General features: G+C 72.3%; 49 protein-coding genes (1 of these 49 running past the window's edge). 25 read left to right on the forward strand and 24 right to left on the reverse strand.

The features are described from left to right. The coding region (locus A6A29_RS47145; protein WP_241838723.1) for an MFS transporter at positions 1-1221 on the forward strand (1221 nt) is incomplete at its 5' end. Between the two features lie 51 nt (positions 1222-1272). On the opposite strand, the gene A6A29_RS30050 is transcribed toward A6A29_RS47145, so the two are convergent. After that, on the reverse strand, positions 1273-1770 hold the full coding sequence (locus A6A29_RS30050) for a GNAT family N-acetyltransferase (protein WP_073724828.1): 498 nt from the start codon (positions 1768-1770) through the stop codon (positions 1273-1275). A gap of 484 nt (positions 1771-2254) precedes the next feature. On the opposite strand from A6A29_RS30050, the gene A6A29_RS30060 reads away from it, so the two are divergent. Continuing rightward, positions 2255-4429: a bifunctional glycosyltransferase 87/phosphatase PAP2 family protein gene (locus A6A29_RS30060; protein WP_079183088.1), complete on the forward strand. Its 2175-nt coding sequence runs from the start codon at positions 2255-2257 to the stop codon at positions 4427-4429. A 247-nt stretch (positions 4430-4676) separates the two neighbouring features. Here A6A29_RS30060 and A6A29_RS30065 read toward each other — a convergent pair whose 3' ends face one another. Both A6A29_RS30065 and A6A29_RS30070 read right to left on the reverse strand, forming a co-directional pair. Beyond that, entirely contained in the window at positions 4677-5648 is a 972-nt protein-coding gene (locus A6A29_RS30065) for an AEC family transporter (protein WP_241838724.1), read from the reverse strand. 203 nt (positions 5649-5851) lie between these two features. Further along, a complete protein-coding gene (locus A6A29_RS30070) occupies positions 5852-7105 on the reverse strand; it encodes a cytochrome P450 (protein ID WP_073724836.1) in 1254 nt (417 codons plus the stop codon). A gap of 383 nt (positions 7106-7488) precedes the next feature. On the opposite strand from A6A29_RS30070, the gene A6A29_RS30075 reads away from it, so the two are divergent. Further along, positions 7489-8667, forward strand: a complete 1179-nt coding sequence (locus A6A29_RS30075; RefSeq protein WP_073724838.1) for a steroid 3-ketoacyl-CoA thiolase — start codon at positions 7489-7491, stop codon at positions 8665-8667. Between the two features lie 203 nt (positions 8668-8870). Here the strand turns inward: A6A29_RS30075 and A6A29_RS30080 are convergent, their stop codons facing one another. The 7 genes from A6A29_RS30080 to A6A29_RS30110 all read right to left on the reverse strand — a co-directional run bounded on the left by A6A29_RS30080 (position 8871) and on the right by A6A29_RS30110 (position 16937). Beyond that, on the reverse strand, positions 8871-9311 hold the full coding sequence (locus A6A29_RS30080; RefSeq protein ID WP_073724840.1) for a transglycosylase SLT domain-containing protein: 441 nt from the start codon (positions 9309-9311) through the stop codon (positions 8871-8873). Between the two features lie 332 nt (positions 9312-9643). After that, the gene (locus A6A29_RS30085; RefSeq protein WP_079183089.1) at positions 9644-10558 is read right to left on the reverse strand and encodes an ECF transporter S component; all 915 of its coding nucleotides are present in this window, start codon (positions 10556-10558) and stop codon (positions 9644-9646) included. Between the two features lie 25 nt (positions 10559-10583). Next, positions 10584-12428: an ABC transporter ATP-binding protein gene (locus A6A29_RS30090; protein ID WP_073724842.1), complete on the reverse strand. Its 1845-nt coding sequence runs from the start codon at positions 12426-12428 to the stop codon at positions 10584-10586. Beyond that, positions 12425-13570, reverse strand: a complete 1146-nt coding sequence (locus A6A29_RS30095) for an energy-coupling factor transporter transmembrane component T (RefSeq protein WP_073724844.1) — start codon at positions 13568-13570, stop codon at positions 12425-12427. Before A6A29_RS30095 ends, A6A29_RS30090 begins: the two co-directional genes overlap by 4 nt. Then, positions 13567-14220, reverse strand: coding sequence for an SCO2322 family protein (locus A6A29_RS30100; RefSeq protein ID WP_073725455.1), 654 nt, complete (start codon positions 14218-14220; stop codon positions 13567-13569). Before A6A29_RS30100 ends, A6A29_RS30095 begins: the two co-directional genes overlap by 4 nt. A gap of 146 nt (positions 14221-14366) precedes the next feature. After that, the gene (locus A6A29_RS30105) at positions 14367-15623 is read right to left on the reverse strand and encodes a prenyltransferase/squalene oxidase repeat-containing protein (RefSeq protein ID WP_073724846.1); all 1257 of its coding nucleotides are present in this window, start codon (positions 15621-15623) and stop codon (positions 14367-14369) included. 276 nt (positions 15624-15899) lie between these two features. Continuing rightward, on the reverse strand, positions 15900-16937 hold the full coding sequence (locus A6A29_RS30110) for an MBL fold metallo-hydrolase (RefSeq protein ID WP_073724848.1): 1038 nt from the start codon (positions 16935-16937) through the stop codon (positions 15900-15902). A 213-nt stretch (positions 16938-17150) separates the two neighbouring features. On the opposite strand from A6A29_RS30110, the gene A6A29_RS30115 reads away from it, so the two are divergent. The 5 genes from A6A29_RS30115 to A6A29_RS30135 all read left to right on the forward strand — a co-directional run bounded on the left by A6A29_RS30115 (position 17151) and on the right by A6A29_RS30135 (position 22693). After that, positions 17151-18611, forward strand: a complete 1461-nt coding sequence (locus tag A6A29_RS30115) for an aldehyde dehydrogenase (protein ID WP_073724850.1) — start codon at positions 17151-17153, stop codon at positions 18609-18611. Beyond that, positions 18611-18844, forward strand: a complete 234-nt coding sequence (locus tag A6A29_RS30120) for a ferredoxin (protein ID WP_073724853.1) — start codon at positions 18611-18613, stop codon at positions 18842-18844. The genes A6A29_RS30115 and A6A29_RS30120 overlap by 1 nt, the downstream gene beginning before the upstream one ends. A gap of 214 nt (positions 18845-19058) precedes the next feature. Next, positions 19059-19538, forward strand: a complete 480-nt coding sequence (locus A6A29_RS30125; protein ID WP_073724855.1) for a hypothetical protein — start codon at positions 19059-19061, stop codon at positions 19536-19538. Positions 19539-19773: 235 nt separating this feature from the next. Beyond that, positions 19774-20571 carry a 3-hydroxybutyrate dehydrogenase gene (locus A6A29_RS30130; protein WP_073724857.1) on the forward strand — a complete coding sequence of 266 codons (798 nt, stop codon included), beginning with the start codon at positions 19774-19776 and terminating at the stop codon, positions 20569-20571. Between the two features lie 148 nt (positions 20572-20719). Beyond that, positions 20720-22693 (forward strand): helix-turn-helix domain-containing protein, encoded by a 1974-nt coding sequence (locus A6A29_RS30135; protein ID WP_073724859.1) that lies wholly within the window; start codon positions 20720-20722, stop codon positions 22691-22693. 71 nt (positions 22694-22764) lie between these two features. Here the strand turns inward: A6A29_RS30135 and A6A29_RS30140 are convergent, their stop codons facing one another. Then, positions 22765-23376 carry a TetR family transcriptional regulator gene (locus tag A6A29_RS30140; RefSeq protein WP_073724861.1) on the reverse strand — a complete coding sequence of 204 codons (612 nt, stop codon included), beginning with the start codon at positions 23374-23376 and terminating at the stop codon, positions 22765-22767. A gap of 229 nt (positions 23377-23605) precedes the next feature. On the opposite strand from A6A29_RS30140, the gene A6A29_RS30145 reads away from it, so the two are divergent. The 3 genes from A6A29_RS30145 (at position 23606) to A6A29_RS30155 (ending at position 26815) form a co-directional block, all read left to right on the forward strand. Next, positions 23606-24919, forward strand: coding sequence for a glycosyltransferase family 4 protein (locus A6A29_RS30145; RefSeq protein ID WP_073724863.1), 1314 nt, complete (start codon positions 23606-23608; stop codon positions 24917-24919). 85 nt (positions 24920-25004) lie between these two features. After that, positions 25005-25745: a class I SAM-dependent methyltransferase gene (locus tag A6A29_RS30150; protein ID WP_073724865.1), complete on the forward strand. Its 741-nt coding sequence runs from the start codon at positions 25005-25007 to the stop codon at positions 25743-25745. Then, a complete protein-coding gene (locus A6A29_RS30155) occupies positions 25742-26815 on the forward strand; it encodes a prenyltransferase (protein ID WP_073724867.1) in 1074 nt (357 codons plus the stop codon). The genes A6A29_RS30150 and A6A29_RS30155 overlap by 4 nt, the downstream gene beginning before the upstream one ends. Positions 26816-26828: 13 nt before the next feature. Here the strand turns inward: A6A29_RS30155 and A6A29_RS30160 are convergent, their stop codons facing one another. Continuing rightward, positions 26829-27122, reverse strand: coding sequence for a hypothetical protein (locus A6A29_RS30160; RefSeq protein ID WP_073724869.1), 294 nt, complete (start codon positions 27120-27122; stop codon positions 26829-26831). 140 nt (positions 27123-27262) lie between these two features. Here A6A29_RS30160 and A6A29_RS30165 point away from each other — a divergent pair, with 140 nt between their 5' ends. Both A6A29_RS30165 and A6A29_RS30170 read left to right on the forward strand, forming a co-directional pair. Continuing rightward, positions 27263-27817, forward strand: a complete 555-nt coding sequence (locus tag A6A29_RS30165) for a hypothetical protein (protein ID WP_073724871.1) — start codon at positions 27263-27265, stop codon at positions 27815-27817. 40 nt (positions 27818-27857) lie between these two features. Next, entirely contained in the window at positions 27858-28640 is a 783-nt protein-coding gene (locus A6A29_RS30170) for a maleylpyruvate isomerase family mycothiol-dependent enzyme (RefSeq protein ID WP_073724873.1), read from the forward strand. 15 nt (positions 28641-28655) lie between these two features. Here A6A29_RS30170 and A6A29_RS30175 read toward each other — a convergent pair whose 3' ends face one another. The 7 genes from A6A29_RS30175 to A6A29_RS30205 form a co-directional block, all read right to left on the reverse strand. Then, complete coding sequence (locus A6A29_RS30175; protein WP_073724875.1) at positions 28656-29666, reverse strand: LLM class F420-dependent oxidoreductase; 1011 nt, start codon at positions 29664-29666, stop codon at positions 28656-28658. Positions 29667-29779: 113 nt separating this feature from the next. Further along, on the reverse strand, positions 29780-30616 hold the full coding sequence (locus A6A29_RS30180) for a DUF5336 domain-containing protein (protein WP_073724877.1): 837 nt from the start codon (positions 30614-30616) through the stop codon (positions 29780-29782). 176 nt (positions 30617-30792) lie between these two features. Next, on the reverse strand, positions 30793-31731 hold the full coding sequence (locus A6A29_RS30185) for an N-acetylmuramoyl-L-alanine amidase (RefSeq protein ID WP_073724879.1): 939 nt from the start codon (positions 31729-31731) through the stop codon (positions 30793-30795). A gap of 23 nt (positions 31732-31754) precedes the next feature. Continuing rightward, a complete protein-coding gene (locus tag A6A29_RS30190) occupies positions 31755-32411 on the reverse strand; it encodes a class I SAM-dependent methyltransferase (protein ID WP_073724881.1) in 657 nt (218 codons plus the stop codon). A 137-nt stretch (positions 32412-32548) separates the two neighbouring features. After that, positions 32549-33856: a M20/M25/M40 family metallo-hydrolase gene (locus A6A29_RS30195; protein ID WP_073724883.1), complete on the reverse strand. Its 1308-nt coding sequence runs from the start codon at positions 33854-33856 to the stop codon at positions 32549-32551. Further along, a complete protein-coding gene (locus tag A6A29_RS30200; RefSeq protein ID WP_073724885.1) occupies positions 33853-35247 on the reverse strand; it encodes a cytosine permease in 1395 nt (464 codons plus the stop codon). The genes A6A29_RS30195 and A6A29_RS30200 overlap by 4 nt, the downstream gene beginning before the upstream one ends. Continuing rightward, positions 35247-36200 carry a DUF1177 domain-containing protein gene (locus A6A29_RS30205; protein ID WP_073724887.1) on the reverse strand — a complete coding sequence of 318 codons (954 nt, stop codon included), beginning with the start codon at positions 36198-36200 and terminating at the stop codon, positions 35247-35249. The genes A6A29_RS30200 and A6A29_RS30205 overlap by 1 nt, the downstream gene beginning before the upstream one ends. 148 nt (positions 36201-36348) lie before the next feature. On the opposite strand from A6A29_RS30205, the gene A6A29_RS30210 reads away from it, so the two are divergent. After that, positions 36349-37176: an IclR family transcriptional regulator gene (locus A6A29_RS30210; RefSeq protein WP_073724889.1), complete on the forward strand. Its 828-nt coding sequence runs from the start codon at positions 36349-36351 to the stop codon at positions 37174-37176. Positions 37177-37210: 34 nt separating this feature from the next. Further along, positions 37211-37939 (forward strand): dipeptidase PepE, encoded by a 729-nt coding sequence (pepE, locus tag A6A29_RS30215; RefSeq protein WP_073724892.1) that lies wholly within the window; start codon positions 37211-37213, stop codon positions 37937-37939. Here pepE and A6A29_RS30220 read toward each other — a convergent pair. After that, a complete protein-coding gene (locus A6A29_RS30220) occupies positions 37902-39752 on the reverse strand; it encodes an MFS transporter (protein ID WP_073724894.1) in 1851 nt (616 codons plus the stop codon). The two genes, pepE and A6A29_RS30220, sit on opposite strands and share 38 nt — an antisense overlap. A gap of 203 nt (positions 39753-39955) precedes the next feature. Here A6A29_RS30220 and A6A29_RS30225 point away from each other — a divergent pair, with 203 nt between their 5' ends. The 3 genes from A6A29_RS30225 to A6A29_RS30235 all read left to right on the forward strand — a co-directional run bounded on the left by A6A29_RS30225 (position 39956) and on the right by A6A29_RS30235 (position 45085). Then, positions 39956-42271 (forward strand): acyl-CoA dehydrogenase, encoded by a 2316-nt coding sequence (locus A6A29_RS30225; RefSeq protein WP_073724896.1) that lies wholly within the window; start codon positions 39956-39958, stop codon positions 42269-42271. Between the two features lie 12 nt (positions 42272-42283). Beyond that, positions 42284-43480, forward strand: a complete 1197-nt coding sequence (locus A6A29_RS30230) for a lipid-transfer protein (protein WP_073725457.1) — start codon at positions 42284-42286, stop codon at positions 43478-43480. Between the two features lie 156 nt (positions 43481-43636). Then, positions 43637-45085, forward strand: a complete 1449-nt coding sequence (locus tag A6A29_RS30235) for an MFS transporter (protein ID WP_107468362.1) — start codon at positions 43637-43639, stop codon at positions 45083-45085. Between the two features lie 82 nt (positions 45086-45167). Here A6A29_RS30235 and A6A29_RS30240 read toward each other — a convergent pair whose 3' ends face one another. From A6A29_RS30240 to A6A29_RS30250, 3 genes are read right to left on the reverse strand one after another with little or no spacing between them, the layout of a single operon-like run. After that, a complete protein-coding gene (locus A6A29_RS30240; RefSeq protein WP_079183090.1) occupies positions 45168-46466 on the reverse strand; it encodes a sensor histidine kinase in 1299 nt (432 codons plus the stop codon). Positions 46467-46477: 11 nt separating this feature from the next. Beyond that, positions 46478-47200, reverse strand: coding sequence for an ABC transporter permease (locus tag A6A29_RS30245; protein WP_073724900.1), 723 nt, complete (start codon positions 47198-47200; stop codon positions 46478-46480). Continuing rightward, a complete protein-coding gene (locus A6A29_RS30250; protein ID WP_241838725.1) occupies positions 47200-48297 on the reverse strand; it encodes an ABC transporter ATP-binding protein in 1098 nt (365 codons plus the stop codon). Before A6A29_RS30250 ends, A6A29_RS30245 begins: the two co-directional genes overlap by 1 nt. A 284-nt stretch (positions 48298-48581) precedes the next feature. Here A6A29_RS30250 and A6A29_RS30255 point away from each other — a divergent pair, with 284 nt between their 5' ends. From A6A29_RS30255 to A6A29_RS30265, 3 genes are all read left to right on the forward strand, one after another. After that, the gene (locus tag A6A29_RS30255) at positions 48582-49436 is read left to right on the forward strand and encodes a MaoC/PaaZ C-terminal domain-containing protein (RefSeq protein ID WP_073724902.1); all 855 of its coding nucleotides are present in this window, start codon (positions 48582-48584) and stop codon (positions 49434-49436) included. Between the two features lie 29 nt (positions 49437-49465). Further along, the gene (locus A6A29_RS30260) at positions 49466-50542 is read left to right on the forward strand and encodes a Zn-dependent alcohol dehydrogenase (RefSeq protein WP_073724904.1); all 1077 of its coding nucleotides are present in this window, start codon (positions 49466-49468) and stop codon (positions 50540-50542) included. Positions 50543-50632: 90 nt separating this feature from the next. Further along, positions 50633-51574, forward strand: coding sequence for a 3-oxoacyl-ACP reductase (locus tag A6A29_RS30265; protein WP_073724906.1), 942 nt, complete (start codon positions 50633-50635; stop codon positions 51572-51574). A 445-nt stretch (positions 51575-52019) separates the two neighbouring features. On the opposite strand, the gene A6A29_RS30270 is transcribed toward A6A29_RS30265, so the two are convergent. Next, complete coding sequence (locus A6A29_RS30270) at positions 52020-53531, reverse strand: hypothetical protein (RefSeq protein WP_241838726.1); 1512 nt, start codon at positions 53529-53531, stop codon at positions 52020-52022. 197 nt (positions 53532-53728) lie between these two features. On the opposite strand from A6A29_RS30270, the gene A6A29_RS30275 reads away from it, so the two are divergent. The 4 genes from A6A29_RS30275 to A6A29_RS30290 all read left to right on the forward strand — a co-directional run. Next, complete coding sequence (locus tag A6A29_RS30275; protein WP_073724908.1) at positions 53729-54772, forward strand: ABC transporter substrate-binding protein; 1044 nt, start codon at positions 53729-53731, stop codon at positions 54770-54772. Between the two features lie 109 nt (positions 54773-54881). After that, on the forward strand, positions 54882-55718 hold the full coding sequence (locus A6A29_RS30280; protein ID WP_073724910.1) for a Nif3-like dinuclear metal center hexameric protein: 837 nt from the start codon (positions 54882-54884) through the stop codon (positions 55716-55718). Next, positions 55715-56458 carry a zinc ribbon domain-containing protein gene (locus A6A29_RS30285; RefSeq protein ID WP_198953414.1) on the forward strand — a complete coding sequence of 248 codons (744 nt, stop codon included), beginning with the start codon at positions 55715-55717 and terminating at the stop codon, positions 56456-56458. Before A6A29_RS30280 ends, A6A29_RS30285 begins: the two co-directional genes overlap by 4 nt. Next, positions 56458-57274: the 5' portion of a bifunctional RNase H/acid phosphatase gene (locus A6A29_RS30290; RefSeq protein ID WP_073724914.1), read on the forward strand. Its footprint extends 590 nt past the window's final position; 817 of the gene's 1407 nt are visible here — the first part of the coding sequence; it begins with the start codon at positions 56458-56460; its stop codon lies off the right edge, out of view. The genes A6A29_RS30285 and A6A29_RS30290 overlap by 1 nt, the downstream gene beginning before the upstream one ends.

Consider the following 57274-nt stretch of genomic DNA (forward strand, 5'->3'; position numbering starts at 1 on the left):
AGGACCTTCAGCCTCGTCGCCGTCATCAGCTTCGTCGTCGGCTTCGCGATGTTCGGCGCGATGACCTATCTGCCGACGTTCCTCCAAGTGGTGCACGGCATTACGCCGACCATGTCGGGTGTGCACATGCTGCCCATGGTGTTCGGCCTGCTGATCACCTCGACCGGCTCCGGCCAGCTCGTCAGCCACACCGGCCGCTGGAAGATCTTCCCCGTCGCCGGCACCGCCCTCACCGCGGCCGGTCTGCTGCTGCTCCACCGCCTCGACGCGTCCAGCTCCACCTTGGAGATGAGCGTCTACTTCTTCGTCTTCGGCGCCGGGCTCGGCCTGGTGATGCAGGTCCTCGTGCTGGTAGTCCAGAACGCCGTGACCTACGAGGACCTGGGCGTCGCCACCTCGGGCGCGACCTTCTTCCGCTCCATCGGCGCCTCGTTCGGCGTGGCCATCTTCGGCGCCATCTTCACCAGCCGGCTCGGCGGCAACCTGGCCGACGCCCTCCAGGGCCGTTCGCTGCCGTCAGGGGTCAGCGCGGACCGGCTGGCCGCCGACCCGCGGGCCATCGGCCGGCTTCCCGCCGATCTGCGCCCCGCGATCCTCAACGCGTACTCAAGTTCGATCACGGATGTCTTCCTGTACGCGGCCCCCGTCGTCCTGGTCGCCTTCGCCTTCACCTGGTTCCTCAAGGAGGACAAGCTGCGGGGCTCGGTGACCGCCCCCGACACGACCCAGACCCTGGCGTCGAACCCGGTGGAGCGTTCCTCGTACGACGAATGCGCCCGCGCCCTGTCGGTGCTCGCCACCCGCGAGGGGCGCCGCGAGATCTACGTGAAGATCACCGAGAGGGCGGGCTACGACCTGTTGCCCGCGGCCAGCTGGCTGCTGCTCCGGATCAAGCGGCACGGCACCGTCGAACCCGCCCGGCTCGCCGACGTCGCCCCCGTACCCCTCAGGGTGATCAGCGAGGCGGCACGCCAGGTGGAGGAGCGCGGTCTGGCCCGGCGCGAGGGGGTGCAGATGGTCCTCACCGACGAGGGGGCGGAGGCCGTGGTCCGGCTCGGCCAGGCCCGCGAGGACTCGCTCGCCGAACTGCTGGGCGACTGGTGGGGACCGGAGCGGCCCACCGATCTGGTCAGGCTGGTCACCGAGCTGACCGCCGAGGTGAGCGGATCGAGCAAGGAACGGCCGCACATGCCGGAACCACGCCGCGACCACGCGGCCTGACGGACGGGCGGGCCCGTCCCGTGAACCCTGTCCTGTGAACCCCGTCCCGCGTCACAGCTCCTTGGCGAACCAGTGCTCCGCGTACTGGTTGCGGTGGTGGAACGCCGGAACCTCCCGATAGCCGTGCTTCGTGTACAGACCGCGCGCCTCGACCAGATCGTTGCGGGTGTCGAGCCGGAGCTGCCGCAGCCCGAACGCGCGAGCCGCGCTCTCGATCGCCGCCAGCAGCTGCCCGCCGCCCCCGGTGCCCCGGAACTCGGGGCGTACGAACACCCGGGTCAGCTCCCCCGTCCCCGTCCCCGTCCCCGCGTCCGGTTCCGTCACCACGAGTCCGGCGCAGCTCGCGGGTCTGCCCTCGTAGCGGCCGACGACGAACTGCCCGGTCGGCGGTACGAGCAGGTCGACGCCGTCGTCGGTGAGCCCCTCGTCGATCTCCTCGGCGGTGGCGGGCCGCTGCCAGTAGCGGCTGGCCACCTCGTCGTAATAGTCCCGGCGCAGCACGGCCGCGTCGGGGGAGTCGAAGTGTTCAGGGGTCACGATCCACGTCATGTGGCTCATTCTGACAAGCGCATGATCGGATGACGACGAGATTTCGTCCTGCGGGAGCCGGGAGCCGGGAGCCGGGAGCCGGGAGCCCGGAGCCCGGAGCCCGGAGCCCGGAGCCCGGAGCCCGGGGGCTGGGGGCCGCTCGGGGTCCCTCGCCTCACCCTGCGTACGACTGTTCAGGTCACCGAACAGCTCCTCGCGCTCGGCGTGCGCCGGGCGGGGGTTCCGCTGCTCACCACCCGGCAGGGGGGCACACCGGTCCATGAGGACCAACCCCGGAACCTCAAGCGATCCGGACGTCGGCCTGCCACCCGCCCGCCCCGCTCCCGCCCGTCCCACGCCTGCCCGTTCCGCGTGGATCATGACGTTCGAGCATTCTTTCGGACAAAAGTGCGGTGACAGTCAGGCGAAGAGGGGGTTGATTGTGTCTACCTCATAGGGCAATGCGAGGCTTCATCCGCACGTCCCCGAGTCGAAGGGGCAGTGCATGGAACGGCGGGAGGGTCGGCGCAGCGTGGCGAATGCGGATCACAGTGTGCGCGGTAACGCGGCCACGGACGCGGAGACGAGGACCGGGATGACCCGGATCGTGCTCTGGCTGGTCGTGGCTGTGCTGGCGGTACGGCAGATGACGGTGGTGCTCCGGCAACCACCGGGCGAACGACTCACCGACCTGGAGACATGGATCGGTGAGAACGGAGTCCTGCATGTGCCGGGGTCCCTGTACGACTCCGACCGGTTCACCGGGACGCCCTTCGCCGGGCTGGTTCTGAAACCGCTCAGCGCCTCGGCCGAACAGGCACTGGGGGTCGCGTGGACGTTCGGTTCCCTGCTGCTCGTCGCCGCCCTCGGCATCGTCGCGGCCCGCGCCCTGCCCGCACCCGTCAGCCGCCGTACGACGCTCCTCGCCGCTCCCGTGGCGATCAGTCTGCTCATGCTGTCGCTGCCCGTCCGCAACGCGCTGTATCTCGGCCAGACCAGCATCCTGCCCGTCCTGCTCGTCCTGCTCGGCTGCTTCGTGGCCCGGGGCGAACGGGCGTCCGGCATCCTGATCGGCATCGCGGCCGCCCTCCAGCCGACCGTCCTGCTGTTCGCGGCCCTGCTCTGGCTGACCGGCCGGCGCCGGGCGGCCGCGACGAGCGGGGCGACCTTCGCCGTCGGCACCGCCGTGGCCTGGGCCGCCATGCCGCACGACTCCTGGACCTACTGGGTGCACCATGTCGCGGGCGCCGGGCTCGGTGAACGGCCGGACAGCCTCGCCAACCAGTCGCTGCACGGTGCACTGCTCCGGCTCGGCCTGGAGGGCCCGGTGGAGATCGTCCTCTTCCTCGCCCTGGCAGCCGCGGTCGTCCTTCTCGGACTGCGGCGTGCGGTGCGCTACGCGCAGGACGGCCAACTGCTCCTCGCCGTCGCCGTGACGGGCTGTGTCGTCGTCGCCGTCTCGCCGACCGCGTGGCAGCACCAGTTGCTGTGGGTGCTCCTCGCGGTGGTCGGCCGGGTCGGAAAGCGGGCCGCCGACCGGCTGGTCTGGCCGGCCGTCGTGGTGCTGGTGATCACGCTGCCCGGAAAGATGCTGCTGCCGAACATCGGGGCCCTGCTCCCCGTACGCGACAACGTCCTGCTTCTCGCGGCGCTCGGGGCGGCCTGCGCGGCGCCGTTCCTGTCGCGCACCTCGATGTACTGGCAGCAGCCGATCCCCACCGTGTACGCGAAGCCCGTCGCGTCACGCTGGAGACGCGTGCCGCTCCTGCCGTTCTGGCGCCGGGTGTTCAGCCGCCCGAACCTGCTGCTGGAACTCCTGCTCATCCGGGTCGTCTACTCCGCGTACGCGCAGGTCAGGCTGGCGGCGACCGCGGGCCGGGCCACCGCCGAGGAGCACGGCCGCCAGATCCACTCCATCGAACAGTGGCTCCACATCGACATCGAGCACTGGGCCAACCACGCGGTCGTGAAGATCAACTGGCTGCGTGAGTTCTTCGACTACTACTACTCCACGTTCCACTTCATCGTGCCGCTGACCATCCTGGGCGTGCTGTACGCGCGCCGCCCCGCCGACTACCGCTGGGCCCGCAGCTCCATCGGGTTCGCCACGCTCCTCGCGCTCGTCGGCTTCTGGCTCTACCCGCTGGCCCCGCCGCGCCTGATGCCGGGGCTCGGCTTCATCGACACGGTCCACGGGGTGCAGGACTTCGCGAAGCCGGACTACGGGACGCTGACGACGCTGACCAACCAGTACGCGGCGATGCCGTCGCTGCACTTCGGCTGGTCGCTGTGGTGCGGCGTGGTGATCGTCGTGCTGGCGCCGAAGATGTGGATGAAGGCGCTGGGCCTGCTGCATCCGCTCTTCACGGTCTCCGCCATCGTGGCGACCGGCAACCACTGGGTGCTGGACGCGGTCGGCGGTGCGCTGGTCGTGTCGATGGGCTTCGGGCTGACGTATCTGCTGTCGGGGCGCAGGGCGCTGCAACTCGTGACGGCAGGGAACGCGAATCCGCATGGGGAGGCCGGTGCGGGCAAGGAAGACGCGGAAGCCGATACGGGCGGCGCGCAAGCCGCGGAAGCCGATGCGGGCGCGCAAGCCGCGGCGGACAGCGGGACGGAGGGCGCCGAGAAGGGCGCCGACGCAAGGACGGTCGGTGAAATGGCGGGCGGCAAGCAGTAGCCCGTCGGCCGGGACCGTAGCTCTGCCTCGGCCGGGACGGTAGCCCCGCCCCGGCCGAGGCAGTAGCCCCGTCGGCCGACGGGGGCGGCAGGCAAGGGCCCCCGGCCGCCACGCACCGCTTGACCTTCGTATCACCGCAGGCCGAAGGGGTGCCGGGACGCGTTTCACCGCCCCGGCACCCCTTCGGCGTGGATCGCCGCGTCCCGCCGGCATCCGCCGGAACCAGACCCTCCGCCACTCGAACGGCTCACCCCCGTGAAGGTCCGAGGGCCCATGTCGCGAAGGACAGTGTGGCCATCGACACCACCGTGGAGGCCACCACGGCGTTACGGGCGAGCGTGGTGTCCAGGCCGTACTGACGGGCGTAGATGAAGGCGTTCTGGGCGGTCGGCAGCGCGGAGCAGAGGACCACGGCGAGGAGTTGGTGCTCCGGCAGGTCCAGCAGCAGCGGTCCGCCCACGGCGAAGGCGATCAGCGGTTGCAGCAGGGTCTTGAGCGCGACCACCGTCGCGACCTCCGACCGGCTCCCCGGCACCCCCGCCCCCTCCTCGGCCGCCTCCGTGTCCGGGCGGCCGTGCAGCGACAGCCCGAGGGTGATCAACGCGGTGGGTACGGCGGCGGCGCCGAGCAGGTCGAGCGAGTGGGCCACGGCGAGGGGCGGGCGCACCCCGGTGGCCGAGACGAGCAGGCCGAGCAGCGAGGCCATGATGATCGGGTTGCGCACCGGCATGGTCAGCATGCGGCGGAACCCGGCCTTCCAGTGCGTGTTCGACCGGTCCGTGCCGCGGTCCAGGAGCGTGAGGATCACCGGGGAGACGAGCAGCACCTGGAACAGGATGATCTGCGCGACGAACGACGCGTCGCCCAGCACCTGGACCGCCACCGGGATGCCGAGGTTGGCGGAGTTCACATAGCCGGACGCCATGCCGCTGATCGCCCCTTCCGCGGTCCCGCGTCCGAAGAAGCGCCGGGCCACGACGAAGCCGACTGCGGAGACGAGGGCCGTGCCCGCGGCGAAGGCGAGCACCGACGGGTTCACGAACGAGCCGAGGCGGGCGCGGGAGACCATCATGAACAGGGCGGCGGGCATGGCCACATGGAAGACGAACCGCCCGAGCACGGCCTCCGCCGCCGGCCCGAGCAGCCCGCCGCGCGCGACGGCGTAACCGATCGCGGTGAGCGTCCAGATGGGGGCGAAGCCGGAGAGCAGGTCATGCATGGACCTCATGATCCCCGCAGCTCCGACGCCTCCCGCAGCGGGCCCCGGAGGCCCCGCGACGCCCGTGCGGATGAGCCATCGCCGGACGTCGCAAGTGGTCAGCGGTTAGCCGTCAGCGGTCAGCGGTCAGCGGTCAGCCGTCAGCCGTCAGCCGTCAGCCGCTGGACGGTGGTTGGTGGTCGGGCGACGGCGGTCGGCCGCCGTCAGCCGGTGGCCGACGTGCCGACCTGTAGCTGCTTGATGCCGTTGAGCCAGGCGGAGCGAAGCCGCCGCGGATCCTCCAGCAGCCGCAGATCGGGCAGTACGTCAGCGATGGCGTTGAAGATCAGGTTGATCTCCATGACGGCCAGGGACTTGCCGAGGCAGAAGTGCGGTCCGCCGCCGCCGAAGCCGAGGTGCGGGTTGGGGTCGCGGGAGATGTCGAAGGTCTCCGGGGCGTCGAACACCTCCGGGTCGTTGTTGGCGGAGGAGTAGAACAGCCCGACCCGGTCCCCCTTCTTGATCCGCTGACCGCCCAACTCCAGGTCCTGGGTGGCGGTCCGCTGGAAGGAGACCACGGGCGTGGCCCAGCGGACGATCTCCTCGGCCGTCGTCTCCGGGCGCTCGCGCTTGTAGAGCTCCCACTGGTCGGGGTGGGTCAGGAACGCGTGCATGCCGTGGCTGATGGCGTTACGGGTGGTCTCGTTGCCGGCCACCGCCAGCAGGATCACGAAGAAACCGAACTCGTCGGAGGAGAGGTTGCCCGTACCCTCCGCCGCCACCAGCTGGGAGACGATGTCCTTGGCCGGACATTCCTTGCGGGCGGCCGCCAGATTCATCGCGTACGAGACGATCTCCATGGCCGCCTCCGTGCCGACCTCTTCGGTGATCGCATACTCCGGATCGTCGTACGCCGCCATCTTGTTGGACCAGTCGAAGATCTTGGACCGGTCCTCCTGGGGTACGCCGATGAGTTCGGCGATGGCCTGGAGCGGGAGTTCCACGGCGATGTTGGTGACGAAGTCGAAGGAGCCCTCGTCGTCCGCGGCGGCGAGGGCCGTCTCGACGATGGAGCGGGCCCGGCTGCGCAGGGCCTTTTCCAGCGACCGGATGGCGCGGGGAGTGAAGCCGCGCTGAACGATCTGGCGGACCCGGGTGTGTTCCGGCGGGTCCATGTTCAGCATGATCAGCTTCTGGACCTCGATCTGGTCACGGCTGATCGTCTCGTTGAAGCGGATGACCGCGGTGTTGGTGCTGGAGGAGAAGAGCTCCGGGTGGGTGGAGACGTACTTGACGTCCTCGTGGCGGGTGACGGCCCAGTAGCCCTCGTCGTCGAAGCCGGAGATCCCGGCGGGCTGGGTGCACCACCAGACGGGCGAGGTCTGCCGCATCAGGGCGAACTCCGGGTGGGGAACCCGGGCTTGGAGCAGGTCGGGATCGGTGAAGTCGAAACCATCGGGCAGATGGGGGCAGCGCATGGGCACCTCTCCACTCCAGGTCTGGCGGCGAACTCTCTGACGGCCACTCCCTGACGGTCCATCAGATGTTGCCCGAAAGGTAGTAACGAGTTCCACAAGTGGCAAGAGGCGTGGCTGGATCGGTTGCCCGCCACGGCTCCACCGGACCCCGTTGCCCGTCACGGCCCCACCGGACCCGACGCCCGGTCGTCAAGGGTCCATCGGGGGCTCGTGCGGCGCGCGGGACCCGTGCGCGGTGCGTGCGAGGTACGCGAAAGGTGCGTGCACGCCCCTTGCGTACCGGGGGTAAGCCTCATGAGACTGCTTGCAGAACTAGAACGCGTACTAGTTCCTTCCGTGGGTGCCGGGACGCCCCAGCGGAAGTGCGAGGAGAGGACGAGCTCATGGCCGCGGAACCCGTCATCGTCGAAGCCGTTCGCACCCCCATCGGCAAGCGCCAGGGTGCGCTCGCCAATCTGCACCCCGCCTACCTGCTGGGCGAGACCTACAGAGAACTTCTCGGCCGCACCGGAATCCAGGCCGACTGCGTCGAACAGATCGTCGGCGGCACGGTCACCCATGCCGGTGAGCAGTCCATGAACCCGGCCCGCAACGCCTGGCTGGCCGTGGGGCTGCCGTACGAGACCGCCGCCACCACCGTGGACTGCCAGTGCGGTTCCTCGCAACAGGCTTCCCACATGGTCGCCAACATGATCGCGGCCGGGGTCATCGACGTCGGCATCAGCTGCGGCGTGGAGGCGATGTCACGCGTACCGCTGGGCAGCGGCTCCAAGCACGGTCCGGGAAAGCCCTGGCCGGACGAGTGGAACATCGATCTGCCCAACCAGTTCGAGGCCGCCGAGCGCATCGCCCGCAGGCGCGGCCTGACCCGGGAGGACGTCGACGCGCTCGGCCTGCTCTCGCAGGAACGGGCGGCAGCCGCCTGGGCCGAGGAGCGCTTCAAACGTGAGACGTACGCCGTCCAGGTGCCGACCACCGAGGAGGAGCAGGCGGCCGGGCAGGGCATGTGGCGGCTCGTCGACCGCGACGAAGGGCTGCGGGACACCACGTTGGAGGGGCTCGGCGGTCTCAAGCCGGTCATGCCCACCGCCGTCCACACCGCGGGCAACTCCTCGCAGATCTCGGACGGCGCCTGCGCCATCATGTGGGCGTCCAAGCGGATGGCGCGGGCTCTCAAGCTCAAGCCGCGGGCCCGAATCGTCGCGCAGGCCCTGGTCGGTTCCGACCCGCACTTCCACCTCGACGGGCCCATCGACGCGACCCGCGCGGTGCTCGGCAAGGCGGGCATGTCGCTCAAGGACATCGACATCGTCGAGATCAACGAGGCTTTCGCCTCGGTGGTGCTGAGCTGGGCACGGGAATTCGACGGGGACCTCGACGGGCTGGCGAAGGTCAACGTCAATGGGGGAGCGATCGCCCTCGGCCACCCGGTCGGCGCCACCGGGGCCCGGCTGATCACCACGGCCCTGCATGAACTGGAGCGCCGGGACAAGGAGTTCGCCCTCATCACGATGTGCGCGGGCGGGGCGCTGGCGACCGGCACGATCATCCAGAGGCTGTAGGCGCGCAGCCCGCGGCGCTGCTCGTGACGCGGGTCCGAGGGAACGCCGAAGCCCCCGGCCGGACACACATCCGGTCGGGGGCTTCGTACGTCGCACGGCTTCGTACGGTCACGCAGCTTCGTGCGTCACACGGCTTCGTGCGTCACACGGCTTCGTACGTCATGCGGTGGTGCGGTGGCGCAGTGGTGCGTGCGGTCGGTGGCTCAGTACCAGCCGTTGGACTGCCAGAAGTCCCAGGCGCCGCACGGGCTGCCGTAACGGTCCTCCATGTAGTCCACGCCCCACTTGATCTGGGTCTTGGGGTTGGTCTGCCAGTCGGCTCCGGCCGAGGCCATCTTGGAGCCGGGGAGGGCCTGGACCAGGCCGTAGGCGCCGGAGGAGGCGTTGGAGGCATTCACGTCCCAGCCGCTCTCGTGCTCCACGATCTTGTGGAAGCACTGGTACTGGGAGCTGTCGTCGATCATCTTCTTCGCCGTGGCCTGTGCGCCCGCGGCGGACGTCGGCGCGGCGGCCGGGGCGGCGGCCATCGCCGGGGTGACGCCCAGGGCCAGACCGGAGGCGCCGAGCAGCACGGCGGCGCCGGTGACGACACCCCTGCGGCGGGCGGTGCGGGGCTGGGCGAGGATGCGACGGGCGAACGACACGGGAGACAGACCTAACGTCGGGGACGGGGGAGTCGCGGCCGGTCGGGACCGTACGGCGATCGATGACCGCAGTCCGGTGACCGGCGCTCCGCACCCGTGGAACTCGGTCCGTCTGTGCGGACCCTGTGGTGCTCGGCGACGTGATCCATGGTTAGCGGCGGCGTCCGGCCGCCGCAACGACCCCCGGTACGACCTCGCCTCGCACTCAGGGACCAAGGTCCCTCAGGGGAGCAAGCGCATCGGGCCAGGTCGATCCGGGTTCGGCGGGGTGAAGGGTGCGGTGGTGGACCTACTGCCCCCGGTAGTGGAGGACCAAGGTCCTGTGGGGTCCTTCACCCCTTCGGAACCTCGAATGTGACCTGGGCCTCGAAGGCGGCGCGGCGGGTGGCCCGGCGCAGGGCCCTCAGCAGGGTGGGTCCGACCGTGAGTGTCAGGGCCACCGTGAGCACGGCCCGGCCCAGGTCCCAGCCGAGCGAGGTCGCCGTGCAGTACGCCAGGAAGCGGGCCAGGTTCTCGGACAGCGGGTCGCCCGCCACGAACGAGATGCCCGAGCCGAGCCCCGTCACCAGCGTCCAGCCGTACAGGTTCATCACCGTGCCGTACGCGAACGCCGCCGCACAGCCGTAGGCCGCCAGCATCAGCAGCTCCGCCCGGCCGCGCAGCCGGTCCGGGCCGGGCAGCAGCCCCGCGCCCATCGTGAACCAGCCCATCGACAGCATCTGGAACGGCATCCACGGGCCCACCCCGCCCGTGAGCAGCGCGGACGCGAACATGGTCACCGCGCCGAGCACGAAGCCGAAGCCCGGCCCCAGCACCCGGCCGCTCAGCACCATCAGGAAGAACATCGGTTCCAGGCCCGCCGTCCCCGCCCCCAGCGGGCGCAGCGCGGCACCGACCGCCGCCAGCACCCCCAGCATCGCGACCGCCTTCGCGTCCAGGCCGGAGTCGGCGATCATCGCCACGACCACCCCGACGAGCAGCGGCAGCAGCGCCCCGAAGAGCCACGGCGCGTCCTGCGCGTGCGCGAGACCGAACTCCTCGGCGGCGAGCAGCGGCCAGCCGAAGGCGCCCACGCCGATCGCGCTGACCAGGACGAGCGCGGCGATCGCCCGGGGCCCGAGCCGCACCGGCCGCGCCCGTCGGCCGGTCGGCGCGTCCGGGCCTGTCGCCCCGGTCCCGTGCGGCGGCCCCGTCCCGTCCGTCACGCGGGCCCCGTCCGTACCGGATCGGTCCGTCGTGCCCGTCATGCGGTGCCCCCCAGAGCGGTGCTCGTCATGCGGTGCCCTCCAGAGCCGTACGTACCTGCGTCACGGTCAGCCACTCCTGCGGGGCCAGCACCTTCGCGGTCTGCGGGGCGAACGCGGGCGAGGAGACCACCACCTGCCCGGTCGGGCCGTCCGCGACGACCTCCCCGTCGGCGAGGATCACCACCCGGTGGGCCACCTCGGCCGCGAGCTCCACGTCGTGCGTCGCCAGGACGATGGCGTGCCCGTCTTCGGCCAGCCCGCGGAGCACGCCCACCAGCCGGGCCTTGGCCGCGTAGTCGAGGCCGCGGGTCGGCTCGTCCAGGAGCAGGAGCGGGGGACGCGCGGTGAGGACGACGGCCAGGGCCAGCGCGAGCCGCTGGCCCTCGGAGAGGTCGCGGGGGTGGATGTCGTCCGGTACGCCGGGCAGCAGCTCCGAGACCAGGGCCCGGCAGCTGCCCGCCCCGGCGCCCGCGTCGGAGTCGGCGGCGGCGCACTCGGCGGCCACCGTGTCCGCGTACAGCAGGTCGCGCGGTTCCTGCGGGACCAGCCCGACCCGGCGCACCATCTCGCGCGGATGCGTACGGGCTGGGGCCAGACCGCCGACGAGGACGGTGCCCGAGGTGGGCTCGATCATGCCGACGAGGGCGGCGAGCAGCGTGGACTTGCCCGCGCCGTTGCGGCCCATCAGCGCCACCGTTTCGCCGGGGGCGAGGGTGAGCGACACCCGGCGCAGGGCCTCGACCCTGCCCCGCCGGACCCCGAGGCCGTCGACCCGGGTGACGGGGTCGGCGACGGCGTCCCGCGCGGGGGCGGCGCTCCCGCGCCCCAGCAGCCGGGCGAGCGGCCCGCGGCGCACCGCACCGGGGGCCGGTACCGGGGCGACACCCACCGGAGCACCCACCGGACCGCCCACCGGACCGCCCACCGGACCGCCCACGGGAGCACCCGTCGGACCGCCTGCCGCGGCACCCGCCGGCCCGTCCCCCGTGGCCGCCGTGCCCACCTGGCCGGCCCCCGTACCCGCCGATCCGGCCGGCATGGTGGGGGGACGGACCGACGCCAGCCGGTCCCGGAGTCCCGATGCCCGGCGCCGGGCATCGCGCACCGACAGCGGCAGCGGGTCCCAGCCCGCGAGCAGCCCCAGCTCCGCCACCGGCGGACGTACGGGCGACACCGCCATGATGTCCGCGGGCGCGCCCATCACCGGCGCTGCGCCGGGGGACGGCAGCAGGACGACCTGGTCCGCGTACTGGACCACGCGCTCCAGCCGGTGCTCGGCCATCAGGACCGTCGTGCCCAGGTCGTGCACCAGCCGCTGGAGCACGGCCAGGACCTCCTCGGCCGCCGCCGGGTCCAGCGCGGACGTCGGCTCGTCCAGCACCAGCACCTCGGGGTGCGGTGTGAGCACCGAACCGATCGCGACCCGTTGCTGCTGGCCGCCCGACAGTGTGGCGATCGGCCGGTCGCGCAGCTCGGCCAGGCCCAGCAGATCCAGCGTCTCCTCGACCCGGCGGCGCATCACCTCGGGGGCCAGGCCCAGCGACTCCATGCCGTACGCCAGCTCGTCCTCGACGGTGTCGGTGACGAAATGGGCCAGTGGGTCCTGGCCCACCGTGCCGACCAGATCGGCCAGTTCACGGGGCTTGTGGGTACGGGTGTCCCGGCCGCCGACCGTGACCCGGCCGGTCAGCACCCCGCCGGTGAAGTGCGGAACGAGACCGGACACGGCTCCGAGCAGCGTCGACTTGCCGACCCCGGACGGGCCGACGAGCAGCACCAACTCGCCCTCGGGCACGGTGAGATCGACCCCCGACAAGGTGGGCGAGCCCGTCCCCTCGTACCGTACGGAAACCTGCTCGAACCTGATCACGCCTGCTCCTTGGGGCCGTTGGGGGACGGCGGTACCGGCGCGACCAGCGCGGGCAGCAGCCCGATCAGCGTCGCGGCCGCGGGCCACAGCGGCAGCACCGGGGCGACGAGAGGGACGACGCCGGGGCGCAGCGCCTCCGCGTCGACGCCGCCCGCCCAGATCATCGCGGCCGCGACCACCACACCCGAGCCCGCCACCAGCCAGGCCCGCGCCCCCCACCGGTCCGGGCGGTAGCGGGTCCGTACCGAACGGCGCCCGCCGAGCCGCAGCCCGGCCATCGCCGCGACCAGCCCGGCGAGCAGCAACGGCAGCCCGTACACCGCCCCCTGCGAGGCCAGCAGCCCGTACGTGCCCGCGCACACCCCGAGCAGACCGCCCAGGGTGAGGACATTCGTGGTGTGCCGGACGGCGGGCGGAACCCGGGCGCTGCGCCCGTAGCCGCGCGCGTCCATCGACGCCGCCACCGCGACCGAACGCTCCAGCGCGCCCTCCAGCACCGGCAGGCCGATCTGCGCGACGGCCCCGATGCCCCCGGCGGGCCGGCCCCGCAGCCGCCGTGCGGTGCGCAGCCGCACCACGTCGGCCACCATGTGGGGCGCGAACGTCATCGCGACGACGACGGCGACCCCCACCTCGTACAGCGCGCCCGGCAGCGACTTCAGCAGCCGGGCCGGGTTGGCCAGTGAGTTCGCCGCACCGACACAGATCAGCAGGGTCGCCAGCTTGGCCCCGTCGTACAGCGCGAAGAGCAGCTGCTCGGCGGTGACCCGGCCACCGATCCTGACCCCCTGCGCCCAGTCGGGCAGGGGCACTTCGGGCAGGGTGAACACGGTGTGCGTCCCCGGGATCGGCGAACCGAGGAACATCGAGAACAGCAGCCGCACCCCGACGACGAAGAGCCCGAGCTTGAGGAACGCGCCGTACGAACGGGCCCACGGCGCGTCCGTACGGCGCGCCGCCACCACATAGCCCGCGACGCCGACCAGCAGCCCGAGCAGCAGCGGGTTGGTGGTCCGCGAAGCCGCCGTGGCCAGCCCCAGGGCCCACAGCCACCACGCCCCGGCGGGCAGCGCGTTGCCGCGGTCGGCCTCGGGCGCCCGCAGCGAACGGTGGAGCCGGGCCGTGCCGGTGGAGCGGGTCATCGGCGGCGGCGGGCCTGGAGGACGGCGGCGATCCCGAGCAGCAGCACGGCGCCGACACCGACCAGCACACCGGCCGACGGCAGGCTGCCGCCGCTCCCGTCATCGTTCCCCTGGGCGGCGGCGGACGCCGAGTCCGGGGTCGTGTCCCCGGGCGCGGCCGACTTCCTGCCACCGTCACCGTCGCTGTCACCGTCGCCGGAGACCTGGTCCCCGCAGCCCGATGCCGGATAGCCGGAGATCGCGCAGAGCAGCGCGTCACCGCTGTACCGCAGTGGCTTCGCCACCGAGGCGAGCGCCTCCGCGGTGCTCGCGTCCGGTCCGACCCGCGCACACGCGGTACGCGGCGCGGGCGGCGTCTCCCCGTCCGGGGCGTCCGCCGCCGTACCGGAGTCGATGACCAGCGCGACCCGCTTGGTGCCGTCCTCGGCCGGGGTACCCGCACAGATCGCCCCGAAGTCGGGGGCCCGGCGCGGCTGGGCCGCGTCCTGGGAGTCCTGGCTCACGGAGAACCGGAAACCCTGCACCGTGCCGTCGTCCGGGCGGACCAGGGACGGCCCCTGGGTGGCGTACTCCCAGGTCTTCCCGTTGCCCTCCCAGAACGACCAGTAGCGGTATCCGGCCGCGTGCGCCGTTCCGGCGCCCAGCAGCATCGACACGGCTGCGGCGACGGCGAGCAGCAGAGCGGCGGTCAGCGCGCCGGTGCGCGTGACAGACCGCGCGCCGATGTGCGCGACGGCCGGTGGGGTGGCCGGTGGGGTGGCCGGTGTCCGGTGCGGTGATCCGCCCCGCGCGCGCCTCACAGCCGCGGGTTCTTCCCACGCCGGCTGATCAGGAAACCGATGCCGACGCCGACGACGAGGCCGATGCCGACCAGCCACCAGACGCCGAGCGCGCCGTCGTCGCTGCTGGTGTCGCCCTTCGGCCGCTGGGCGCTCGCGGTCGGCGAGGGGACGGCGGTGGCGGCGGGAGCCGGGCCGGTCGCGTTGAGCTGCTTGACGAGGTCGACCCCGCCGAAGTCACGGGCGTCCGTGCCGGTCGCGTGCGCGGCGAGGACCAGCTGGGCGGTCGCGGCGGGTCCGCCCTGCCGCGCCCAGCCCTTCGCGTTCTTCTCCAGCCACTGGACCGAGGCGGCCGCCTTGTCCTTGTGACCGGAGGCGGCCAGGGCGACGACCGCGTCCGCGGTGTTGCCGAAGTCGGGCTGCGGCGTGGTGTCGTCGGCGCCCGGCATCGGCGGCAGGTTCAGGTGGGGCGAGGCGCCGAGGGCGCCCGCGAGGTAGTGGGCCCCGTTCTGCGCGGTCTGCTCCGGGGTGAGGCCGGTGCCCTTCGTGCAGACGGGGCCCTTCACCGCGTTGGAGTTCCCGACGGCGAGGCCCTTGCCCATCGAACCGAGCACTCCGGCGGCCGTGGCGTCCGCGTTGGCGGTGAGCTTGCCGCCCTTGCCGGGCTGGTAGGCGAACGCGCCGCCGTCCTTGCCGCCGCACGGGAGGGCGAAGCTCTGGAGCGCGGCGTAGGGGGTGCGGCCGCCGTCGGTGGTGACGTCGCCCAGCAGGAGGCCCGCCCTGGCGAGGGCGCCGATCACGACGGCGGTGGAGTTGGCGTCGCTCGGGCTGCCCGCGTTGTAGCCCCACCCGCCGTCCTCGTTCTGGACTGACTTCAGCCAGCTGACGCCGTTGTCGACGGCCTCGCGGTGCACGGCGAGCTCGACGAGCGCCTGGACGGCGGCGGCGGTGGCGTTGGTGTCCATGACGGTCGACGCGTCGCACGGCTTGCCGGCGTCCCGGTACGCGGGGAAGGCGCCGCTGTCGCACTGCTGGCCCACCAGCCACTGCACCGACTGCGTGGCCGGCGTGACGTACTCGACCTTCTGCGCGAGGAAGGCCAGCGACTGCCGCCAGACCCCGTCGTACGTCGGGTCCCCGGTGCCGTACAGGCCCGGCGGGAGGTCGGCCTTCGCGGACGGCGGAGGGCTCGGTGCGGCGACCGCGGCGGGAGCGGCGGCGGCCAGGAGTACGGCGGTGGTCACGAGCGCGCTGACGCTGCGTCGTACGGTCATGGCTGGCTGGGCCTCTCCTGCGAGGGCCGGGCACGGGCACACCGAGGCACCGGGCTCCGGCCCCGTATACCTCGACGGTGCCGGCCACCGGGGTCCCGGTGGCACGAGCCGGTCACGCGCCGGCAGGGTGGTCCGGCTCACCACCGGTGCGGCGGTTCACGGTTGCGCGGTCAGCGCCGGATTCGCACCGGCTTCCCCCTGTACGGGCATGATGACGACCTGCTCACTCTACCGGGGCGCGCGGGACCTCCCCCGCGGCCGGGCCGGAGGGCTCGGTCACACCGCGACGTACGTCACCGGGTCGCCGCCCACCACCGCCTCCGCGCGCCCCAGCTTCACCAGGCGCCGCAGATGGGACTCGGCCTCGGAGACGGCGATGGACCGCGAGGTGTGCGGGATCTGCGCCCAGGGCCGGTTCCACTCCATCCGCTCGGCCAGCTGCCACGGGGTGAGCGGCACGGCGAGCAGCGCCAGCAGTCCGGTCAGCCGGTCCTCGTGGTGCTCCAGCAGCTCCCGTACGCGCCCGGCGGCGTCCGTGAACGCGTACTGGTGCGCGGGCAGCACCTCGGCGACCCCGAGCCGGCCGATCCGTTCCAGCGAGTCGAGGTAGTCGCCGAGCGGGTCGGTGACCGTGGTGTCGTCCGGGTCCTCGTACAGCCCGATGTGCGGGCTGATCCCGGGCAGCAGATGATCACCGGAGAACAGCCGCCCCCGGCCGGGCAGCCCCGCCGGGTGGTCCTCCTCCAGATGCAGGCAGACATGGCCGGGGGTGTGCCCCGGGGTCCAGATCGCCCGCACCCGGCGCCCCGCGAGGTCCAGCAGCTCACCCGGCACGATCTCCCGGTCCGGCAGCGCGGCACCCAGGCCGGGCAGTGTGCGCATCCGCCCCCTGTCGCGGGCGGCGCGCAGCGGGGCGAGGTGCTCCTCGGGGGCGCCGACCGCGGCGAGCTTCTCCGTGAGGTACGCCAGCCAGGCGGCGGGCTCCGTCGCGCGGGTGCGGCGGACGATCTCGGTGTCCGCCGCGTGCATCGCGATCCAGGCCCCGGACGCCTCGCGGACCTGGCCGGACAGCCCGTGGTGGTCCGGGTGGTGGTGGGTGATGACGACGCCGTGGAGGTCCGCGACGGCGACACCGAGCGCGGTGAGCCCCCCGACGAGGGTGTCCCAGGCCTCCGGGTCGTCCCAGCCGGTGTCGACCAGGACCGGGCCCCGGCCGGTGTCGACGAGGTGGACGAGGGTGTGGCCGAGGGGATTGTCCGGGATCGGGACCTTGATGCTGTGGACGCCTCCGCCGTGGTCGGTCACCTGCGTCATGGGCTCCGCCTCTCTGTCCCCGGCGTCCGTCCGGACGTCCGGGATGTCTCCGGACGACCGGGTGATCCCCCGGTGTGCGCCGGACTCACTGTAACGAGAACTTGTTGCAGCCGTGGACTCCTGGAACGGTAACTGGTATCAGTTCTGACACCTAGTCAGATGCGCTGGTCGGATGCGCAGTCAGGTACGTGCCGGTCGCGGGAGGCAGTAGCCATGACGGAGTTCGTGGAACACGGAAAACTGTTCATCGGCGGGGAGTTGACCGATCCGCTCGGCAGCGACGTCATCGAGGTGATCTCGCCGCACACGGAACAGGTCATCGGCCGCGTCCCGCACGCGTGCGAGGCCGATGTGGACCGCGCCGTCGCCGCCGCCCGCCGGGCCTTCGACGAGGGGCCCTGGCCGCGGATGACCGTCGACGAGCGGATCGAGGTGATCACGCGGATCAAGGACGCCTTCGCCGTACGCTACGAGGAGTTCGCCCGCGTCATCAGCTCGCAGAACGGCACCCCCTACAGCTCCAGCGTCATGGTGCAGGCGCTTGCCGCGATGATGGTCTGGGATTCGGCGCTCACGGTCGCCCGCTCCTTCCCGTACGAGGAACGGCGCGACGGGGCCCTCGGCCCGCTGCTCGTGCGCCGCGAACCCGTCGGGGTGGTCGCGGCCGTCGTGCCGTGGAACGTCCCCCAGTTCACCGCCGCCGCCAAACTCGCGCCCGCCCTGCTCGCGGGCTGCTCCGCCGTGCTCAAGGTCTCGCCCGAAACACCGCTGGACGCCTACATCCTGGCCGAGATCGCCGCCGGGGCGGGGCTGCCGGAGGGCGTCCTGTCGATCCTGCCCGCCGACCGTGAGGTCAGCGAGTACCTGGTCGGGCACCCGGGCGTCGACAAGGTCTCCTTCACCGGCTCGGTCGCCGCCGGACGCCGGGTCATGGAGGTCGCCTCCCGCAACCTGACCCGCGTCACCCTGGAACTGGGCGGCAAGTCCGCCGCCGTGATCCTCCCGGACGCGGATCTGGACGCCGCCGTCGCGGGCATCGTCCCCTTCGCCTGGATGATCAACGGCCAGGCGTGCGTGGCCCAGACCCGTATCCTCGCCCCGCGCTCCCGCTACGAGGAGATCGCCGAGGCGTTCGCGGCGGCGGCCGGAGCGCTCAAGGTCGGCGATCCGCTCGACCCGGCGACCGAACTCGGCCCGCTGGTCGCGCAACGCCAGCAGCGGCGCTCCCTCGACTACATCCGCATCGGCCAGGAGGAGGGCGCCAAGATCCTGACCGGCGGCAGCCGCCCGGCCGACCAGGAACGCGGCTGGTACGTCGAACCGACCCTGTTCGGCGATGTCGACAACTCCATGCGCATCGCCCGCGAGGAGATCTTCGGCCCGGTCATCTGCCTGCTCCCGTACGGGGACGAGGAGGAGGCGGTACGGATCGCCGACGACTCCGAGTACGGGCTGAGCGGCAGCGTATGGACCGCCGACACCGAGCGCGGCATCGACATCGCCCGCCGGATCAGGACGGGCACGTACAGCGTGAACACCTTCAGCCTCGACATGCTCGGCCCGTTCGGCGGCTACAAGAACTCCGGTCTGGGGCGGGAGTTCGGGCCCGAGGGGTACGGCGAGTACTTCGAGCACAAGATGATCCACCTGCCGGCCGGATACCAGGGGGCGTGATGGGAGACCGCTGGCACGTGGAGGTCGACCGGAGCGTCTGCATCGGCTCCGGCATGTGCGTCAACCACGCCCCGGACGGCTTCCGGCTGGACTCCGCCCGGCAGTCCCACCCCGCCGACGCGTCGAGCGACGCCAACGAGAAGGTCCTGGCGGCGGCGGAGGGCTGTCCCGTCGAGGCCATCACGCTGACGCTGCTCGGCTCGGGCGAGGTGGTGTTCCCGCCGGAGGACTGAGGGCTGTCCCGCCATCCCCGGCGGGCGCTACGGGGCAGCCCCTCGCCGTGCCCGCGCGGCGGGGCCGGTAAAGGTACGGGCGGTAAGGGCTTCCCGCCAGGTCAGGCCGCGTGCGAAACTCCGGAAAAGATCGCACGGGCGCCCGCCCGGGAGCGAACGACCGGGCGGGGAAGCACCTGTGGGTAGGACAAGAGCGGCGGCACCGGCTGCCGTGATGAGCGCGATACTGATCGGCGCCGCGGGCTGCGGCCTCGGGGACCAGGACGCCCGGAGCGCGCCGAAGCCGCCGCCGTCGCCCACCGCGCCGTTCACCAAGGACGCGGTGGCCAACGAGGTCGGCGCCGCGGCGGACGCCTCGGGGCTGCCGCCCGGCGACGACTCCACGGCCGGAATGCCCGAGGGGGACTGGCGGACGTGCGTGGCGCCGTGGATGGCCGACGCCCCGGCGGCGGATGCGGCCGACGGCTTCGCCGCGACGGTCAAGGCCCTGCGGAAGCAGGGCTGGAAGCTCACCACGAGCCACGCCGAGCAGGACGTCACCTTCCGCACCCTCACCAAGCGGGGGTGGAAGGTGTACGCGCGGCACTACGCGATGGACGGCTTCGGCACCGAACAGCCCGTCTCCCTCACCGCGGTGAAGAACGGCTGCGAGCTGCCCGAGGAGATCAAGGGCGACTTCCAGGACACCCTCTGACGCGCTCGGACTGCCCTGGTGTACCGACCCGTGCGGTACGTCGGAGAGACGGCGCTCAGGAGGTACGCGGCGGGCGCCCGGGTGTGTGAGGCGGCGTCCTTGTGCGCCCCCGAGCGGTCGCGCCGTCGCTTCCGGGGCCCGCCCCGCACCATGTGCGCCGCCACCATGTCCCCGTACGAGGGTGTGTGTACCGGCCCCGTGTGATGCGGGCCGCGGCGTCCTTACCGTGACGGCCATGCAGACTTCCCCGAGTTCCGACCGGGCCCCCGCCCCGTCCCCCGCCGCCGACCGGTTCCTGGCCGGGCGGACCGCCCTGGTGACCGGCGGGGCGAGCGGCATCGGACGGGCGTGCGCCGAGGCGCTGGCCGCCGCGGGCGCCCGGGTGCACGTGGTGGACAAGGCCGCCGAACCCGCGAAGGCCCTGGCCGAACGGATCGGGGGCACGGCCTGGGTGGTCGACCTCGCGGTGCCCGGGGTGGTGGACACCCTGCCCGCCGACCCGGACATCGTGGTCAACAACGCGGGCCTCCAGCATGTGGCACCGGTGCACGAGTTCCCGCCGGAGCGTTTCGCGCTGATCCACCGCGTGATGGTGGAAGCACCGTTCCGCATCTTGCGCCGCACCCTGCCCGGCATGTACGAACGCGGCTGGGGGCGCGTCGTGAACATCTCGTCCGTCCACGGACTGCGCGCCAGCCCCTTCAAGTCGGCCTATGTGTCGGCCAAGCACGCACTGGAAGGACTCAGCAAGGTGGTCGCGCTCGAAGCGGCGGAGCACGGGGTGACGAGCAACTGCGTGAGCCCCGGCTACGTACGCACGCCCCTGGTCGAGAACCAGATCGCGTCGCAGGCCCGCACCCACGGCATCACCGAGGAGGAAGTGGTGGGCCGGGTGATGCTGGAGCGCAGCGCGATCAAGCGCCTGATCGAGCCCGCCGAGGTCGCCGAGGCCGTGCTGTGGCTGTGCGGACCGCGTACCGGTCACATCACCGGCACCTCGCTCTCGATGGACGGCGGCTGGACCGCCAACTGACCCTCCCGGCCCGCCCCTTGTGCCCGATCGCTGTACCTGTCCCCGGTACCTGTCCCCTCCTGACCATCGGTGCTCCCTGTCCCCTCCCGGCCACCGCTGCCCCCCGTCCGCCGACCGTCCGCCCCGCCTCCCGAGAACGCTGGCGCCCATGTCTGCACCCTTCCCCTCCTCCTCCGCCGCGCCCTTCCTGCGCCGCCTGCTCGACCTGCTGGCCGACGACGCGCCCGCCGAGGCACTGGGCGCCGTCTCCTCGGAGGCGAGGGCGGCCGGGGTGCCGGCGGGCGAACTGGCCGAGGTGGAGAAGGCGGCCTCCACCGCCCTGCGGATCAGGGGCGCCCTGCGTCAGCACCGGCGCCGGGAACTCCAGCTCACCGCCCTCTTCGACACCGCGGGTGACCTGGCCGCCTCCCGGGACCTGGACGAGGTACTCAAGGCGATCGTGCGGCGGGCCAGGATGCTGCTCGGCACCGACACCGCCTACCTCACGCTCCCCGACGAGGAGGCCGGGGACACCTACATGCGGGTGACCGACGGGTCCGTGTCCGTGGTCTTCCAGCGTCTGCGCCTCGAACTCGGCGAAGGGCTCGGTGGCCTGGTGGCCCAGACGGCGAGCCCGTACGCGACCCCCGACTACGGCACCGACGACCGCTTCCGCCACACCCGCGACATCAACGCCGGAGTGCTCGCGGAAGGGCTCGTCGCCATCCTGGGCGTGCCCCTGCTGCTCGGCTCCAGCCGGGGCGGTACGGGAAAGGTCATCGGCGTCCTCTTCGCCGCCGACCGCGCCTCCCGCGTCTTCAGCCCGGACGAGGTCGCCCTGCTGTGCTCGCTGGCCGCGCACGCCGCGATCGCCATCGACACCGCCCGCGCTCTCGCCGACACCCGCTCCGCGCTCGACGAACTCGCCGGGGCCAACGCGGAGCTGGCCGCGGCGAACGCGGCGGTACGGGAGCACTCGGCGGCCATGCGGCGGGCCGAGGAGTCCCACGACCGGCTCACGGACCTGGTGCTGCGCGGCCGTGACGTCAAGGACGTCGCGGCGGCCGTCGCCGGGCTGCTGGGCAGCCCGCTGACCATCCACGACCCGGGCGGGCGGCCCCTGGCCGCCGTCCGTCCCGACGGTGCGGATTTCGCCGCCGACAGCATGGACGCCGGGTGGCTGGCCGAGACGGCCGAGGAGTCCCGTGCCGGGGCGCGCGCCGTCCACCGCGACGGGCGGGTGATCTGCGCGGTGCTGGCCGGGCAGGAGCTGCTGGCCGGGCTCGTGCTGCACCGGCGCGACCGGCTCGACGACTCCGACCGGCGGCTCTTCGAACGGGCTTCGGTGGTCACGGGTCTGCTGCTGCTGATCAGACGCACCGTGGCCGAGACCGAGAACCGGATCAGGGGCGAGCTGATCGGCGATCTGCTGAGCGGCGCGGAACGTGACCCGGCCGGTCTGGCCGAACGCGGCCGGCGCCTCGGCATCGACCTGGACCGGCCCCATCTGGTGCTGGTCGCCGAGGCCGGGGCCCGCGAGCGGCTCGCCTCCGCCGCCATGCGGTATCTGTTCGGCGGCGACATCCACGGGGTGAGCGCCGAACACGCCGGAACGGTCGTCCTGCTGGTCGCGTGCGAGGAGGACGGAACGGGCGCCGGGGAGGCGGCGCGGGCCGCGGCGGCGCAGCTCGGCCGGCTGGTCCAGGCCCCCGTCACCGTTGCCGCCACCGGGCCCGCCCGGGGTCCGCGCGAACTGGCCGCCGCCTGCCTGGAGGCGGCGCGCTGTCTGCGGGCCATGCGGGCGCTGGGGCGTACGGGCGAAGGGGCGTGTGTCGACGAACTCGGCTTCCTGGGCGTGGTGTTGGGAGACGCGCGGGATGTCGACGGCTTCGTCGCCGCCACGCTGGGGCCGCTGCTGCGCTACGACGAGCGGCGCGGGACGCATCTGGTGCGCACGCTCGCCGCGTACTTCGGCGCGGGCGGCAGTCTGATCCGGGCGAAGGACGAACTGCACGTGCACGTCAACACGGTGGTGCAGCGGCTCGACCGCATCCAGATCCTGCTGGGCCGCGACTGGAACGACCCGGACCGGGCCCTGGAGCTGCAACTCGCCCTGCGGCTCCATATGCTGTCGGGCGGCTGACGGTACGGCGGGGACGCCCCGCGCCGTACGGTCACCGGCCGCCCGGCGCCGCACCGGGGCTGCCGCGCCCCCTACGGCGTACCGGGTTCCGCCGTCAGGTCGATGAGGCGGCAGACCGTCTCGATGTCTATCTTCACCTGGGCGATCGAGGCCCGGCCCGACAGCCAGGTGATCAGCGCCGAGTGCCAGGTGTGCTCGATGACCCGTACCGCGGAGAGCTGTTCCGGCGTCGGGTGATCCAGCCCCATCGAGTCCAGGATGATCGCCGTCGTGAGCCGCGAGACGGTGTCCACCTCGGGGCTCACGCTGCGGTCCGCGAAGGTCAGCGCCCGTACCATCGCGTCCGCCAGATGGGGTTCGCGCTGGAGGGCGCGGAAGGCGCGCATCAGTGTCTCGGCGACCCGCTGGGCGGCGTCGTTCCCGGCGGGCGGGCGCTTGCGGAGCGTGGTGTGCATGTGCTGGAGCTGATCCTGCATGGTGGCGACCAGCAGATGGACCTTGGAGGGGAAGTAGCGGTAGAGCGTGCCCAGGGCGACCCCGGCGGCCTCGGCCACCTCGCGCATCTGCACGGCCTCGAACCCGCCCCGGCCGGCGAGCTGGGCGCTGGCGTGCAGGATGCGGCGGCGGCGGGCCTCCTGGCGTTCGGTCAGCGGAGGCGCTGCCGGTCTGGCTTCCGCGGTCATGACTCCCCATCCATGGCTTTCGTCCGCATCCGAGAGCGGTCGAGCGAGCTTCCGGGCGCGCACAGCATGCCAGGGTGCCTGCCGTGGCGCGAATCACCTGATCCGGCCGTCACGCCATCGCTACCTGCCGGTAGATTCGGACCTCATTGAACGATCCAGTCTGAAACTTGTTCTAGATTAGCGCGAGCGGTTACGCTCCGGCGAACACGCAGTGAGAAGGGGGCCGAGTGTGACCGCTGAGGCCATAGAGACGGGCCCCCGCACGGGCGTCGGCACGTCCGGCAGTACCGGCGACCGGCCGTTGCGCATCGCACTCCTCACCTACAAGGGCAACCCCTTCTGCGGCGGCCAGGGCGTCTATGTGCGCCACCTCGGCCGCGAGCTGGCGCGCCTGGGGCACAACGTCGAAGTCATAGGCGCCCAGCCCTACCCGGTGCTGGACGAGGGCGTCACGCTCACCGAGCTGCCGAGCCTGGACCTCTACCGGCAGCCGGACCCGTTCCGCACCCCGGCCCGCGGCGAGTACCGCGACTGGATCGACCTCGCCGAGGTCGCCACCATGTGGACCGGCGGCTTCCCCGAACCCCTCACCTTCAGCCTGCGGGCCCGGCGCCATCTCGTCGCCCGCCGGGGCGAGTTCGACATCATCCACGACAACCAGACCCTCGGCTACGGTCTGCTCGCCGACCTCGGCGCTCCCCTGGTGACCACGATCCACCACCCCATCACCGTGGACCGGCGGCTCGATCTGGACGCCGCCGAGAACCGCCGCCGCCGCGCCTCCGTGCGCCGCTGGTACGGATTCACCCGTATGCAGAAGCGGGTCGCCCGCCGGCTGCCCTCCGTACTCACCGTCTCCGGTTCCTCCCAGCAGGAGATCGTCGACCACCTGGGCGTACGCGAGGACCGCATCCGGGTGGTGCACATCGGCGCCGACACCGACCTCTGGTCGCCCGATCCCTCGGTCGCCGAGGTGCCCGGCCGGATCGTCACCACCTCCAGCGCCGACGTCCCGCTCAAGGGCCTGGTCCACCTCGTCGAGGCGCTCGCCAAGCTCCGCACCGAGAACCCGCACGCGCACCTCGTGGTCGTCGGCAAGCGGGCCGAGGACGGGCCGGTCGCGCAGGCCATCGAGCGGCACGGGCTCCAGGACGCCGTCGAGTTCGTCAAGGGCATCAGCGACGCCGCGCTGGTCGACCTCGTGCGCAGCGCCGAGATCTCCTGCGTGCCCTCGCTGTACGAGGGTTTCTCGCTGCCCGCCGCCGAGGCCATGGCCACCGCCACCCCGCTGGTCGCCACCACGGGGGGCGCCATCCCCGAGGTCACCGGCCGGGACGGGGAGACCTGCCTCGCCGTGCCGCCCGGGGACGCGGACGCGCTGGCCGTGGCGCTGGCCCGGCTGCTGGGCGACCCGGAGCTGCGGTCCCGCCTCGGCGCGGCCGGCCGTGACCGGGTTCTGGCCAACTTCACCTGGGCCGGGGCGGCCGTCGGAACCGCCGAGCTGTACCGTCAGGCGATCGCGGCCAGCGGAGCCCGCAGGTGACCGCTCCCGGCGCCCCCTGACCCCTGCGGCGCTCCCCGACCCACCCCCCCGGAACCCGTACCTCCGACCTCGAAGGCAGGCCCTTGTGCTGACCGTCGACTTCACCCGCTTCCCGCTCGCCGCAGGCGACCGAGTGCTCGACCTGGGCTGCGGTGCCGGCCGGCACGCCTTCGAGTGTTACCGGCGCGGCGCCCAGGTGGTGGCCCTCGACCGCAACGGCGAGGAGATCCGCGAGGTCGCGAAGTGGTTCGCCGCGATGAAGGAGGCGGGGGAGGCTCCCCGGGGCGCCACCGCCACCGCGATGGAGGGCGACGCGCTCAATCTGCCGTTCCCCGACAACTCCTTCGACGTCGTGATCATCTCCGAGGTCATGGAGCACATCCCCGACGACAAGGGCGTACTCGCCGAGATGGTCCGGGTCCTCAGGCCCGGCGGCCGGATCGCGATCACCGTGCCGCGTTACGGCCCCGAGAAGGTCTGCTGGACGCTCTCCGACGCGTACCACGAGGTCGAGGGCGGCCACATCCGCATCTACAAGGCCGACGAACTGCTCGGCCGCATCCGCGAGGCCGGGCTCAAGCCGTACGGCACCCACTACGCCCATGCGCTGCACAGCCCCTACTGGTGGCTGAAGTGCGCGTTCGGAGTGGGCCGCGACGGCAAGGACGCCGCCCTGCCGGTGCGCGCGTACCACAAGCTGCTGGTCTGGGACATCATGAAGAAGCCCCGGGCCACCCGGGTCGCCGAGCAGCTGCTCAACCCGGTCGTCGGCAAGAGCTTCGTCGCGTACGCCACCAAGCCGCACCTCACCAAGGCCGAGGCGTGAGCACCCCCGAGCAGACCGAACACCTCGTCCTGCCCGGCGTCCTCACCGCCGAGCAGGCCGCCGAGACGGTCGCCGCGCTGGTGGCGGCGCAGTGCGAGGACGGGGCGCTGCCCTGGTTCCGCGGCCACCACCTCGACCCGTGGGACCACACCGAGGCCGCCATGGCGCTGGACGCGTCCGGCGAGCACGCGGCGGCGGAACGCGCCTACGACTGGCTCGCCCGCAACCAGAACGCCGACGGCTCCTGGTACGCCGCCTACCACGACGGTGATCCCCGGCAGCCGACCGACCGGAGCCGGGAGAGCAACTTCTGCGCCTATGCCGCCGTCGGGGTCTGGCACCACTACCTCGCCACGGGCGACGACGCGTTCGTCGACCGGATGTGGCCGACCGTCCACGCCGCGGTCGAATTCGTCCTGGGGCTCCAGCAGCCGGGCGGCCAGATCGGCTGGAAGCGCGAGGCCGACGGCACCCCGGTCACCGACGCCCTGCTGACCGGCTCCTCCTCCGTGCACCAGGCCCTGCGCTGTGCGCTGGCCCTCGCGGAACGGCGTGAAGAGCCGCAGCCCGACTGGGAGTTGGCGACCGGCGCGCTCGCCCACGCGATCCGCAGCCACCCGGAACGCTTCCTGGACAAGAGCCGCTACTCGATGGACTGGTACTACCCGGTCCTCGGCGGCGCGCTCACCGGAGCCGACGCCACCCGCCGTATCCAGGACGGCTGGGACCGTTTCGTGGTCCCCGGACTCGGGGTCCGCTGTGTGCTGCCCAACCCCTGGGTGACGGGCGGCGAGAGCTGCGAACTCGCCCTGGCGCTCTGGGTGACGGGGGAGTCCGACCGGGCCCTGGAGGTCCTCCAGTCCATCCAGCACCTGCGCGCCGAGGGCGGCCTGTACTGGACCGGATACGTCTTCGAGGGCAACCGGGCCTTCTGGCCCGAGGAGCTCACCACCTGGACCGCCGGGTCCCTGCTGCTCGCGGTGGCCGCGCTCGGTGGGGACGAGGCGACCACCGCGGTCTTCAGCGGTGAACGGCTGCCCTCCGGCCTGGAGCCGGACTGCTGCCGCTGAACGGCCGGGGCGGTCAGGAGCGGCCGACCCGGCCCGCGACGGCGTGGCCCACGGCGAGGTAGACGACGGCCGCCAGACCGTAGCCGGCGACGACCCGCGCCCACGCCTCGTCGAAGGTGAACAGGTCGTACGACCAGCCGGCCAGCCACCTGGCCGAGTCCTGGACGAACTGCACCAGGTCGTTGCTCCGGTTGGCGTCGAGCAGATACATCAGGATCCACAGGCCGATGATGAAGGCCATGATGTCGGCCACGACGGCGATGACTCGTGCTGCGGTGACGCTTCCTTTGCTTGTTCTGTGAGACATGGACTCCGGGTTGCCGCTCCGCGCCGGGTGAAACCCGGACGGGTGGCACGAGTGGCGGCCCGGGGCCCTGCGGGCCAGCCTGACCAGGAGTGCCGATCTCCGGCGCTCGGCGCGAAAGTGCCCGGTCAGGGAGGCCCGCCGTGCCCCGTTCCATGCCGCTTCGCCGTCTCCTCGTGGCGCTGCTGATGTCCTGTGCCGTGCTGGTGAGCACCACCGCGTGCGGCGACAGCGACAGCGGCGACACGATGAGCGGCGCGGCGACGCCCAGCGGCTCGGCCTCCGCGGAGCGGCAGAAGCTCGCCAAGACCCGGTTCGTGGCCAACGCGGGCCTGGCGGCCGGAGCGACGTACCAGTGGATCGTGAAGCCCTACCGTGCGGGCACGTTCAAGAAGGGTGCCGACGGCCGGACCTTCGCCGTCGTCAAGGCGGGGCTGGCGGGCGCCTTCGCGTACAACCGGCTCAAGGCGGCGGCGAACAACGCCAAGGGCGACCCGCTGCTGGCGAAGGCCGTCGCCCCGCTGACGGCCGGTATCGAATCGCTCAGGGGGATGGCCACCAGACTCCGCAAGGGCGAGGCGGGCGACGGTGACATCGGCGCCTTCGAGAACGTCATCAACAACATCAAGGACGCCGGGAAGAGCGCGGGCGCCGAGGTGAAGGACAAGGTCCCCTCCACCGCACAGCTGAGCGGATAATGGGGTGGGGCGGTGTGGTGACAGCGCTTAGGGTGCGCCCATGACGCTTCTCCCGTACGACCGTTACTGCGACGAGATCCTCCACCAGACCGATGAACTGAGGGCGGTCCTCAAGGGCGCCGACCTGACGGCGACCGTTCCCAGCTGCCCGGACTGGAACCTTCGGGAACTCGCCGTCCATGTCGGCGGCGCACACCGCTGGGTCGGTGAGATCGTGCGGAGCCGGGCCGGTGAGGACATAGCCGAGGAACGGATTCCGGGGTTCGCCGGGCCCGAGGGGGACGATCCGGCCGCCCTCGACACCTGGCTCGCCGTGGGCGCCGCGTCGGCGGTCGCGGCCCTGCGCGAGGCCGGGCCGGGTACGGAGGTCTGGACGTGGGCCTGGGAGCGCCGGACGGACTTCTGGGTGCGGCGCATGACGCACGAGACGGTCGTCCACCGCGCCGACGCCGCCCTGGCGGCCGGGACCGGTTTCGAGGTGGCGCCCGAGGTGGCCGCCGACACCATCGACGAATGGCTCCGGATCGTCTCCTTCGTCCAGGACGGCGGTGAGGACCCGGAGGCGGCCGAACTGCGCGGCGCCGGGCGCTCGTTGCATCTGCACGCCACGGACGTGCCGGGCGCCGAGTGGCTGATCGAGTTCGGCGAGGACGGCTTCACCTGGCGGCGGGCCCACGAAAAGGCCACCGTCGCCCTGCGCGGACCGCTCACCGATCTGATGCTCGTCTTCAACCGCAGGCTGGACCCCGGCAGCGACCGGGTCGAGGTGCTCGGCGACGCGGAACTGCTGGACTTCTGGCTGGAGCGCTCGTCGTTCGGATGAGCCGTGCGGGGGCCCTCAGCTGTTGAGCTCGGCCAGCACGCGCAGGGTGGCCGGGTCCGGCGCCGTGACCAGCAGATCGGTGACCGGCCCCTTCCGCCACAACTCCAGCCGCTCCTTGATGCGTTGGCGCGGCCCGACGAGCGAGATCTCATCGGCGAAGGCGTCCGGCACCGCGGCGACCGCCTCCTGTCTGCGGCCCTGGAGGAACAGGTGCTGGATGTGCCGGGCCTCCTCCTCGAAGCCCATCCGGGCCATCAGATCGGCATGGAAGTTGCGCGCCGCGTGCCCCATCCCGCCGATGTAGAAACCGAGCATCGCCTTCACCGGCAGCAGCCCCTCCGCGACGTCGTCGCAGAGCCGCGCCCGCGCCATCGGCGCGATCATGAAGTCGTCGCGGAGCCCGGTCAGCGCGTCCGCGTACACCTCGGTGCGCAGCGGTGACCAGTACAGCGGCAGCCAGCCGTCCGCGATCCGGGTGCTCTGGGCGATGTTCTTCGGCCCCTCCGCGCCGAGCAGTACGGGCAGGGAGGCGCGCAGCGGATGGGTGATCGGCTTCAGCGCTCTGCCGAGTCCGGTGCCGTCCGGGCCGGTGTACGGGTGGGAGTGGAAGCGCCCGTCGAGCTCGACGGGGGCCTCGCGGGCCAGGACCTGGCGGATCACATCGACGTACTCACGGGTGGCCGTCAGCGGGCTCTTCGGGAACGGGCGGCCGTACCACCCCTCCACCACCTGCGGCCCCGAGAGCCCGAGACCGAGCATCATCCGGCCGCCCGAGAGATGGTCCAGGGTCAGCGCGTGCATGGCGGTCGCGGTGGGCGTGCGGGCCGCCATCTGCGCGATGGCCGTGCCCAGCCGGATGCGGGAGGTGTGGGCGGCGATCCAGGTCAGCGGGGTGAAGGCGTCCGAACCCCAGGCCTCCGCCGTCCACACCGAGTCGTAGCCGAGATCCTCCGCCTCCCGGGCCAGCGCGAGATGGCCGGGGTCCGGGCCGCGGCCCCAGTATCCGAGAGCGAGTCCGAGCCGCATTCCGGTCCCTCCGACGGTATATGACGATGTGTCAGATAGCTGGCGCCTGAAGGACTGTACGACAACGGCCCCCCGCCCGGAAGGGCGAGGGGCCGCGGGGCCGTGCGTGGACGTCAGCCGCGCTGGATGCCCGTGGTGTCCTGGAGGACGCCACGACGGCCGTCCTGCGTCTGGGCGATCAGGCCCGGACCGCGCTGCTCCACCGCGAGGTACCAGGTGCCCGGAGCCAGTTCGGCGATCGGGTTCGGCGAACCGTCCTCGCCGTACAGCGGACGGGCCACCGGAACGGCGAACCAGAACGGGGTGAAGTCGGCGGCCGGAGCGCCGCCGCCCTGCGGAGCCTGCTGCGCCTGAGCGGCGGCCTGCGGCTGGGCCGCGTCGGGCTGACCGGGCTGCGGCTGCGCACCGTACGGCTGGGGCTGACCCGGCTGCGCACCGTACGGCGGCTGCTGGGCGCCGGGGTAGCCGTAACCCTGGCCGGGCTGGGCACCGTAGGGCGACTGGACGGCCTGCGCGGGGCGGGGCGCACCGGCGAGCGGCGCCTTGAGCGCGGGAATGAGCGGACCGGCGACCGCACCGGCCGCCAGTACGATGGCCGCCAGCAGGCCGAGGATCATGCCCGCGCCCGCGTCATTGGCGTCGATGGTCGTCCAGAAGGCGGTCCACAGCGCGAAGACGCAGAACGCGGCTCCGAACGGGGCCAGATCGAAACCCGCGACCTTGCGGCCGGGAGTGGCGCGACCGACGATCAGCAGCGCCGCACCGATGACACCGGCCAGGAAGATGCTCATCAGGAGCGAGAGCGAGTCCCAGGCGTTCGCGCTGTACTGGGAGCAGTCGACGCCCTGCGGGCAGTCGTAGCCGGAGAGGTCGAGGAAAGAGGCGATGAACAGCACGACCGCTGCTCCGATCACCACGCCGTCGCCTCGAGTGAGGGAGCGGATATTCACGTGAAGGTCCTTAGTCGGTCGTTTCGTCGGGGCGGTCGTCGCTGCCGCCTTTGCGGCGGGTACGGCACGAAGCTCGGGGGCGGCTCCCCATCGTACGGATGAATCTATCGTCTGCCCGGTCGGGTTGTGCCCCGGACCGGAGCCTGGTCGGCTATCCCCCCAAATTCCCCCCAGAACTACCCCTTGAGGTAGCCGGTGATGCCGTCGGCCAGTCCCTGGGCGGCCTTCTGGCGCCAACTGCCGCTGGTGAGCAGGGCGGAGTCCTTCGGATCACGCATATTGCCGCATTCGATGAAGACTTTGGGCACGGTCGACAGATTCAGTCCGCCGAGATCCTTACGGGTGTCCAGACCGGTATTGCCGCCGATGTAATTGGAGGGCGCAGTTCCGGTGGTCCGGAGGAAGTTGCCCGCGATCCGGGCACCGAGATCGGCCGACTGTTCGACGATCTTCGAGGTGTCCGCCGCGCCGCCCCGGACAAGGGCCGGAAGAATCACATGGAAGCCGCGATTGCCCACCGCCGACCCGTCGGCGTGCACCGAGACCACCGCGTCGGCCGCGGCCTCGTTGCCGATCCGGGCCCGTTCGTCGACGCACGGGCCGAACGGGCGGTCGTTGTCGTACGTGAGTTTCACCTTCGCCCCCTGCGCTTCGAGCAGGTCGCGCAGCCGGTGCGACACATCGAGGGTGAACAGGGCTTCCGCGTAACCCCCGTTGGTGGAGGTCCCGGTGGTGTCGCACTCCTTGGTGCCGGTGCCGATGTTCACCTGGCGGCCGATCTCCCGGGTGTGCTCGCGGTTGCGCGGATTGTGCCCCGGGTCGATCACCACGGTCCGTCCGCTGAGCGGCCCCTTCGGCAGGGGCTTCGTGGACGCGGAGGAGGTGGCCGGCTTCGGCTCGGGGCTCTTCGACGCGGACGGTGACACCGGGGCGGACGGGGAGAGCGGTGCGGACGTGTCGGCGCCGGAGCCCGGACGCGGCTGCACGGGGGCCGCCCCGCCGTCACCCCCGCCACCGCCTCCGCATCCGGTGACGGTCAGGCAGAGCGAAGCCAGCGCGGCGGCGAGCAGCGGCCGGGCGCGGCGAGTGGGGGGAACGCTGTTGTCGTAACGCACGCGGGCGATGCTATCGGGGCGGCTCAGATCCCCGTTCCGGTGCGCCGCAGGACACGGAGCGAGTCCGTCACCGACACCTCGGCGAACGCCCCGGAGGCCAGTGCCCGCTGATGGATCCGGTACGGGGCCTGTCCGCCGTCGGCCGGGTCGGGGAACACGTCGTGGATGACGAGCAACCCGCCCGGCGCCACATGCGGGGCCCAGCCCTCGTAGTCGCCGCTCGCGTGCTCGTCGGTGTGCCCGCCGTCGATGAAGACGAGGCCGAGCTTTCCGCCCCAGACGGCCGCGACCTGCGGGGAGCGCCCCACGAGCGCCACCACGTGCTCCTCCAGACCGGCCCGGTGCAGGGTGCGCCGGAAGGCCGGCAGGGTGTCCATCCGCCCGACCTCCGGGTCCACCACGGTCGGATCGTGGTACTCCCAGCCGGGCTGCTGCTCCTCGCTGCCGCGGTGGTGGTCGACGGTGAGCGCCGTCACACCGGCCGCACGGGCGGCGTCGGCGAGCAGGATCGTGGAACGCCCGCAGTACGTTCCGACCTCCAGCAGCGGCAGCCCGAGCGCGGCGGCCCCGGCGGCGGCCGCGTACAGGGCGAGCCCCTCGTGTACCGGCATGAAGCCCTTGGCGGCCTCGAACGCGGCGAGAATCTCCGGCTTGGGCCCGGCTGCGGACTCGGCGGCCACGGGTTCCTCCTGGTGGGGCGGGGGCGGGTGCGGAACGGCGCCCCATCGTGCCGTACGCCCCCGCCGAAGGGATCGGCGGGGGCGTACGTGGGGTGAGCCCGGGTCGGGGCGGCCCCCGGCGGAGCTGTGCGCTCGGGTCAGCAGCTCTGCCAGAGTCGGGTCATGACGCGGACGCCGAAGCGCAGGCCCTCCAGCGGGACGCGCTCGTCCACGCCGTGGAAGAGGCGGCCGTAGTCCAGGTCGTGCGGGAGCTTCAGGCCCTTGAAGCCGAAGCAGCGGATGCCCAGGTGCGTGAACGCCTTGGCGTCGGTGCCACCCGGGTTGCAGTACGGGACGGGGTGGCCGTCCGGGTCCTCGGCGCGGACGGCGTCGCACATCGCGTCGACCAGCGGGCCGTCGAACGTCGTCTCCATCGCGATGTCGTGGTTGACCCACTCACGGCTGACGGAGGGGAGCAGGAGCCTGTCGATCGTGTCGATCAGTTCCTGCTCGTGACCGGGGAGGAAGCGGCCGTCGACGCGGGCGGTGGCCTTCCCGGGGATGACGTTGGTCTGGTAGCCCGCGTTGAACATGGTGGGGTTCGCCGAGTTGCGGAGCACCACCTGCATGAAGTCCGCGACCGGGCCCAGCCGGGCCAGGCTGGACTCGATGTCGTTCTCGTCGAACGCGACGCCGTAGAGCCGGGCGGCCTCCTCCAGCAGGGCGCGGACCGGTTCGATCAGCCGGATCGGGAAGGTCTCGCGGCCGATCCGGGTGAGGGACTCGGCGAGGTCGGTGACCGCGTTCTCGTCGTTGGGCGACGAGCCGTGGCCGGCCCGGCCGTTCGCGGTGAGCTCCATCCAGGCCATGCCGCGCTGGGCGTTCTCGATCGGGTACAGCCGGCGCGTGTCGTCGATGGCGAAGGAGAAGCCGCCGCCCTCGCCGATCGCCTCGGTGACCCCGGAGAAGAGGTCCGGGCGGTGCTCGACCAGCCAGTGGGCGCCGAACTTGCCGCCCGCCTCCTCGTCGGCGAGGAAGGCGAGCACCACGTCGCGGGCCGGCTTCGTGCCGGTGCGGGCGAAGTGCCGGGCGGTGGCGAGCATGACCGCCACCGTGTCCTTCATGTCGATCGCGCCCCGGCCCCAGAGGTAGCCGTCGCGGATCTCGCCCGAGAACGGCGGGACCTGCCACTCGGAGGCGTCGGCGGGTACGACGTCCAGGTGGCCGTGGACCAGCAGGGCGCCGCGGGTGGGGTCGCCCCCGGCGATCCGGGCGATGACGCTGGCCCGGCCCGGGGCGGACTCGACCAGTTCGGAGGCGATGCCCACCTCGGCGAGGCGGCCCACCACCCAGTCGGCGGCGGCGCGCTCGTCACTGGTCGGGTTGGAGGTGTCGAACCGGATCAGTTCGGCGCAGAGGTCCACGACCTCGGTCTGGGCCTGCTCGGAGGCGGGGGTGAGGGTCATGCTGCTCCTGCCGCGGTGGTCTCACGGGTGGTGGGGGCCGGGCTGCTGCCGTCCTCGTCCTCCAGGGTGGAGGTGCCGTACGGCTTGACCCAGCCCAGCAGGCCGAGGACGCAGTAGAGCAGGAAGGCGGTGGCCAGCGAGTTGAGGGCCGGGATACCGCCGTCGTAGAACTTGCCGACGCAGAAGGCCACGATCCAGATGACCAGGGACATCGGCACCCAGGTGGGCGAGGTGCGGGGCAGGGTCTCGGCCTCGCGGGTGTCGTCCAGCGGCTTGCGCATCCGCTTCACGACCCAGTACTCGGCGACGATGATGCCGCCGATCGGCGGGATCATCACGCCCAGCAGGGAGAGGAACTCCGTGAAGTGGGTCATGATGCCGACCGCGGACAGGAGCGTGCCGGCGATGCCGAGGACGATGGTGACGGCGCCGCGGTGCAGCCGCTTGCGGAAGACGACCTGGAAGAAGTTGACGACGCCGAGCGAGGAGCCGTACAGGTTCCAGTCGTTGATCTTCGCGGTGGACATCAGGACCACGATCACCCCGAAGGCGCCCGAGGTGGAGAGCACGATGTGCGACACGTCGTTGGACTTCACCAGATGGCCGAGCAGCACACCGACCATGCCCACGATGTACTCGGAGAGGATCATCGAGGAGGCGCTCTGCACGAAGACGTGCGAGCCCTTGCGGTTGTAGCGGGTCATCTCCGGGGAGACGATGGCGCCGGTCATGTAACCGCCCGCGATGGCGGTGGCGGCGACGGCGAGAGGAATCGTTTCGCCGGGCGGCGGCGAGTTGATCAGGTCGCTGATCGAGTGGTCGTTGAGCGTCGTGATGATCGACCAGGCGACCATCCCGAAGAACAGCGGGGTGACGATCTTGGCGAACAGGGCCATGTACTTGAAGCCGAAGATCACCAGGGCCGTGATGGCGATGCCCGCGATCACGCACCACATCCAGGACGGTCCGCCGACCAGCGCCGAGACGCTGTTGCCGAAGATCGTGTTCTGGACGCCGAACCAGCCGACCAGGCTGACCGCGATGACGAAGCTGACCAGTGCCGAACCGTTGCGGCCGAAGCCCGCCCAACGGGTGAGCATCGGGGTCGCCAGACCCTCGCGCATACCGGCCAGACCGATCGCGAAGATCACGATCTCCAGGATCACCGCGCCGAGCGTGAAGGCGAGGAAGGCGTCCCCGAAGGTCATGCCGACGCCGATGGTGGCGCCCAGCGTGAACTGGGAGATCGAGCCGGACTGGGCCAGCCACTGCAGGAGCATGGACCAGAAGCCGAAGCGCTTGTCGCGCGGGACCCGCGAGAGCGAGTAGTCGTCGCTGCCGATGCTCTTGGCCTCGGGGGCCGTGGCGCCGGCCTGGGGGGCGGATGCCATCAGGACTCCTGGGGGATGCGGCCGAGGGTCTGCAGGTGAGCCAGCGACCCGTAGCGGTTGACGAGGTTGTCGAACTCCACCGCGTCGTGGAAGTCCAGGTTCCCGGCGCCGAAGCCCTTGGCGACTTCCACGGCGTAGCGGGCGGCGGACGCGATGTCGCTCTCGTGACTCGCGCCCGTCTGGCAGCCCGGTACCGCGGCGGCCGAGGTGACCGCGAGACCGACGACCGGAGCGGCGGTCGCGGTGGCGGGCTGGAGAATCGAATTGATGTGGTGTGCACCGTTACCGTACGGCGTGATGTCCTGGGTGGTCACCGGGTATGTGACCAACGGCTCACCGGTCACCACGGCCAGCAGCTCGCCGAGCTGCTCGCTGACCCGGAGCACCCAGCCCTCCTTGACGGTGGGCGACAGGGCCAGGCCCTTGTGGTTGATGATCCGGTTGCCCTTGGTGGTGTCGATGGAGAGCACGGCCTCCATGTCGGCGGTCACCTCGTGCCGGTTCATCGTGGCGATGTCCACGGGCGAGCCCATGAACGGCACCGGGTCGTGCGGCTCGGTCGGCGCGTTCGGGCAGATGTGGGTGGCGACGATCACGTCACCGGGCAGCACATCGCCGCGACGGCGCATGTCGAGCAGCTTGGCCGCCGTGGCGATGGCGGAGGCCGCGCCGTCGGCGTCGGAGACCAGACCGGTCACCTCGGGCCGGGCGCCGATGCCGCCGAGCCGGCCCACCACACCGAGGGTGCGGGCGCTGCCGCCCGACGTCCGGCCGCGGGAGCCGGGGATGCGGACGAGCACGAAGTCCGTCGAGCCCTGGTCACCCGTGACGGTGGTGACCTGTGCGGACGAGCCCTCGGCCCCCGCTGCGGCGTCGAGGTATTCGACGACCGTCTTGCCATTGACCTGGGGATCGTCCAGAAGCTCGACGATGTCCAGTACGTACTTCAACATGGGGGGCCTTTCTCCTGATCCTGACACCCGCCCGGCGCTCGACGGAGGGGAGCGCGGGGCGGGGTGCTGAGGCAACATTCGGGATCGGATAGCGTGGAACGCAACTGTTTCCCGTTATTTGCAATTCCGGTCTGAATGGTGAGATGCGATGACCGACTACGATCTGGACCGGCGTAAGCCCGCCGGGGCGCTGCAAACCGTCGACCGGGCACTCCTGGTGCTGCTCGCCTTCGAGCGCACCAGACCCGACTGGGGCGTCACCGAGGTCGCCGAGGAGTTCGGCTGGGACACCTCGGTCGCCCAGCGGCTCCTCGCCACCCTGGCGGGCCGGGGCTTCCTGGTCTCCGACCCGGTCACCCGCCGCTACCGCATCGGCCCCGCCGTACTGCGGCTCGGCAGGCTCTGGGAGCGCTCGGGCTCACTGGAGCTGCTGGCCGGTCCGGTCCTGGAGGAGCTGCGCCGGACCACCGGCGACACCGTCCTGTTCTGCCTTCCGGACAGCTTCCATATGCGCTGCGTGGCCGCCGAGGAGGGCGAGACCGGACCGCTGCGCTACTACCCGCTGGTCGGCGAGCTCTACCCGGCGCACGCGGGGGCGACCAGCAAGTCGTACTACGCCTATCTGCCCGACGAGCAGCGCCACCGGCTCTTCCGGGGCCGTCCCATGGCACGCTTCACGGACCGCACCGTCACCGAACCGGACCTGCTGGAACGGGAGTTCATGAAGGTCCGGGCCCAGGGCTACGCCTGGACGGTCGGTGAGTACGACACCGGGATCGCCACCGTCGCCGTACCGGTGTTCCTGGGGCGCGAGCCGTACGGGAGTCTCAGTCTCGGTGGCGGGGAGGACCGGTTCCAGGGGGCGCCCGAGGACCGGCTCGACGCGCTGCGCCACGCGGCCCAGCTGCTGGAGCAGCGCCTCACTCACCCGCCGCAGCGGCCGAAGTCCCGCGCCCGGCGGCCCCGCACCACCTGACCGACCCGATGTGCCGACGTACCCGAGGAACCCCGTGAATCTGCTTCTGCTCTCCAACTCCACCCAGTACGGCTGCGGTTACCTGGAACACGCCCTGGACACCGTCACCGCGTTCCTCCCCGCGAACGCGCGTCTCGCCTTCGTCCCGTACGCGCTCGCCGATTACACCGCGTACACCGCGCGGGTCCGCGAGGCCCTGGAGCCGTCCGGCATCACCGTGCGCGGTGTCCACGAGAACGCCGACCCGGTCGCCGAACTCGCCGCGTCCGACGCCGTGTTCACCGGCGGCGGCAACTCCTTCCGGCTGCTCAGCGCCCTCTACCGCACCGGTCTGCGCGAGGCCGTGCGCGACGCGGTACGGGGCGGGCTGCCGTACATGGGGGCGAGCGCGGGGACCAACATGGCCGCCCCGACCCTGCGCACGTCCAACGACATGCCCATCGTGCAGCCGCCGTCCTTCGAGACGCTGGACCTGGTCCCGTTCCAGATCAACCCGCACTATCTGGACCCGGACCCGGCCAGCACCCACAAGGGCGAGACCCGCGAGGAGCGGCTCACCGAGTTCCTGGAGGAGAACGACGTACCCGTGCTCGGGCTGCGCGAGGGCTCCTGGCTCCGTGTCGACGGGCGTCGGGCCCACGTCCAGGGCGCCCGCCCCGCCCGGCTGTTCACCCGCGCGGCCGAGCCTCAGGAGCTCCCGCCGGGGTCCGACGTGTCGCGGCTGCTCACGACAGCGCCGCGGTTCGACGCTCCGGTGCGCTGACCGCGCTCAACACGAGATCGGTCTCCGCGGGGCGGCCGGTCGCCGGGGACGCCGCCGGGCAGGCGCGCGGCGCGTACCCGGTGGCCGTGGCCGCCAGCACATAGCGGCCACCGGGCTCGGCCGCCAGGGCGTACCTGCCCTCGTCGTCCGCGACGGTGAGCCCGGCCTGCCGGCCCCGGGTGTCGATCAGCGTCACATTGGCGCGCGCCACCGGCGCCCCGTCCGTGCTCAGCACCCGCCCGTGGAAGCCGCCCGATCCGGCGACGAGCACCGGGGCCGGGCCGGGGGCCGGAGCCGGTCCGGGCCCCGCGGCCGGTCCGGAGCCGGCCCGGAGGGCCCGCGCGGCCTGTGCGTCGTCCGCGCTGCTCGCCAGCAGCACCGGACGCGTCGCCGCCCGCTGCGAGGGCAGGAACGCGGCCAGCACCAGACCGATCAGCACGGCGCCCGTGGCGATCAGGAACGAGATCCGGAAGCCCTCCATGGAGGGGACTTCCGCCGGGCCCATCCGTACCGAGGTGTTCGCCAGCACCATGCCGATCACGGCACTCGACACCGAGGTGCCGATCGAACGCATCAGGGTGTTCAGACCGTTGGCCGCGCCCGTCTCGGACGGGTCGACGGCCCCGATGATCAGCGCGGGCAGCGAGGAGTAGGCGAGCCCGATCCCGGCCCCGAGCATCACCGAGATCACCACGGTCTGCCAGGCGGCACTCATCAGGCCGAGCCCGGCACCGTAGCCGATCGCGATGATCAGCATGCCGAGCATCAGGGTCACCTTGGGGCCGCGTCGGGCGGACAGCCGCGCGTACAGCGGGGCGACGAACATCATCGTCAGACCCAGCGGCGCCACGCAGAGCCCGGCGACGACCATCGACTGCCCCAGACCGTAGCCGGTCGACGCGGGCAGCTGGAGCAGCTGCGGCAGGACGAGTGAGACCGCGTAGAAGGCGACGCCGACCATGATGGAGGCGAGGTTGGTGAGCAGCACCTCGCGCCGGGCGGTGGTCCGCAGATCGACCAGCGGCGCGGGGCTGCGCAGCTCGAACAGGCCCCACAGCAGCAGGATCACCAGGGACGCGGCGATCAGTCCGAGCGTGGTGCCCGAGGTCCAGCCCCAGTCGCTGCCCTTGGTGATGGGCAGCAGGAGGCAGACGAGTCCGAGCGAGAGTCCGAGCGCGCCGATGTGGTCGAAGCGTCCGGGGGCGCGCAGCGGGGGCTCGGGCACGAAGCGGACGGTGAGCGCCATGGCGAGTACCCCGAGTCCGGCCGAGCCGAGGAACAGGGCGTGCCAGTCGGCGTGCTGGGCGACGAGCGCGGAGGCGGGCAGCGCGAGTCCGCCGCCCACCCCGACCGAGGAGCTCATCAGCGCCATCGCCGAGCCGAGCCGCTCACGCGGCAGCTCGTCGCGCATGATGCCGATGCCGAGCGGGATGGCGCCCATCGCGAAGCCCTGGAGGGCGCGTCCGGCGATCATCACGACGAGGTCGTCGGTGGAGGCGCATATGAGGGAGCCGATCACCATGACGGCGAGGCTGACCAGCAGCATCCGGCGCTTGCCGTAGAGGTCGCCGAGCCGGCCCATGATCGGGGTGGAGACGGCGCCCGCGAGGAGCGTCGCCGTCATCACCCAGGTGGCGTTGGACGGGTCGGTGTCCAGCAGGACGGGCAGGTCCTTGATGACAGGGACGAGCAGGGTCTGCATCACCGCGACGGTGATGCCCGCGAACGCGAGTACGGGGACGATGCCGCCCGCACGCTCCTTACCTGGATCGGGGAGTTCCCCGGCGTGCTGTTCGTTCGTCGTCCGTCGCATACGTGTGGCCTCCGGGCAGCATTGACCACCCGGGCTCCCCCCAAGTGTGTGCATGGTGAACGCTTTCGTATGCGCGCGGTATTCCGGTGAACGGGGCACGAACGGGACACGGCTCGAAACGGCCGGTGTTCTGACCTTCCGTCATATTGGAACGTGTTCTACTCTTGCGCCGTTCCAGTGGCTGCGACCGGCGAGGATCCGCAATGGGCATCGGAATCACCGAAGAACATCACGCCTTGGCACAGGCCGTACGCGGGTGGCTGGCCCGTGCCGTGCCGCCCGGGGAGATCCGTAAGATCCTCGACACGCAAGCCCCTCCGGTCCCCGGCGCACGCCCCGCACACTGGGCGCGGCTCGTCGAACAGGGCCTCCCCGGCGTCCATCTGCCCGAGGAGTACGGGGGCGGGGGAGGCGGGCTCCTCGACCTCGCCGTCGTCCTCGAAGAGGCCGCCCACGGCTCCCTGCCGGGGCCCTACCTGGCGAGCGCGCTGACCTCCGCGGTGCTGTTCGCGGCGGTGCGCGAGCCGGTGCCCGGGGCACGGGAGGGGGCGGAAGAGCGGGCGGGGGAGCGGGTGGCGCCCGCAGCGCTGCCCGAGGCGCGGGAGCGGGCGGAAGAGCGGACGGGCGAGGAGACCGGCGGTCCGGCGGGGCGGGGACCGGTGCGCGAACTCGTGCGCGCCCTCGCCACCGGCGACCGCGTCGGCGCCCTCGCCCTCACCCCCGGCACCCTCACCGCCGTCGCGGACGGGGACGGCCACCTCCTCGACGGCACGGCACCGCCCGTACTCTCCGGCGCCGAGGCCGACCTGCTGCTGCTCCCCGCCACCACCGCCGACGGGATCCGCTGGTTCGCCGTCGACACCGCCACGGACGGGCTGACCGTACGCCCGCACCGGGGCGTCGACCCGACCCGCACCACCGCCGGGATCCGGGCCGAGGCCGTACGCGTCCCGGCGCACCGCTCCGTGCCCGCCGACTCCGCGCTCGTCCGCGACCTCGCCGCCGTCCTGTTCGCCGCCGACGCCTGTGGAAGCGCCGCCCGGTCCGTGGCGACGGCCGCCGAACACGCCAAGGCCCGCGAGCAGTTCGGCCGCCCCATCGGGCAGTTCCAGGGGGTCAAGCACCTCTGCGCCGACATGCTCGTCCGTCTGGAACAGGCCCGCGCCCTGACCTGGGACGCCGCCCGCGCCACCGAGGAGGGCCCCGGCGTACGGGGACTGGCCGCCGCCCTCGCCGCGGCCACCGCGCTCGACGCCGCGTACGGCTGCGCCAAGGACTGCATCCAGATCCTCGGCGGCATCGGCTTCACCTGGGAGCACGACGCCCACCTCCAACTGCGCCGCGCGGTGGTCGCCCGGCAGCTGCTCGGGGCCGGGGACACCCACCGGCTGCGGGCCGTCCGGCTCGCCGAGGGCGGTGCCCGCCGCGAACTCGCCCTGGAACTGCCCCCCGGGGCCGCCCGCCACCGGGCCGAGGCACGCCCGCACCTGGCAGCCGCCCGGGGCCTCGGCCCCCGTGACGCCCGCCGCGCCCTCGCCCCCACCGGATACGCCGCCCCGCATCTGCCCGCCCCGTACGGCCTGGCCGCCGACCCCGTACAACAACTCGCCCTGCAACAGGAGTTGAAGGAGCAGGGCATCGCGCTCAGCGGCCTCGGCATCGCCACCTGGGTGGTGCCCTCCCTCCTCGCGTACGGCACACGGGAGCAGCAGGAGCGCTATCTGCCGCCCACGCTGAGCGGCGAACTCCTGTGGTGCCAGCTCTTCTCCGAACCGGACGCCGGGTCCGACCTCGCCGCACTGCGCACCAGGGCCGTACGGACCGACGAGGGCTGGCGCGTCACCGGACAGAAGGTCTGGACGAGCGCCGCCCAGTGGGCCGACCACGGCATCCTGCTGGCCCGGACCGACCCGGACGCCCCCAAGCACCGGGGCCTCACCTACTTCCTGGTGGACATGAAGAACGCCCGGGGCATCGACATCCGGCCGCTGAAGGAGATCACCGGGGACGCCCTGTTCAACGAGGTGTACTTCGACGACGTGCTGCTCCCCGCCGACGCGGTCGTCGGGGAGATCGACGACGGCTGGCGCGTCGCCCGCAACACCCTGGGCAACGAACGCGTCCACATGGCCGACCAGATGACCTTCGACACCGGACTCGAAGCACTGATCGCCCGCTCGGCCGAGCTCGACGGGGCGGGCCGGGCCCGCATCGGCGCGCTCGCCGCGGAGGCCCACGCGCTGGCCTGCATCGGTCTGCGCACCACGCTCCAGCAGGTCGCGGGACAGGAGCCGGACGCCGGAGCCTCCGTACGCAAACTCGTCCAGACCACCCACCAGCAGAAGGTCGCCGAACTCACCCTCGAACTGCTCGGCCCGGCGGGCGCCACCGCCGAGGACGGCGCGGAACGGGCCGTGCACGGATTCCTCATGTCGCGCTGTCTGACCATCGCGGGCGGCACCACACAGGTCCAGCTCAATGTCGTCGCCGAGCGCATCCTCGGCCTCCCCAAGGACTGAAGGGCACACATGATGAAGGCGTACATCGTCGGCGTCGGGATGACGAAGTTCGAGAAGCCCGAGACCCGCGACTGGCAGTACTGGGACATGGCGAAGGAAGCGGGCACCAAGGCGCTCGACGACGCCGCAATCCGGTACGACCAGGTCGAACAGGTGCCCGTCGGCTACTGCTTCCAGCCCTCCACGGCCGGACAGCGGGCCGTCTACGAACTCGGACTGACCGGCGTCCCCGTCTACAACGTCAACAACAACTGCGCCACCGGCTCGACCGCGCTCATGATGGCCCGGCAGTTCGTCGAGGGCGGGATCAGCGACTGCGTACTGGCCCTCGGCTTCGAGAAGATGGCGCGCGGTTCCCTCGGGGGCGGCGGCGCGGACGGCGGCGCGGCGGACTTCAAGACCTCGCCGGTCGCCCGGCACTACGGGATCATGGCCGCCGCGCACGGCTTCGAGATGTCCCCGCCCACCGCCCAGATCTTCGGCAACGCGGCCCGCGAACACATGGAGCGGTACGGGACGACGGCGGCGCAGCTCGCGGCGGTCGGCGCCAAGAACCACCGGCACTCGGTGAACAACCCGTACGCCCAGTTCCAGGACCCGTACACGGTCGAGGAGATCCTCGCCGCCCGGACCGTCCACCGGCCGCTGACCAAGCTCCAGTGCTCACCCACCTCCGACGGCTCGGCCGCCGCCGTCGTCGTATCGGAACGCTTCGTCGACCGGCACGGTCTCGGCGACCGGGCGGTGGAGATCGCCGCCCAGGCCATGACGACCGACACCGGCGCGTCCTTCGCCTCCGGCACCTGCGTCGACGCCGTCGGAGCACCCATGACACGGGCGGCCGCGCAGCAGGTCTACGCGGCCTCGGGGCTCTCGGCCGACGACCTCGACGTGATCGAGCTGCACGACTGCTTCTCCATCAACGAACTCCTCACCTACGAGGCCCTCGGGCTGTGCGAGGAGGGCGAGTCCGGAAAGCTCGTGGAGTCCGGTGCCACCACCTACGGGGGCCGCTGGGTCGTCAACCCGTCCGGCGGGCTGATCTCCAAGGGCCACCCGCTGGGCGCCACCGGAATCGCCCAGGCCGCCGAGCTGACCTGGCAGTTGCGGGGCGAGGCCGGGGCCCGCCAGGTACCGGGCGCGCGCACCGGCCTCGCGCACAACATCGGGCTCGGCGGAGCGGCGGTGGTGACCCTGCTGCGCCGCTGACCCCGAGGCGCGTGGAGCTCCGGTGCGCCGAGCCCGGAGCTCCGGTGGGCCGACCCCGGGGCGCCTGGAGCTCCGGTGCGCTCCGGTGAGCTGTGGTGCGCCCCGGTGCCCGGACCGGCGGCAACCCGATGTACGGAGCGCCGGGCGCCTGGGACCATGACATCCATGGCTGACGTCTCCACACCCGTACCCACCCGCACCCCCACCCGAATAAGGCCCCGCACCTGGGCCGTCGTGCTTGCGGCCTGCACCGGTCAGTTCCTGGTCATCCTCGACGTGGCGGTCGTCAATGTGGCCCTGCCGTCCATGCGGACCGACCTGGGGCTGAGCGCCCCCGCACTCCAGTGGGTCGTCAACGCCTACTCGATCGCGTTCGCCGGATTCATGCTGCTCGGCGGCCGGGCCGCGGACATCTACGGCCGCAAGCGGATGTTCCTGATCGGGCTCGGCCTGTTCACCGCCGCCTCGCTCGCGGGCGGCCTCGCCCAGGAGGGCTGGCAGCTGCTGGCCGCCCGCGCCGCGCAGGGGCTCGGCGCTGCCGTACTGGCGCCCGCCACCCTCACCATCCTCACCGCGGCCGTCCCCGAAGGACCCGCCCGCACCAAGGCGATCGGGACCTGGATGGCGGTCGGGGCGGGCGGCGGCGCGGCCGGCGGTCTGATCGGCGGGGTGCTCACCGACGCCCTCTCCTGGCGCTGGGTCCTGCTCATCAATGTGCCGATCGGCGCCCTCGTCCTGGTCGGGGCCGCCCTCTGGCTGGCCGAGGGCCGGGCGGGCGACCGGCGCCGCGTCGACCTGCTGGGCGCCGTCCTCGTCACGGCGGGCCTGGCCTCCGTCGCGTACGGGATCGTGCAGACCGAGGCGGAGGGGTGGATGTCCCCGGCCACCCTGGTCCCCCTGCTCGGCGGGCTGTTGCTGCTCGCCGCCTTCGTCCTGGCGGAGGCATGGGCGGCGGCCCCGCTGATGCCGCTGCGGGTGTTCGGCGTACGGGCGGTGTCCTCGGCGAACGTGGCGATGTTCCTGATCGGGTCCGCCACCTTCGCCATGTGGTACTTCATGACCGTGTACGCGCAGAACGTGCTGGGGTACACGCCCTGGCTGGCCGGGATCGCGCTGCTGCCCACCTCGGTGGCCGTCGTCATCGGCTCGAAGGCCGCCCCCCGCCTGATGGCGCGCATCGGCGCGAAGCGGCTGGCGGTGATCGGTGTGCTGGTCACCGCGGCGGGCTTCGGCTGGCAGTCGACCATGACCGCCGACGGCCCGTACATCACCGGCATCCTCATCCCCGGCATCCTGATGATGGCCGGATCGGGACTCGCCTCCACGCCGCTGGCCGCCCTCGCCACCTCGGGCGCGGCACCCGGCGACGCGGGACTCGTCTCCGGGCTGGTCAACACCTCCCGCACCATGGGCGGTGCGCTCGGCCTCGCGGTGCTCTCCACGGTCGCCGCCGCCCGCACCGGTGGTGCCACGGGCGCGGCCGAGGTCACGGCCGGATACGCCCTGGCCTTCCGCACGGCCGCGGCGGTGCTGATCGGCGGGGTCCTGCTGATGCTGCTGTGGCTTCCGGGGCAGCGGACCCGGTCCCGGTCCGCCAAGAGCTGAGGCCGAGGCGGCCCCGTACGGACGCCGCGGGCGGCCGGTGATCCCGGGGGCCGGGGCGTCCCGCGGGCCCGGCGCGTCCCGCTCACCGGCCCGGCGCCGGCTCCCGGTCCTCGTCCCCGGCACCCTCGGCCCCCGCACCCTCGTCTCCGGCATCCTCGTCTCCGGCATCCTCGTCGGGCGCCTCCACCGGCAGCTCCGCCCGCACCACGAAGCCGCCCCGTGGCCCCGGACCCGCCTCCAGCCTGCCGCCCGCGACGGCGAGGCGTTCGGTGAGCCCCTTCAGCCCGGTGCCGCCGACGGGGCGGACGGCGCGGACGGCGCCGGCGGTGCGGGCGGTGCCTTCCGGGTCAGGGCCGCGGCCGTCGTCCGTGACGGTCAGCCGGACCCGCTCGGGCGTGGAGTCGACGACGAACTCGCAGCGCGTCGCGCCACTGTGGCGTACGGCGTTGGTGACCGCCTCCCGTGCCACCCAGCCCAGCAGCGCCTCCGTCTGCGGCGCGAGCGGCGGCCCGGTGCGGCGTACCACCGGTTCGATCCCGGCGGCCGTCAGCGCGGACCTGGCCCGGTCGAGCTCGGTGGCGAGGCTTCCCTCGCGGTAGCCGGTCACCGCCTCCCGGATCTCGGTCAGCGCCTGCCTGCCCACCGACTCGATGTCGGCGACCTGCGAGAGTGCGGCGTCCAGATCGTGCGGCGCGAGCCGTCGGGCCGCCTCCGACTTGACCACGATCACCGACATCGTGTGCCCCAGCAGATCGTGCAGATCGCGGGAGAAGCGCAGCCGTTCCCGCTCCACCGCCCCGCGGGCCAGTTCCTGCCGGGTCGCACGCAGCTCCATCACGGTCTCCGACAGGGTGAGGAGCGCGGCCGTCACCGCACCGGAGAGGAACGTTCCGTACCCGATGGTCCACGGCTCCGAGGCATGGTCGCCGCGCCACACGGACACCACGACCGCGGCACCGGAGAGGGTGATCAGGCCGACCGCGAGCCGACGGCCGCGCAGGATCGTGCCGCAGGCCAGCGACAGCAGCGGGAAGAACAGCAGCCAGCTGCCGCCGTAGCCGATCGCCAGCGCGAAGGTGATCGCGGCCATCGCGGCGAGCAGCCGGTACGAGGTCGCGCTCTCCCGCGTCCGTTCGTTGAACCCTCTGAACACCACGGAGACGTAGAGGGAGTTGAAGGTCAGCAGACCGAGGCCGCCGATCCACGGGTTGGGCGTCCGGCCCTGCCAGAGGTTGGAGAACGCGCCGAGCCCCAGCAGCAGCCAGGGCAGCAGCGTGTACGGTCCCGGCGGTCCGGGGCGCCGGCACGCGCGCCGCTTCGCGCGGGCCTCGCGCCATCGCCCGGCTCGGGCCTTCAGGGACTCGGTACCGGCCTTGGACATATTCGCTCCCGTCACACGGTTCTCGCGGACCGACGGTACGAGAGAACCGCGTATCCGCCGAAGAGCAGCAGCCACCCGGTGAGCAGCGCGACGGACCCGGCGCCCGGCGCGTGCCCCGCGATCGCCGCCCGGCCGAGCCCGGCGAAGCCGTGGGCCGGGCTGTACTCGCCGATGGAGCGCAGCCACGCCGGGAACTCCGCGAGCGGGAACCACAGTCCGCCGACGACCGCGAAGCCCATCAGACAGGCCACATTGACCACACCGGTGCCCTGCGGGGTCAGCCGGTAGCCGTTGCCGATGCCGAGCAGGGTGAACGGCAGCGCCCCGATCCACAGCAGCAGCACCAGCGCGGTCCACTGCCAGGCCGCCAGCCGCACCCCGTTAACCAGGGCGCCGGCCAGCAGGACCGTCACGATCGTCGGCAGTACGGTCACCGAACCGCTGATCGCCCGGCCCGCGACGGCCCGCGAGGGCGAGAGCGGGGTGATCCGCAGCTGCTGGAGCCAGCCGAGGGATTTGTCGGAGGCGATCCCGGTGCCGATGGCCATGGCGGAACCGAGTGCTCCGTACGCGGCCATGCCGACCATGGAGGCGGCCTTCCATTCGCCGTAGTCGGCGCCGCCGCCAAGATTGGTGAAGAGCAGGTACATCATCACCGGCATCCCTGTTCCGAAGATCAGGAAGACGCTGTCGCGCAGGGTCCGCCGGATTTCGAGCACGATGTAGGGCAGCATCACACGGTCTCCTCGGAGCGGGCGGCGGGGTGGGAAGCGGAGTCGGAACCGGCGGTACGGGAAGCGAGGTCGGAACCGGCGGTACGGGAAGGGGAGCCGGAACCGGCGGTACGGGAAGGGGAGCCGGAACCGGCGGTACGGGAAGGGGAGCCGGAACCGGCGGTACGGGAAGGGGCGTCGGCGGGTGCGGTCAGCGCCAGGAAGGCGTCCTCCAGCGTGGCCCGCGACACGCTCAGCCCACGGACGGCGCCGATCCGCGCCAGCTCGACGACGGTCGCGTCCGAGTCGTCCGTCCGCAGCAGCGCCCGGTCCCCGCGCACCTCGACACCGACGACACCGGGCAGCAGCTCAAGGCCGTCCGACGACGCTCCGGCCAGGTCGAAGGAGACGAGGCTCCCGCCGGCCGCGCGCCTGATCCGGTCGCCGCTGCCGTCCGCGACGATCCGGCCCCGGTCGATGACGACGATCCGGTCGGCGTTCTCGTCGGCCTCCTCCAGATAGTGGGTGGAGAACAGGACGGTGTTGCCGCGCCCGGCGAAGGACCGCATCGACCGCCAGAACGCGCGCCGCGCCTCCACGTCCAGGGCGGCGGTCGGCTCGTCCAGCACGACCAGTTCCGGATCGCCCGCCAGTGCGACGGCGAAGCGGACGCGCTGGGTCTGGCCGCCGGAGAGTTTGTCGACGCGCCGGTCCGCGTACTCGGTGACACCCGCGAGAGCGAGCGCGTCCCCGACCGGCATCGGGTGCGGGTAGGTGGAGGCGACGAAGCGGACCAGTTCGCGGACCGTCACCCGGGGGATGGGCCGCCCGTCCTGGAGCATCGCGCCCACCAGCCCGGCGCGTACCGCCTCGTCGGGCGAGCGGCCCAGCAGCCGTACCGTCCCGGAGTCCGGGTCGTTCAGGCCGAGCAGCAGGCTGATGGTGGTCGACTTGCCCGCCCCGTTGCGGCCCAGCAGCGCCACCGTCTCGCCGCGCCCGATCTCCAGATCGATGCCGTCGACGGCGCGTACCGCCGCCTCCGCCCTGCCGAACGTCCTGACCGCCCCGGTGAAGACCACCGCGGGCCCTCGCTCCGCTGTCCCCGTTGTCTGCTTCATGACCATGACGCTACGGAGCGCAGGGGGGTGTCCGGCAGAGCCCCGTGTACGGACTCCGCGATGACAAATGTCATGGCCCGAACGTGCACCGGGAGCCTTTGCGGCCAAGGTATCTGACATGGCGTCAGCGGTCTTCACAACTCCCGGAGGCTGCGTTATACATGGGCCATCGGCTAGAACGCGTTCTAGAACGGGCGTGCCTGCCGGTCCCGCACGACCTCGGTGCGGCCGACGGTGCGGACGGTCGCGCCGAGGTCTTCCCACCATCAAGGAGCAGCTTCCCCATGCCCATTGATGCCGTAGCGGCCGTCGCCGCCGAACCCCGCCGAGCCGAGATCGGCTGGGACCACAAGGACATCCAGCTCTACCATCTCGGCCTCGGCGCGGGCAGCCCCGCCACCGACCCCGAGGAGCTGCGCTACACCCTGGAGTCCCGGCTCCAGGTACTGCCCAGCTTCGCCACCGTCGCGGGAGCCGGCACCGCCATGACCGGCGGCCTCTCCTCGCCCGGCGTCGATGTGGACCTGGCCGCCGTCCTGCACGGCGGCCAGACCGTACGGGTGCACCGGCCCATCCCGGTGCGCGGACGCGCCGTACAGACCTCGAAGGTCGCCGCCGTGTACGACAAGGGCAAGGCGGCCGTCCTCGTGCTGCGCACCGAGGCAGCCGACGACGACGGCCCGCTGTGGACCAACGACTCCCAGATCTTCGTCCGCGGCGAGGGCGGCTTCGGCGGTGAACGCGGGCCCTCCGCCCGGCCGACTCCGCCGGACCGGGCCCCCGACCGCACGGTGGAGCGGGCGATCCGCGAGGACCAGGCGCTGCTCTACCGGCTCTCCGGGGACTGGAACCCGCTGCACGCCGACCCCGCGTTCGCCAAGCTGGCCGGCTTCGACCGGCCCATCCTGCACGGGCTGTGCACCTACGGCATGACGCTCAAAGCCGTCACCGACACGCTGCTCGACGGCGATGTGACCCGCGTCGGCGCGTACAGCACCCGCTTCGCCGGAGTGGTCTTCCCCGGCGAGACCCTCCGCATCCGGATGTGGGCCGGGGACGGCCGCATCCAGGTCGCGGTGAGCGCCGTCGAACGGGACGACGCGCCGGTGCTCGTGGACACGCTCATCGAACACTCCTGAAAACGCCATGATTTGAGGGGAGCCGCACCATGCGCGCAGCCGTACTGCACGAGATAGGCCAGGACAAACTGGAAGTCCTCGACGACGTCGAGGCGGTGGGCTTCGGCCCCGGCAAGGTCAAGCTCCGCATCCGGGCCACCGGACTGTGTCACTCCGACATCTCCGCGATGAGCGGCGTCCTTCCGCAGCCCGCCCCCTTCATCCCCGGTCACGAGGGCGCGGGCGAGGTCATCGACGTCGGCGACGGCGTCACCGGGCTGAGTCGGGGGGACCGGGTCCTGGTCTGCTGGCTGCCCGCCTGCGGCGCCTGCCCGTCGTGCAGGCGCGGTCAGACCCAGCTCTGTCTGGCCGGCTTCATGAACGCGGGCACCCCCAACTTCAAGCGTCCCGGCGGCGATGTCTTCGGCTTCGCCGGTACCGGCACCTTCACCGAGGAGGTCGTCGTCGGCGCGGGCTGCGCGGTGCCGATCCCCGACGACGTGCCCTACGAGATCGCCGCGCTGATCGGCTGCGGGGTCACCACCGGCCTCGGTGCCGCCATCAACACCGCCCGGGTGGAGGCCGGTTCCTCGGTCGCCGTGATCGGCTGCGGCGGCGTCGGCATCTCCACGATCCAGGGCGCGCGGGTCCAGGGCGCCGCCCAGATCGTCGCCGTCGACCCGGTCGCCTCCCGGCGCGAGGCCGCGCTGAAGTTCGGCGCGACCGAGGCGGTCTCCCCGGACGAACTCGCCGACGCCAAGCAGCGGATCACCGGCGGCGAGGGCTTCGACTACGTCTTCGAGGTCGTGGGCAAGTCCGCCACCGCCCGCACGGCGTACGAGACCACCCGGCGCGGCGGCACGCTCTGCGTCGTCGGCGCCGGAGCGATGGACGACAACTTCCAGGTCAACATGTTCGAGCTGTTCTTCGACGAGAAGCGGATCCTGCCCTCCATGTACGGGGGCGGGGACGTGCTGCGCTCCTACGAGCGGGCCATCGCGCTCTGGCGGGCGGGCCGGATCGACCTCGCCTCGATGATCACTCACCGGGTGCGGCTGGACGGGATCAACGACGCCCTGGACCAGATGAGGACCGGCGAGTCGCTGCGTACCTGCGTCGAACTCTGACGTCCGCCCCGCACCCACCGATCGAGCCACCCCACGACATTGAGGGGCCCGCTCCCACCGATCAGCCACCCCCCGACATTGAGGACTGCGATGTCACTACCCCTGGACGGCCTCTCCGCCGTCGTCACCGGCGCGGGCCGGGGCCTCGGACGCGCCGAAGCCCTGGAGCTGGCCCGGCTCGGCGCGGCCGTCGTCGTCAACGACTACGGACAGCCGGGCCGCGACGGCTCCGGCGAGGCGTCGGCGGCCCCCGCCGAGGAGGTCGCCGCCGAGATCCGGGCGGCGGGCGGCCGTGCGGTCGCCCACCTCGGCGATGTCTCCGACCACGAACAGGCCCGCGCCCTGGTGGAGCTGGCCGTCTCCGCCTACGGGAAGCTCGACGTCCTGGTCAACAACGCGGGCATCCTGCGCGACCGGATGATCTTCTCGATGACCGAGGACGAATGGGACTCGGTCGTCCGGGTCCACCTCAAGGGCCACTTCAACACCACGCACTTCGCCGCCGCCCACTGGCGCACCCGCTCCAAGGAGTCCGGCGGCCCCGTCTACGGGCGGATCGTCAACACCTCGTCGGAGGCGTTCCTCGCGGGCTCGGCCGGGCAGCCGAACTACGCGGCGGCCAAGGGCGGCATCGTCGGCCTCACCACCTCCACGGCCCTGGCCCTGGCGAAGTACGGCGTCACCGCCAACGCCATCTGCCCGCGCGCCCGTACGCGGATGACCGAGGACGTCTTCGCGGGCTTCCAGGAACCGGCCGACGGCACGCTCGACGCCCTGGCGCCCGAGCACGTCTCGCCGCTCGTCGGCTATCTGGCCTCCCCGGCGGCCGCCAAGGTCAACGGGCAGCTGCTCGTGGTCCACGGCGGCATGGTCGCGATCGTCGAACGCCCGAAGGTGGCGGCGAAGTTCGACGCGGCCAAGGAGACGTTCACCTTCGACGAACTGGACGGGCTCATCACCCCGTACTACGAGGACCGCCCCCCGAACGAGACGTTCGCGGCGGCCGAAGTCCTGGGTCTCAAGCGGGGATAGGCGCGCCGGGACGACGAACGGGGCCCGCACCGGCCGAACGGCCGGTGCGGGCCCCGCACGTGTCTCGTCGCTGGCGGCTCTTCGCGCAGCGCGGCCTCAGGCCGCTCTGCTCCCCCCTTCGGAGGGACGGCGGTGGCGGCCGTGCGGCTGCGCGGCCTCAGGCCGCTCTGCTCCCCCCTTCGGAGGGACGGCGGTGGCGGCCGTGCGGCTGCGCGGCCGTGTTCTCCATCGACGTACCCCCTCGGTGCTTTCCGGAGCCGCCGGTTTCGTCCCGGTCCGTGTCCGCCCCCGGCGGACGCGTCTGGGTCGTGTCTGTTCGGGCTTCAGACATGTGGGAAGTCACCCCGTTGTGATCGCTTACTTGTTGTCGCAAGCCCCGCCCCCGCCACCGACGCGGTCACCGTCGGCGCCCGCCCGGTGCGGCTGCGTAGCCCAGGCCGCAAGTTTAGACCGACCGGTATTCGGGGAGCGGCGTCGCCCACCCCCCGGATGCCGGTCGGTCCTGGACCGATGCGGTACGCCCCTTGAGAGGCGCCTGCCCCAGGGGAACCGGCCTGCACACCACAGGACCGGCAATCGCCGCGGATGGTTGCGTTCCGGTCGTGGTCGTGGTCGTGTCCCCGGGTCCGGGTCCCGCCCCGTTCCCGGTCGCCGGGTCCGTCCGGGCGAGGCACGGCTCCTCGTCCGCCGGAGCCTCCAGCAGCGCCACGGCGCACCGTGTCCCGGGCTCGGCGTAGGGCAGGTGCAGCACGCCGTCCCGGCTCCAGAATCCCGCCCCGGCCAGCCAGCCCCGCGGCGCGGCGAACTGGTGCAGCCGACGGCCCGCCGGGCGCCAGACCCCCACCCAGCTGCCCGCCGCCCCGTCGATCCGTAGCCCCACGGCGCAGCTCTCCGGCATCAGCATCTGTCCCGGCTGGACGGCGAACGGGGTCACCGCGACATCCGCCGGACGCAGGCACTCCGGGAACCGGACGGGCAGGCAGCTGCCGAGCACGCCCCAGCCGAGCCGGTCGTGCCCCGGCGCGTCGGACCGGAGCAGCAGCAGTCCGCTGTCCGTGTCGGCGAGCAGCAGCCGGTCGTTGCTGTCCGGCGTGATCTGGAGCAGCGGCGTCACCTCACCGCCCCGTCCCAGGTCCAGGGCGACCGCCTTCACCGGCCCGCCGTCCGGCGGCTGCCGGTCCAGGGCGAGCATCCGGCCCGTCCGGTCCAGCCAGACCCCGCCGGAGCAGTGGCCCGGCACATCGGTGATCCTCTCCGGCCCGAAGGCGCCGCCCGCCACCAGCCAGAGGGCGGTGGAGCGCTCACCGGCCGCCAGGGCGTACACGCTCCGGCCGTCCGGCGAAGGCGGCAGCAGCGTGAGATCCGCGCAGGCGACGGCCCCCAGCGGGAGTTCGCCGGTTCCGGGCCCGGTCGGGTAGAGCAGCGAGAACGCCTGGAGGTCCGCCACCCGCCGCCGGATCAGCACCCGCCCGTCGGCGAGCGGCACCACCTGGGAGTCCGGCTCCTCGGGCTGGTCGAGCGGCAGGGGCACCGCGTAGGGCTCGGGCCCGTCGAGCGTCCAGCGCTCGGGGTACCAGGCGCGCTCGGCGGGGTGCCCCGGTGCGGCGGTGAGCCGGGCGGCGTACGACGCGTCGGCGGTGAGGACGAAGGCACCGGACGTACCGAAGGGATCGGGTACGCCGAGAGCCCCGTACGTCCCGTACGCACCGAGAGCCCCGTACGCGTCGAGTGCGTCCGGCTCACCCGGCTCACCCGGTTCATCGAGCACAGCCGCACCAGCCGCACCAGCCGCATCAGCCGTGTCATGGGCTTGATGCGCGGCGTACGCGTCGCGCGGTTCCGGTTCGCCGAGCGCCGTCGGCGCACCGGGTTCTTCCGGCTCTCCGGACTCCTCGGGTACAGGTTCCACCGTCGCGGCGGCCCCGGCGGTCTCGCCTTCGATGGCACAGGCAGTCATGGACTGGTCACCTCCGGCCACCGAAGCTAGTTTTCGCACTTCCTGCCGAACAACACCAGACCTCGCACTTCACACATAAGGGTGGTGATGCCCGGATTCGCCTGAGAAGGAGGGGGTGGTTGTGCTTGGAGAGGTGACCGTGGCTAAGGTTAGGCAGCCCTAAGCAGTACCTGTGTGACCCACAACTGGAGCAAGTGATGTCCCTTCGACGCCGCGGCACCGCCGCAGTCGGCCTGGCGGTGGCCGCCGCCCTCTCCCTCTCCGCCTGCGGGAGCGACGACGCCGGTTCGGGCGACTCGGCCAGGACCGATGCCGGTGGCGACAAGAAGGCGGCTGTCGCCACGGGCGGCAAGGACTTCGGCGACGCGGCGAAGAAGACGGCGGAGTACGGGACGGACGCCAAGGCCGGCGAGTTCCCCCGTACCCTCACCCACGCCATGGGCAGGACCGAGCTCAAGTCCGCCCCGAAGCGCGTCGTCGTCCTGGACGTCGGCGAGTTCGACAACGTGGTCTCGCTCGGTGTGAAGCCGGTCGGCTTCGCCCCCTCCGAGGGCGACGCGGCCATCCCCTCGTACCTGAAGAAGGACGCGGGCAGCCCCAAGAACGTCGGCACGATCAACAACCTCAACCTGGAGGCCATCGCGGGCCTCAAGCCGGACCTGATCCTCGGCAGCCAGCTGCGCGCCGCGGACAAGTACGACGAGCTCTCCAAGATCGCGCCGACCGTGTTCTCCATCCGTCCGGGCTTCACCTGGAAGGAGAACTACCTCCTCAACGCCGAGGCACTGGACCGGACCGACCGGGCGAAGACCGAGCTGGCCGCCTACGAGGCGAAGGCCAAGAAGCTCGGCACGGACATCGGCCCGAACAAGCCGACCATCTCCATGGTCCGCTACCTGCCGGACAAGATCCGGCTGTACGCCAAGGCGTCCTTCATCGGCACGATCCTTGAGGACACCGGCCTGCCGCGCCCCAAGAACCAGCAGATCGACGACCTCGCCGCGGAGATCAGCCCGGAGAAGATCGACGAGGCGGACGCGGACTGGATCTTCACCGGTGTGTACGGGGACGTGAAGGCCACCAAGCGCGACACCGCCCAGGCCAACCCGCTCTGGAAGAACCTGAAGGCGGTCAAGGCCGGACAGGCCAAGGACGTCTCCGACGAGACCTGGTACCTCGGCCTCGGCGTCACCTCGGCGAACCTGGTCCTCGACGACCTGCGTGCCGACCTCGTCAAGTAGCCGGCCGCGGGGCGGGGCGACGTAACGATTGATGTCCGGCCGCCGGTCCTGGTGCACAGGTCCGGCGGCCATGGACGCCGGGGCACGGGGGACAGGTAGCCTTTCCCCCGTGCCCCGTCTGTCTGAAGTCATCGCCGCACTCGACGCCCTCTGGCCCCCCGAGCGGGCCGAGGGATGGGACGCGGTCGGCACGGTCTGCGGCGAGCCCGGGGCGGAGGTCGACCGGGTGCTGTTCGCCGTCGACCCGGTCCAGGAGATCGCCGACGAGGCCCTGGCCCTCGGCGCCCAGCTGATCGTCACCCACCACCCGCTCTATCTGCGGGGTACGACGACGGTCGCCGCCGACACCTTCAAGGGCCGGGTCGTGCACACGCTCATCAAGCACGACATCGCGCTGCACGTCGCGCACACCAACGCGGACACCGCCGACCCCGGCGTCTCCGACGCCCTGGCCGGCGCCCTCGACCTGCGCGTCACGGGCCCCCTCGTACCGGACCCGGCCGATCCCCAGGGCCGTCGCGGCCTCGGCCGGATCTGTGAACTCGACCACCCCGAGACCCTCGGTGCCTTCGCCGCCCGCGCCGCCGCCCGGCTGCCCGCCACCGCGCAGGGCATCCGGCTGGCCGGCGACCCGGAGGCGCTCGTGCGCACCGTCGCGGTCAGCGGAGGCTCCGGCGACAGCCTCTTCGACGCGGTCCGCGCCGCGGGCGTCGACGCCTACCTGACCGCCGACCTGCGCCACCACCCGGCCTCCGAGGCCGTCCAGCACTCGCCGCTCGGCCTGGTCGACGCCGCGCACTGGGCCACCGAATGGCCCTGGTGCGAGCAGGCCGCCGCGCAGCTCGACGCGATTTCCGACCGCCACGGATGGGACCTGCGGGTCCATGTCTCGAAGCAGGTCACCGACCCCTGGACCACCCACCATTCCTCTGGAGCCCCCAACTGAACGCCGCGCCCGCCGACCAGAACCGACTTCTCGACGTCCAGGCCCTCGACGTACGTCTCTCCCAGCTCGCCCACAAGCGCAGGTCGCTGCCCGAGCACGCCGAGATCGAGTCGCTCAGCAGCGACCTCGCCCAGCTGCGTGACCTGCTGGTCGCCTCCCAGACCGAGGAGAGCGACACCACCCGCGAGCAGACCAAGGCGGAGCAGGACGTGGACCAGGTGCGCCAGCGCGCCGTCCGCGACCAGCAGCGGCTGGACTCCGGCGCGGTGTCCTCGCCCAAGGACCTGGAGAGCCTCCAGCGGGAGATCATCTCGCTGGCCAAGCGCCAGGGCGATCTGGAGGACGTCGTCCTCGAAATCATGGAGCGCCGCGAGTCCGCCCAGGAGCGGGTCACCGAGCTGACCGCGCGGGTCTCGGCCGTCCAGGCCAAGGTCGACGACGCGACCGCCCGCCGTGACGCCGCGACGAAGGAGCTGGACGACGAGGCGGCCGGTATCGCCAAGGACCGCGAGGTCGTCGCCGAGATCATCCCCGCCGACCTGCTGAAGCTGTACGACAAGCTCCGCGCCCAGCAGGGCGGGGTCGGCGCCGCCCGGCTCTACCAGCGCCGCTGCGAGGGCTGCCGTCTGGAGCTGAACATCACCGAGGTCAACGACGTGAAGGCCGCGTCGCCCGACACGGTGCTGCGCTGCGAGAACTGCCACCGCATCCTGGTGCGCACCTCGGAGTCGGGCCTGTAATGACCGCTGTCCGCCGGCTTGTCATGGAGGCCGACGGCGGTTCCCGGGGCAACCCGGGGCCCGCCGGTTACGGTGCCGTCGTCATCGACCCGGTGACCGGCGAGACGCTCGCCGAGGCCGCCGAGTACATCGGCGTCGCGACGAACAACGTCGCCGAGTACCGGGGTCTGATCGCCGGTCTGGAGGCCGCGAAGGCGCTGTTCCCGGACGCGCCGGACGGCTCCTTCCAGGTGGCGGTCCGGATGGACTCCAAGCTGGTGGTCGAGCAGATGTCGGGGCGCTGGAAGATCAAGCACCCCGACATGAAGCCGCTCGCGGCGCGGGCCGCCACCATCCTTCCGGCCGCCTCCGTCACCTACGAGTGGATCCCGCGCGCGCAGAACAAGCACGCGGACCGGCTCGCCAACGAGGCGATGGACGCGGGCAGACGGGGCGAGCAGTGGGAGCCGTCGTCCTCGACGGCGGACCTGGACACCCCCCGTACCCGTGGCCCGCTCGACCTGCCCGAGGCGTCGGGCCCGCCCGGCGACGCGGCGGCCGGTGCGGCGAAGGCCCGAGCGGCCCTGGCCGGGGCCCGCGCACAGGCCCCGGCCCGCACCGCGGCAGCAACCGCCCGCACCGCGGCAGCACAACCGGCGGCAGCAACCGCCCGCACCGCGGCACAACCCGCGGCTGCAACCGCCCGGACCGCCGCCCGGACCGCCGCCCGGACCGCCGCCCGGCCCACCGCCCGGCCCACCGAGGCCACGCCGCAGGTCGGCTGGGGTGTGGCTCCCGACCTGGGCGAGCCCGCCACGTTCGTCCTGCTGCGGCACG

It is taken from the genome of Streptomyces sp. TSRI0281, from assembly GCF_001905125.1.
Taxonomy (GTDB): domain Bacteria; phylum Actinomycetota; class Actinomycetes; order Streptomycetales; family Streptomycetaceae; genus Streptomyces.

What these genes read in the sequence shown, in the direction of transcription:
- A6A29_RS30140 (WP_073724861.1), bottom strand. Translation starts at nt 23,376, where the DNA reads ATGACCGCGGAAGCCAGACCGGCAGCGCCTCCGCTGACCGAACGCCAG.
- A6A29_RS30195 (WP_073724883.1), bottom strand. Translation starts at nt 33,856, where the DNA reads ATGACCCTCACCCCCGCCTCCGAGCAGGCCCAGACCGAGGTCGTGGAC.
- A6A29_RS30050 (WP_073724828.1), bottom strand. Translation starts at nt 1,770, where the DNA reads ATGACGTGGATCGTGACCCCTGAACACTTCGACTCCCCCGACGCGGCC.
- A6A29_RS30235 (WP_107468362.1), top strand. Translation starts at nt 43,637, where the DNA reads ATGACATCCATGGCTGACGTCTCCACACCCGTACCCACCCGCACCCCC.
- A6A29_RS30275 (WP_073724908.1), top strand. Translation starts at nt 53,729, where the DNA reads ATGTCCCTTCGACGCCGCGGCACCGCCGCAGTCGGCCTGGCGGTGGCC.
- A6A29_RS30245 (WP_073724900.1), bottom strand. Translation starts at nt 47,200, where the DNA reads ATGCTGCCCTACATCGTGCTCGAAATCCGGCGGACCCTGCGCGACAGC.
- A6A29_RS30200 (WP_073724885.1), bottom strand. Translation starts at nt 35,247, where the DNA reads ATGGCATCCGCCCCCCAGGCCGGCGCCACGGCCCCCGAGGCCAAGAGC.
- A6A29_RS30115 (WP_073724850.1), top strand. Translation starts at nt 17,151, where the DNA reads ATGACGGAGTTCGTGGAACACGGAAAACTGTTCATCGGCGGGGAGTTG.
- A6A29_RS30065 (WP_241838724.1), bottom strand. Translation starts at nt 5,648, where the DNA reads ATGCATGACCTGCTCTCCGGCTTCGCCCCCATCTGGACGCTCACCGCG.
- A6A29_RS30085 (WP_079183089.1), bottom strand. Translation starts at nt 10,558, where the DNA reads ATGACGGGCACGACGGACCGATCCGGTACGGACGGGGCCCGCGTGACG.
- A6A29_RS30110 (WP_073724848.1), bottom strand. Translation starts at nt 16,937, where the DNA reads ATGACGCAGGTGACCGACCACGGCGGAGGCGTCCACAGCATCAAGGTC.
- A6A29_RS30210 (WP_073724889.1), top strand. Translation starts at nt 36,349, where the DNA reads ATGACCGACTACGATCTGGACCGGCGTAAGCCCGCCGGGGCGCTGCAA.
- A6A29_RS30120 (WP_073724853.1), top strand. Translation starts at nt 18,611, where the DNA reads ATGGGAGACCGCTGGCACGTGGAGGTCGACCGGAGCGTCTGCATCGGC.
- A6A29_RS30095 (WP_073724844.1), bottom strand. Translation starts at nt 13,570, where the DNA reads ATGACCCGCTCCACCGGCACGGCCCGGCTCCACCGTTCGCTGCGGGCG.
- A6A29_RS30270 (WP_241838726.1), bottom strand. Translation starts at nt 53,531, where the DNA reads ATGACTGCCTGTGCCATCGAAGGCGAGACCGCCGGGGCCGCCGCGACG.
- A6A29_RS30240 (WP_079183090.1), bottom strand. Translation starts at nt 46,466, where the DNA reads ATGTCCAAGGCCGGTACCGAGTCCCTGAAGGCCCGAGCCGGGCGATGG.
- A6A29_RS30105 (WP_073724846.1), bottom strand. Translation starts at nt 15,623, where the DNA reads ATGACCGTACGACGCAGCGTCAGCGCGCTCGTGACCACCGCCGTACTC.
- A6A29_RS30230 (WP_073725457.1), top strand. Translation starts at nt 42,284, where the DNA reads ATGAAGGCGTACATCGTCGGCGTCGGGATGACGAAGTTCGAGAAGCCC.
- A6A29_RS30160 (WP_073724869.1), bottom strand. Translation starts at nt 27,122, where the DNA reads ATGTCTCACAGAACAAGCAAAGGAAGCGTCACCGCAGCACGAGTCATC.
- A6A29_RS30205 (WP_073724887.1), bottom strand. Translation starts at nt 36,200, where the DNA reads ATGTTGAAGTACGTACTGGACATCGTCGAGCTTCTGGACGATCCCCAG.
- A6A29_RS30250 (WP_241838725.1), bottom strand. Translation starts at nt 48,297, where the DNA reads ATGAAGCAGACAACGGGGACAGCGGAGCGAGGGCCCGCGGTGGTCTTC.
- A6A29_RS30265 (WP_073724906.1), top strand. Translation starts at nt 50,633, where the DNA reads ATGTCACTACCCCTGGACGGCCTCTCCGCCGTCGTCACCGGCGCGGGC.
- A6A29_RS30130 (WP_073724857.1), top strand. Translation starts at nt 19,774, where the DNA reads ATGCAGACTTCCCCGAGTTCCGACCGGGCCCCCGCCCCGTCCCCCGCC.
- A6A29_RS30225 (WP_073724896.1), top strand. Translation starts at nt 39,956, where the DNA reads ATGGGCATCGGAATCACCGAAGAACATCACGCCTTGGCACAGGCCGTA.
- A6A29_RS30255 (WP_073724902.1), top strand. Translation starts at nt 48,582, where the DNA reads ATGCCCATTGATGCCGTAGCGGCCGTCGCCGCCGAACCCCGCCGAGCC.
- A6A29_RS30260 (WP_073724904.1), top strand. Translation starts at nt 49,466, where the DNA reads ATGCGCGCAGCCGTACTGCACGAGATAGGCCAGGACAAACTGGAAGTC.
- A6A29_RS30125 (WP_073724855.1), top strand. Translation starts at nt 19,059, where the DNA reads ATGAGCGCGATACTGATCGGCGCCGCGGGCTGCGGCCTCGGGGACCAG.
- A6A29_RS30075 (WP_073724838.1), top strand. Translation starts at nt 7,489, where the DNA reads ATGGCCGCGGAACCCGTCATCGTCGAAGCCGTTCGCACCCCCATCGGC.
- A6A29_RS30100 (WP_073725455.1), bottom strand. Translation starts at nt 14,220, where the DNA reads ATGCTGCTGGGCGCCGGAACGGCGCACGCGGCCGGATACCGCTACTGG.
- A6A29_RS30220 (WP_073724894.1), bottom strand. Translation starts at nt 39,752, where the DNA reads ATGCGACGGACGACGAACGAACAGCACGCCGGGGAACTCCCCGATCCA.
- A6A29_RS30175 (WP_073724875.1), bottom strand. Translation starts at nt 29,666, where the DNA reads ATGCGGCTCGGACTCGCTCTCGGATACTGGGGCCGCGGCCCGGACCCC.
- A6A29_RS30135 (WP_073724859.1), top strand. Translation starts at nt 20,720, where the DNA reads ATGTCTGCACCCTTCCCCTCCTCCTCCGCCGCGCCCTTCCTGCGCCGC.
- A6A29_RS30070 (WP_073724836.1), bottom strand. Translation starts at nt 7,105, where the DNA reads ATGCGCTGCCCCCATCTGCCCGATGGTTTCGACTTCACCGATCCCGAC.
- A6A29_RS30060 (WP_079183088.1), top strand. Translation starts at nt 2,255, where the DNA reads ATGGAACGGCGGGAGGGTCGGCGCAGCGTGGCGAATGCGGATCACAGT.
- A6A29_RS30170 (WP_073724873.1), top strand. Translation starts at nt 27,858, where the DNA reads ATGACGCTTCTCCCGTACGACCGTTACTGCGACGAGATCCTCCACCAG.